This window comes from Cognatitamlana onchidii (assembly GCF_004804355.1).
GTDB classification, from domain to species: Bacteria; Bacteroidota; Bacteroidia; order Flavobacteriales; family Flavobacteriaceae; genus Cognatitamlana; species Cognatitamlana onchidii.
Genome location: NZ_SRWZ01000003.1, coordinates 230,687 through 288,357, shown reverse-complemented (window position 1 = coordinate 288,357; position 57,671 = coordinate 230,687). Strand labels below are relative to the sequence as shown.

Sequence of the window (57,671 nt, the reverse complement as noted above, 5' to 3'; positions counted from 1 at the left end):
TCAAAGTCAAACTCAGACTGTCATTGCCGGAGATGTTGAAATTTCATTTTTATTGAATGAAGAAGGTAGTTTAAGAGCCCAGGTATTTAATAAAGAAAATAGTATCAGGAATTTTGGAGAGGCCATTGGGTATACCCAAGGTGTTGGGGTTACCTATAATGTAGATTTTGACACTTTCAAAGAACTCATTCAGAAACTATTTTCTGGTAGTACAGATGTTGAAGAAATAGAGGAAGAAAATCCAGAAGAAAAGCAAGAAAATCCCCTCCCAGATTACATAACAGTTAAGTCATCTTCAGACAAATAACACTTGTTTTTACGGTCGTTTAGAGAAATTTTTATCAACTAAAACGTTGTAGTTTTTAAACTCAATTTAAAATATGATATATGTTATAGAAAAGTGGTTTTTCTTTATTAATTTTACCTGATTAAAAAAAAGAATTGATGCCAAAAACAATAAAAAAAATAGCTGTTCTTACATCTGGAGGAGACTCTCCCGGTATGAATGCCGCTGTTCGATCTGTGGTAAGAACTTGCGCTTTTCATAATGTAGAATGTTACGGCGTTTATCAAGGCTATGAAGGGCTAATTACAGGTGATTTTAAAAAAATGGACGCTAGAAGCGTTAAAGGTATTATCAATAAAGGTGGAACCATATTAAAATCGGCCCGTTCAAAAGAATTTAGAACCAAAGAAGGAAGAGTCAAGGCACATCAAAGTTTAAAAGATGCCGAAATTGATGGGTTAGTTGTTATAGGGGGTGATGGTTCTTTTACTGGAGCACTTATTTTTAATCAAGAGTTTGGTTTTCCAGTAATGGGTATTCCTGGTACTATTGATAATGATATTTTTGGAACATCGCATACGTTAGGTTTCGACACTGCCCTAAATACCGTGGTAGATGCCATCGATAAAATAAGGGATACGGCAAGTTCTCATAATAGACTGTTTTTTATTGAAGTAATGGGACGTGACGTTGGGCATATTGCTTTAAATGCAGGTATAGCAGGGGGCGCTGAGGAGATATTAATTCCAGAAGAAGATTTAGGTCTGGATAGGCTTGTTGAGTCTTTGCGTAGAAGTAAAAAATCAGGAAAAAGCTCGAGTATCGTAATAGTGGCCGAAGGCGATAAAATAGGTAAAAATATTTTTGAGCTTAAGGACTACGTTGATGAAAATATGGAAGGGTATGATGTTAGAGTTTCTGTCCTTGGCCATATGCAACGTGGTGGTGCACCATCTTGTTTCGATAGGGTTTTGGCAAGTAGAATGGGGGTGAAAGCAGTTGAGTCTATACTTAACGGTCAAACCAATTATATGGTTGGACTTATAAACGGCAAAATGGAATTAACACCTTTAGATAACGCTATTAAAGGAAAAACAAAAATAAACTTAGAATTATTGCGTGTCTCAGATATCATGAGCACTTAACATTTATAAACACGATTATGTCAAAATTAAAAATTGGAATTAACGGATTTGGTAGAATAGGTAGAATTGCTTTTAGAGTAGCAGCTTCAAGACCTGATATCGAAATAGTAGGAATCAACGATTTATTAGATGTTGATCACTTAGCATATTTATTAAAGTACGATTCTGTTCACGGAAGATTTAACGGAACAGTAGATATAAACAATGGAAACTTAGTTGTAAACGGAAACGAAATTCGAATTACTGCAGAACGTAACCCAGAAGATTTAAAGTGGGATGCTGTTGGAGCAGAAGTTGTTTTAGATTGTACAGGTATTTTTACAACTCTAGACAAAGCACAAGCTCACATTACGGCCGGGGCTAAGAAAGTAGCAATTTCTGCACCTTCTGCTGATGCACCAATGTTTGTTATGGGAGTAAATCATGACAAAATTACGGCTAATGATACCATCGTATCTAACGCTTCTTGTACAACCAACTGTTTAGCGCCTTTAGCTAAAGTTATTGATGATAACTTTGGTATTGTGGAAGGTTTAATGACTACAGTTCATGCAACAACAGCAACTCAAATGACTGTTGATGGTCCTTCTAAAAAAGACTGGAGAGGTGGTAGAAGTGCTTTGGCTAATATCATTCCTTCTTCAACAGGAGCTGCTAAGGCAGTAGGGAAAGTTATTCCTGAATTAAACGGTAAATTAACAGGTATGGCATTTAGAGTGCCAACTCCAGATGTATCAGTAGTTGATTTAACTGTAAGAACAGAAAAATCTGCCTCTTGGGACGAAGTTAAAGCTGCTTTAAAATCTGCTTCTGAAGGTGCATTAAACGGTGTTTTAGGGTATACTGAAGAATTAGTAGTTTCTCAAGATTTTGTTTCAGAAGCTCAAACAAGTGTGTTTGATGCGGGTGCAAGTATTGCCTTAAATGATAACTTCTTTAAGTTAGTATCTTGGTACGATAATGAGTTTGGTTATTCAACAAAGTTAGTTGACTTAGCACAACACATTGCATCTGTAAAATAATATTAAAATATTAATACATAGCTCCACAGAAGTATTGTGTGTAACACATGACACTGTGGAGTTTTTTTATCTTTATACTTATGATTTTAATTGTTGATAGTGGTTCTACAAAGTCAGATTGGTTGGCTGTAGACAAAAACGGAAATAAATTAATGGAAAAGGTGAGGACTAAAGGTCTTAATCCAGCCATACTCAGTGAAAAGAAACTATATAAAATCATTAAAAAGAGTGAAGATTTAAAAGCACATAAAGAGGAAGTAACACATGTTTTCTTTTACGGCGCTGGTTGTGGCACAGAAAACCCCAAGCTAATGCTTAAAGGGGTGCTGGAAGATATTTTTTCGAATGCGCATGTAGAGGTTAATGAGGATACCTTAGCTGCTGTTTATTCTACTATAAATCACCCTAATGAAGCCGCTGTGGTTTGTATTATGGGAACAGGGTCGAACTGTAGTTATTTTGACGGAGAAAAACTGCATCAACGTGTAATTTCTTTAGGTTATACATTAATGGATGACGCTTCAGGAAACTATTATGGAAAACAATTAATAAGAGATTATTATTTTAATCATATGCCAGAGAATGTAAAAGTGGCTTTTGGTGCAAAGTTTAATATGGACTCCGATTTTATTAAGTATAATCTTTACAAACAACCAAACCCAAATGCTTACTTAGCAAGTTTTGCCGAGTTTATGTTCTTGCACAAGGATTCGGAGTATACTATAAACCTCATTAAAAATGGAATTAGGCTATTTGCTAGAAACATGATTTTGCAATATAAGGAAGAGCTTAAAACGGTTCCTGTGCATTTCGCTGGATCTATCGCATTTTTCTCGCAAAAAGAAATCAGGGAGGTTGCAGACGAAATGGGTTTTAAAGTTGGTAATTTTGAACGCAGGCCTATTGATGGCTTAGTACCGTTTCATACTAGAGACATAGAATAAATTTTAGCAATCCTTAAAAGTGCCTGATCATTGCGCAATTTATATTTCAAATAATGAAAATAAAAAGGAACTTCTTCAAGGTTTAAGTTCGGGTAATCTTTTATCAGAGCTTAAACAACAAAGAGGTGCCGTTTTTTCTAATGTTACTCTCAATAAATTTATTGAAGAAGAAGAACGACATGGTCGTTTCGATATAAAAACGCTAACTGAAAATACACTAAAGAATTCTTCTGAAGGCGAACGAAAAAAAGCCTTGTTGAATCATTTATTGTCAAAGGCAGATTTTGAATACCTTGTTTTAGATAATGTTTTTGATGGTCTCGACATCAAGTCTCAATCAAGAATTAAAACCTTGCTGTTTCGTATTTCGCGGAAAACGCGATTGATTCAAGTAACAACAAGAAAGAGAGATGTTTTATTCTTTACTCGAAAGTTTTATGTTTTCAAATTGGGTAAACTAAACGAACAAAGTAGTTTGGAAAACATATACACTTCAAAATTTGATTTCTTTTCAAAAGACTTACCAAAACCAGTTTTTAAGGAATTTAAGAGTTATGTCCCGTTAATAGCGTTGAAAAACGTGAGCTTAAAGTATGGTAACAGAGGAATTCTTGATAATATTTCTTGGGAAATACAGCCTAATGAGTTTTGGCAACTCGTGGGGCCTAACGGTTCAGGTAAAAGTACCATGGTGTCACTGATTTCTGGAGATAACCCTAGGGCCTATGGACAAAATATAACGTTGTTTGATATAAAAAAAGGGAGTGGTGAATCTGTATGGGATATTAAGAAGAATATTGGATTTTACGCTTCAGAATTAATGCGAGGTTTTAAACGAAATACATCTGTTTTAAATATGATTATTTCGGGCTTTGTAGATTCTGTAGGTTTGTATAAATACCCTACAGACGAGCAAAAACGGATAGCTTATCAATGGTTAGAATTATTGAATATGAACCATCTTAAACAGAAAAGTTTTCAGCTTTTATCTGATGGACATAAACGCTTAGTACTCATTGCTAGGGCAATGGTAAAGCATCCACCTTTGCTTATTTTAGATGAGCCTATTAATGGATTGGATGATCATGATATTTATATATTTTCACAGTTAGTCAATAAAATTGCCAAAGAAAGCAGAACGGCTATTATTTATATCTCGCACAGAGAAGAGTTATATATAAAACCCGATAAAATATTTAAACTTATCCCTAGTAACAATGGATCCATAGGCAAAATAGGGACACCATAGTTTTCCTTTTAGGTGTTATAAACCCTATTTTCTTGTTCATTTACTCGTATAAATGTAGTGCGCTTAGTGAGCTCTTTTAGTCTGGACGCTCCAACATAGGTGCAGGTGCTTCTTAAACCACCTAAAATATCTTGTAACGTGCTGTCAACGTTTCCTTTGTATAATACTTCAACAGTTTTTCCTTCACTAGCTCTATAATTTGCAACACCACCAACATGTTTTTTCATAGCTGTTTCAGAACTCATTCCGTAGAAGCGTTTGAATGAAGCCCCATTTTTTTCAATAATTTCACCACCGCTTTCATCGTGGCCAGAAAGCATACCACCAAGCATTACAAAATCGGCACCGGCACCAAAGGCTTTAGCAACATCTCCAGGACTTGTACAACCTCCATCACTAATAATTTGGCCTCCTAGACCATGAGCTGCGTCTGCACATTCAATAATAGCTGATAGCTGGGGGTATCCAACCCCTGTTTTAACCCTTGTTGTACAAACAGAACCTGGACCAATCCCTACCTTAACAATATCGGCACCAGAGAGCAATAACTCTTCAACCATTTCGCCAGTTACCACATTACCCGCAATAATAACTTTATCAGGATATTTGGTTCGGGTTTCTTTAACATAATTGGCAAAATGTTCAGAGTACCCGTTAGCTACGTCAATGCAAATAAATTGAAGGTCGGGGAAATTACTTATAATATTTTTAAGCTTTTCAGAATCTTTTTGACTAATTCCAGTGCTTACTGCTATGCTACTATAAATGTTACTAGAAACGAAGGATAAAAAAGACCGCCACTCCTCAATGGTATAATGCTTATGTATGGCTGTAAAAAGACCTTCGTTTGATAAGGCTTGAGCCATTTCAAAAGTACCAACAGTGTCCATGTTGGCAGCCATTACAGGAATACCTTTCCAAATTTTAGGGCTATGTAAAAATTTAAATTCTCTTTCTAAGTTGACTTCAGACCTGCTTTTTAATGTAGAGCGTTTAGGACGTATCATAACATCTTTAAAGCCTAGCTTTATATCATATTCTATTCTCATGTTTTACGATTTTGTGGACTTACAGTTTATTAAAATTAGTAAAATAAATATGAAATATAATTTTTCGTACGTTTTATCGGTTGTTTTTAATTACTATCTTTATACTTGGTAATTTTTTAGGTAATAAGAATGAAATTGGTCCCAGATTTTATTAAATCTATAAAAATGAAAAAGAAGCTTTCCTTTTTCATTTTTATCTGTATTGCCGCTATTTTAGTTATTGGTTATTTTTTTCTGGAAAAGAAGATTTATACAGAAAGTGCCGCTATTTTTTTGTTTGTTTTAGCCGTTATTCAAGTTTTCGGGTTACAATATTTTCTTAAAAATCAGCTTAAGAATGATGTTGTAAAAGATAATTTAAGGCTTAGGATTGTTGAGTTAAAGGAAAGTTTGGAAGCTGCCGAAAGGCTGGCAGACCATAAGTCTATTTACTTGTCTAATATGAGCTACGAGGTTAGAATACCTTTAAGTACAGTTTTAGGGATGCTCAATATGCTTAAGCAAGGTGAATTGAATATAGACCAAAAGGCTCAAGTTGAAATAGCAGAATATTCGGCAAAACACCTACTGCAATTGGTGCATATGGTTACCGATAATGCGGAAGTTGAACAAGGGGATATTGAACTAAACGCTTCGACAGTCGACTTAAAAGCGGATCTATCGGCGCTATTCAAAGTATTTGAATATCAAATGATTGATAAGGGATTAAGCTTTGACTATAAATTTTTATCTGAGGAAAAAGAGCGCTTTTTAGTTTTGGCCGACTCAGCTAGAATTCAGCAGGTACTAATTAATTTAATAAATAATGCCATTAAGTTTACAAATTCTGGTGGTATATCGGTAATTGTTGATCAATCCGTTGGGATTGATGATACGCAAATAATTACTTTTTATGTTAAGGATACTGGTATAGGGATGAATCAGTTGGAAGTAAATAGGGCATTGTCAAACCTAGAAATTGGACATAATGATGGTATGATGAAAGACTATAGAGGAGGCGGTATAGGTCTAAATATTTCGCAACGATTAGTTAAAATAATGGGCGGTACCCTTAAAATTGAAACTAAGGAAAACGAAGGATCAACCTTTTATTTTAGTCTTCAACTAAAGAAAACCTTAAGTCTAAAAGCTGAAGAAATAGTTAATAAACCTATTTTTAATGAGCATTTTAGAGTGTTGGTGGCGGAGGATAATCTAACCAATCAAAAGGTAATTAAGTTTTTATTAGAACGCCAAGGGGCAGAATGTACTTTTGCTCATAACGGGGTGGAGGCCTTGGAGTTATACAAAATTCTTGATTTCGACTTGATATTTATGGATATTTATATGCCAGATATGAATGGATATGAAGCCACAAAATATATTAAGGAAACCGAGAAGTTTAAGACCAGTCAAACACCAATAATTGGAGTTTCTGCCAGTGCATTTAAAGATGATATTGAAAAGGCAAAAGACTCTGGGATAGACGATTTCCTTTCTAAACCTATAGAGGTAAAACGTTTAAAGCTCTTATTGAAGAAATACTCCAATAATAAAAATGCATCTGCTTGAACGTGAACTACATTTTGGCAATTAAGCTAATTTCTACGTTAACATTTTTAGGAAGTCGAGCAACTTCAACCGTTTCACGAGCAGGGGCTTCAGATTCTTCAAAATAACTTCCATAAACCTTATTTATACTATTAAATTGGTCCATATTCTTAATGAAAATAGATGTTTTAATAACATTTTTAAAAGTCATATTAGCCGCTTTTAAAATAGCTTCTAGGTTTAACATGACTTGAGTGGTTTCTGTCTCGATATTTCCAAGTGTTAATTCACCAGATTTAGGGTGAATAGCTATTTGCCCAGAAGTATATAAGGTGTTATCAGTTAATATGGCTTGACTATAAGGACCAATGGGGGCTGGAGCGTTTTTAGTGTTAATTATAGTTTTCATAATGACGTTTAGTGTTGAAAAAAGTTGTCTATCTATTTAACTGAATATCTTGCTGCCTACGTTTCTCATATTTAAGGTCCTGAAGCATGCTTGCTTTTATACCTATAAAGAAATTCCAAGACTTGTATGGGCCAAAAGGAGTCCAGCTAAAATTCATACGCCAGCTCTGTAAGTCTCTTGCAAACCTTAGCTGCGTAGGGGTAAACCCTAGATTTTTAAAATCATAGCCAGATGAGGCCCCTATGGACCAGTTTTCGGTAAGTTCAATATCGCCCGAAAACATAAGGGAATGAGACGAAATCTCATTTTGCCTTCGAGAATTTGAGTAGTTTACAGCATACGCCAACCTTAAATTCCAAGGTATTTTATGGTTGTAAAAAGCTGTTTTTTCATCATCATCACTGTCTTCGTCTTCATTGCTATAATCGGTTTTTTGTGCTCTTGAAAAATCTTCTGACACACCGAATAAATCATCATCGCGCCCACCTCCTTGAAAGTTTTCGTCCCTATTTCTGTCTTTATTATCCTTGGTGCCTCCTCCTTTGTTTGAAAAAGACCAACTGGCATTTACATTTCCGCTAGTTAATCTAAACAAGCTTCCTCCATTATCAATATTAAAAACATCAATTCTATTGTTATTGTTATCAAGAGCATAAGGGTCTAGTGTGGCACCAAAATTTACACTTAGCTTATTGTCAAAGAATTGGGTGCCTCCACTCATTCTTACTGGGCTCCATTTAAGCGAATCTCCAGCAACGTTATATGAAGTCGAAAGGTTTAGATTGTTAAGAAGAATAATTTTTTTAGCCTCAGTGGCAGTACTGTCTTTATCTCTTACTTTTGCCTCAAAATTATTGCCTAAAGACAAGCCCACAGAACTTGAAAATGTCTTGTTAGGTACGCCAAAAATACTTTCCTCAAATCTTGTATACTCAACATCTCTAGCCGTATTGCCATCGGCATCAATAACCTCGTAAGTATCGTAGTATTGGTCAAAAGCGGGATTAATATTATAACTAATGGATGGCCTCATAACATGCCTTATAGCTTTTAGTTTAGAGTCTTTACCCTCTTTTTCAAAATTAAACATACCATAAATGGTAGTTCCAACGCTTGTGCTAAAATTATAGGTCCTAAAGGCATCAAAACCATTTATGGTTTCAGTTACTTCTTCCTCTTCAATAGGATCATAAAACTTGTTAACGGTCTTAAAGGTCCATACTTCATTGTAATTAGTGCTAGCGCTTACACTAAAATGTTTAAATACTTTAAAGTTTGTTGTAAGCGGAATAGAGTGCTGAAACCCCGATTTAGCATCATCGAACATACCCGGTTTAAAAAACAAGGAGTCTGTAGTTTGAATTCTATTTTCGGCTCTTAAATTATACTGAAAGTTTACATTTTGAATAATCCCTTTTTTTGAACCAGATTTAGAAGCAAAGGGATAAATTCTACTCACACTACCTTGTAAAGTTGGTAGTGTCATGTTAATCTGCTCTGTTTGGGTGTTTTGCGAGTGCGATGCCGTAACACTAAAGTTAACCTGGGGTTCTCCACTGAATGTTTTGGAGTACGAGACAGACGATGCTAGCGTGTTGTTTAACCTGTTTGGAACGTTGACCTGATTATTGGACAACTGATAGTAATTACTACTTCCTAAGTTAACGGAAGCAGAAAATCTGGAGCTTGGATTGGCTTTAGAGTCCTGACTATGGCTCCAACGGATATTATATACGGTACTTTTGGCATAATCGGGGAAACCACGTTCACTTACAATAAAGCTTTCATATCGTACACTCACATTTCCTCTAAATTTATAGCGCTTGGCATAGGTGTTTTCCAAACGCATGGCGTAACTACCATTGGTGTAGTAGTCTCCAAGAACAGTCAAATCTAAGTAATCGTTAATGGCAAAATAATAGCCACCATTTTGTAGAAAATATCCACGATCATTTTGTTCACCAAACGTTGGAATAATAATACCAGAGGTTTGTTTTTCACTTTGAGGAAAGAAACCAAAGGGTAATCCAACAGGTGTCGGCACATCATAGATGAAAATATTGGCCAAACCTGTAACAATTTTTTTACCAGGTACAATTTTAGCTTTTCTCAATTTGATATAATAATCGGGGTCTTCCAGATTTGTAGCAGTTGTATACCTCGCATTTCTTACAAAATATACCGAATCATTTTCTTTTTTTGTTAATTGTGAAACGACAGTGCCTTCTCCTTGTTCTGTTTGCGAATTGTAGATTAGGGCTTTCTGACTATCTGTATTAAAAACAATAGAATCGGGTTCAACAATATTACTACCTTGCGTGAAAACAGGCTTTTGCGTATACCCCTCAGTAGAGTCAATAATACCTCTGGCATAAACTGTACTGGTACTATAATCTATGGTAATTCTTCCAGCTTCAATACTCATATCTCCATATTCAATTCTAGCTTGGTTATACAAGTGGAGCTGGTGTTTTTTATTATTGAATTTAGTATAGTCCTCAGCGTGATAAACAACTTTGTTCTCAAGTAATTCTTTTTGGGGTTTAACAGAGTCTATTGCTACAGAATCTTGTTCCTTTTGGGGGAGCTTAGGAATATCTAAACTATCCGAACTTAATAAAACAGTTTCTGCTTTTATTGCTATGGGTTCAATAACCGATCGTTCAATGCTTTGTCTTTTATTGGGGATGTCTTGAGCGTAGCTAAACGTGTTAATAAACACTGTAAAACTTAGTGCAAAAAGTATTTTAAACTTGTTTGTGTGCAACGCTTTTAAATGTATTTTTGTAAAAGTATGGCTCGGTTTTTGAAAAGCCAAAATTACATATATTTTTCTGGGATTGATTTAATATTTTATTAAAAATTTTTGTTTGAAATATTGCACAATTTCAACACATAATAAACCGAGAATTTTAATCGTTAATTTGTGTAATGGCCACTATTTTAGGTTCCTACTTTACGCTAAATTAGATAACGATTAAAGAAAATTTAGTAACTACATGAAAACGCGAAACATATTATATTTATTATCTTTTTTGTTAGTATTAACAAACTCATCTTTTATTGACATCGATGAGACGGATACAATGAAAAAGTTTGTGGTAGTTTTAGATGCTGGTCATGGCGGGAAAGACCCTGGGAATTTAGGTAATGGCTATAAAGAAAAAGATATAGCTCTTAAAATTGTTTTGGCAGTAGGAAAAGAGTTAGAGAAAAACCCCAATATAAAAGTTATATATACAAGAAAGAAGGATGAATTTGTCGATTTATTCGTAAGAGGAAAAATTGCTAATAAGGCCAAGGCAGATTTATTCGTATCCGTTCATTGTGATTCGCATCATACGCAAGCTTATGGTGCTGGTACATTCGTGCTTGGAACTCACAGAAATAAAACAAATTTTGAAGTTGCTAAAAAGGAAAACTCAGTAATTTTTATGGAGGAGGATTACGAAAAGAACTATGCTGGGTTTGATCCAAATTCACCCGAATCAGTTATGAGTATTCTTTTAAGTCAAGAAGAGTATCTAGATCAAAGCATAAAACTAGCAGGACTTATACAAAATAACTTTGCGAATAAGCTAAAACGTAAAAATCGTAAAGTAAAGCAGGCCGGTTTTATTGTGCTTCATCAAACGGTTATGCCAAGCGTATTGGTTGAATTAGGCTTTTTAACAAACAAAAGTGAAGGCGCCTATTTAAACTCAAAGAAAGGGCAACGAGAAATGGCAATGGCCATTAAAGATGCTATTGTTGAATATAAAACCAGTCTAGAGGAGAATGTCGCTACTTATGAAACTGAAGCAATAGATGATAAAACAGTCGAATTTAATGACATTATGTTTAAAATTCAAATTGCAGCGAGTTCTAAGTCTCTAGAAACTAAACCATACAATTTTAATGGTTTAAGTGATATCTCCAAAACCAAGGAGGGATCCCTATATAAATACTTTTATGGTAAGACTTCAAATTATGATGGGGCTAAAGAATTAGAGCAAGAAGCTAGAGCTAAAGGTTATAAATCTTGTTTTATCGTAGCCTATAAAGAAGGAAAAAAAGTCCCATTGGCAGAAGCTTTAAAATGAACTTACAATTAATCAAGTTCTTTTTAAAATTATATTAAATTTGTTTATTAAACGATAGGGATTTTGAAAATAACCAGAGAAGTTAAAACAGGAGTACTCGCAATATTAGGAATCATTCTTTTTATTTTTGGGTTTAATTATTTAAAAGGTGAAAACATATTAAGTTCATCGCGGGTTTTCTTTACAGAATATAGTAATGTTGAAGGGCTTGTGGTATCTACCCCTGTAACTATTAGTGGTTTGCCAGTTGGTAAGGTTTTGGATATAACTTTTAAGGAAGATGGCTCAGGAAAACTTATAGTAAAACTTTTGGTTGATAGTGATTTTGAATTTTCGGTTAATAGTAGGGCAGAACTTTATGAAACAGGATTAATTGGAGGGAAAGCCATTGCTATTATGCCTGCGTTCGATGGAGCAGAAGTAGCCCAAAATGGAGCCTATTTAAAAAGTGGTAAAAAAGCAGGTTTAACAGATTTAGTAAATCAGCGGCTAACACCACTTCAAGAAAAAATAGAGGTCATGATGGTAAGTGCCGATGGTGTGCTTCAAAATTTAAATGAAGTTTTTGATGAAAAGACAAAAGCAAACTTAAAGAAGAGCATCGAGGAATTAAGTTATACAATGGCTTCGTTTAAGGAAACCTCGTCAACCCTCAATAAATTAATGATTGATAATCAGCAGAATATTGATACCGTACTTACAAATGCCCGAATTATTTCTGGAAATTTGAGTAAGGTGACTAAATCTTTGGCCGATTCTAATTTAGATGAAACCATAAAAAGTCTAGAGTCTACGCTAAATAGTTTTAATGGCGTGCTTAGTGACATGCAAAATGGACAAGGCTCGATTGGAAAACTTTTAAAAGATGAGGCCTTATATGACAATTTAGAAGCCGCTTCTAAGGAATTGGAAGAACTTTTAAGAGATATAAAACTACACCCAAATAGGTATAGACGCATTTTATCTAAAAAGGAAATTCCTTATCAAGATAATATAGAAGAAACGAAATAAGTATGTCATATTTATCAAATATTTTATTTGCCTTAATACTCATTGCGGGTATTGGCTACTTTATAAGGAATATAAAGAAGTTAATTCGTAACATTAAGTTAGGTAAAAAGGTCGATGTTAGTGATAATAGGTCGCAACGATGGCGAAATATGGCTATGATTGCTTTAGGTCAAAGTAAGATGGTGCGTAGGCCAGTATCTGGACTTCTTCATGTTATTGTATACCTAGGATTTATAATTATTAATCTAGAAGTTCTCGAGATAGTTTTAGACGGATTCTTTGGCACACATCGTTTGGGACTAAAAGTATTACCAGTTTCATTGTATGGTTTTTTAATAGGTACGTTCGAGGTATTGGCATGTTTAGTATTTATCTCTGTTATTATATTTTGGATACGCAGGAACCTTTTAAAATTATCACGCTTTTGGAAAAGTGAAATGACTAGCTGGCCTAAAAACGATGGGAATTTTATCTTATATTTTGAAATGGTATTAATGACTTTGTTTTTGGTAATGAATGCTTCTGATGTAGAATTTCAAGCCTTAAACTCAGGAAATATTATTAGTCAATATATAACACCGTGGTTTAGCGGTATGGACACCAGTGTATTACATGTTATAGAAAGAGCTGCATGGTGGTTACACATTATAGGTATTTTAGTGTTCTTGAATTACTTGTATTTTTCTAAGCATTTACACATTCTACTGGCTTTTCCTAATACCTTTTATGGTAATTTAAAGCCCATGGGGCAAATGACTAACGTTGAGTCGGTTACCAAGGAAGTTAAAATGATGATGGATCCAAATGTAGATCCGTTTACGGCCCCGGTAGAAGGCGCAGAAGATGATGTTCCAGAAAAATTTGGAGCTAGTGATGTTCAAGATTTAAGTTGGGTTCAATTGCTTAACGCTTATACCTGTACGGAATGTGGTCGATGTACTAGCGAATGTCCTGCTAACCAAACAGGTAAAAAACTGTCGCCTCGAAAAATTATGATGGATACTCGCGATAGGTTAGAAGAAGTAGGGAAGAATCTTGATGCTAACAAAGGCGAGTTTAAAGATGACGGAAAACAATTATTAGACGATTATATTTCTAAAGAAGAACTTTGGGCCTGCACATCATGTAATGCTTGTGTTGAGGCGTGTCCGGTAAGTATCGATCCACTTTCAATTATATTGGAAATGCGTCGTTATTTAGTTATGGAGCAATCAGCGGCTCCAGCAGAGTTAAATAGTATGATGACAAATATTGAAAACAATGGTGCACCTTGGCCATATAATCAAATGGATAGGTTAAACTGGAAAAACGAGGCCTAAGGTGTCAGGTAAATTTATTATCTAATATAAATAATTTGGGCGTTACCTATATCCTGAATTTGGTTCAGTATATAGGTCGGGCTTTCGGCAGTCGCTCTCTATGAGTAGCTTCAACAGGTGCCTCAATCCCTAACGCGCAACCGAGTAAATAAATATAATAACCCAATATGAGCGAATTACTTAAAGTACCAACAATGGCAGAATACATGGCCGAAGGAAAGCAACCAGAAGTATTATTTTGGGTAGGTTGTGCGGGAAGCTTTGATGATAGAGCAAAAAAAATTACAAAAGCCCTTGTAAAACTTTTAAATAAGGCAAATGTAGATTTTGCAGTATTAGGTACCGAGGAAAGTTGTACTGGCGATCCAGCCAAACGTGCAGGGAACGAGTTTTTATTTCAAATGCAAGCAGTAACAAATATTGAGGTGTTAAATGCTTATGAAATAAAAAAAATAGTGACAGCATGTCCACATTGTTTTAATACAATTAAAAATGAATATCCAGGTTTAGGCGGTACTTACCAGGTTATGCATCATACGCAATTTTTAAAATCACTGCTAGATGAAGGGCGTTTAACCATTGAGGGCGGGAAATTTAAAGGGAAGCGTATTACATTTCACGACCCTTGTTATTTAGGACGAGCCAATAACGTTTATGAGGCCCCAAGAGATTTAATTCAAAAGTTAGAGGCCGAATTGATAGAGATGAAGAACTGCCGTAAAAATGGGTTATGCTGTGGGGCAGGAGGTGCACAAATGTTTAAAGATGCTGAGGAAGGAGATAAAGAAGTTAATATAGAACGTACAGAACAAGCACTTACTGTAAAACCAGAAATTATTGCTGCGGGCTGTCCGTTTTGTAACACCATGATGACCGATGGTGTTAAGGCTAAAGAAAAAGAAAGTGACGTTGCCGTTATGGATGTTGCTGAGTTAATTGCTAATGCCCAAGATTTATAACTAAAAAAATGCTAGTAGATTTTAATACATTACCAGAAGAATCAAGAGTTTGGATATACCAAGCAAATCGCTCTTTTACTGAGGAAGAAATACAAGAAATCAGTGAAAAACTTGATGTTTTTATTGAAAACTGGACGGCCCATGGTGGAGATTTGCAAGCAGGTTATACGATTAAATATAAGCGTTTTATAGTTATCGGATTAAACCAAAGTTTAAATGCGGCTACAGGTTGTTCTATTGACGCTTCCGTACATTTTATTCAACAGTTAGAGAAAGACTATAATGTTGATTTAATGGATAAAATGAATGTGTCTTATAAACAGGGGGAGTATGTGGCTTATAAATCTTTAGCAGACTTCAGGAAAATGGCTAAGGACAAGGCTGTTTCAAAAAACACCATTGTGTTTAATAATCTAGTAACTAACATCAGTGAATTTCATGAAAATTGGGAAGTGCCAGCTAGCGAAAGTTGGCATAGTAGATTCATAAAATAGCTGTCCCAAAATCTTTATAAATCTATCTTAAAGTCTTTCGATCTATTTGTAAAAGTATTATTTTGGCATGGTTATTAATATAGCCTATTGGATATTAGTAATGCTTCTTAATTAAACATTTTTATGCGCCATATTTATTTACTACTGTTTATCTTAACCTACACCTTGTTTGGGTTTGGTCAAAAGGCTATAAACCCGTTATTAACAGACGATGTTGCTGCTCAAAAAGCATGGGTAGATAGTATATATGATGGCATGTCCCTAAATGAAAAAGTTGGGCAATTATACATGGTTCAAGTAATGTCTAATCAGGATGGCAAGGAGAAGACAGAGATCATCGAAACTATAAAAAAGTACCATATTGGTGGGCTTATTTATTCCAAAGGCGGACCTTACAGACAAGCTAAGCTAGATAATGAACTTCAAAGTTTATCTAAAGTCCCTATGTTGGTTGGTATGGATGCAGAATGGGGGTTGAGTATGCGCTTGGATTCTACGTATGCATTCCCATGGAACATGACTTTAGGAGCTATTAAAGACAATAGACTTGTCGAACAAACTGGTAAGCATATTGGAGCGCATTGTAGGCGTTTAGGGGTTCATTTTAATTTTGCGCCAGTTGTTGATATAAATACGAATCCGTTAAACCCAATTATAGGGAATCGTTCCTTTGGAGAAGACAAAGACAATGTTACAAAAAAGGCGGCTGCTTTTATGAGAGGTATGCAAAGTGCTGGTGTTTTGGCGAACGCAAAACATTTTCCAGGTCATGGCGATACCGATCAGGATTCTCATAAAACGTTGCCAACCATTAATTTTTCTGAGGAGCGAATAGATTCTGTAGAACTCTATCCTTATAAAAAACTTATTAGTGAAGGCCTATCTAGTATTATGGTAGCACATTTAAATGTACCTAGTTTAGAACAAAGGGCAGGTTATCCCTCATCGCTTTCTAAATACATTGTTACCGATGTATTAAAACATAAACTTGGGTTTCAAGGATTAATCTTCACAGATGCCTTAACCATGAAAGGGGCTTCAGAATTTAGTGAAACAGGCGATATTGATTTAGCTGCTTTTCTGGCTGGGAATGATGTCATGTTAATGTCTGAAGACGTTGGTGTGGGTGTTTCTAAAATTATTGAAGCCTATAACCAAGGCTTGATAGATGAAACGCGTTTAGAACATTCTGTAAAAAAAATATTACGTGCAAAGTATAAAGTAGGGCTTCATCAATATAAGCCAATTAGTTTAGAAAACTTATCGGCCGATTTAAATAGACTGAAAGATGATGTGCTTTATGAAGAACTTATGGAAAATGCCATAACAGTTGTAAAAAACGATCAAGATTTATTGCCACTTCAACAACTTGAAACAAAGCGTATTGCCTATGTTAAATTAGGAGACGATACTGGTTCAGCTTTTTTTAAGGAATTAAAGAAATATACTAAAGTTCATGCCATAGAAGCAAAGCGTTTAAAAGATTTAGACGGGAAGCTACAGCCGTATAATTTGGTAATTGTTGGTTTTCATCGATCTAATGATAATCCATGGAAATCGTATGAGTTTAATGAAGAAGAGATAGAGTGGCTAGAGCGCATTTCAAAAAAACATACGATTGTTCTAGACGTTTTTGTAAAACCATATGCGTTATCTGCACTAAAGAGTGTGAGTAATATAGAAAGTATTGTGGTAAGCTATCAAAATAGTGCGATAGCCCAGCAAAAATCTGCACAGATCATTTTTGGTGCTTTATCTTCAAAAGGTAGATTACCTGTTTCTGTAGGCAAGCATTTTAATTTGTATTCAGGGATTTATAATAATGCTTTAAAGCGACTAAGTTATACGTTTCCAGAAAGAGTTGGAATGAGTTCTGAAAAGTTGAATAAGGTTGATTCGATAGCAAATTATGCTGTCAAAAAAAAAATGACTCCCGGAATTCAGCTGCTTATAGCGCGAAAAGGTAAGGTTATTTACAATAAAAATTTTGGAAAGCATACCTATAAAGGAAAGGAAAAAGTAGAATTTGATAATATCTATGATGTTGCGTCTTTAACAAAAATAATAGCCACGTTGCCACTGGTTATGGAGTTAGAAGAGCAAGGTATTATATCATTAGATTCTAAACTATCACAATTGCTTCCGGAGTATAAGGACTCAAATAAAGCAGATATTACCGTAAAAGAAATGCTATCTCACTATGCTCGTTTAAGGCCGTGGGAGCCATTTTATTACTATACTTTAGATTCTATTACCAAAAGGCCAAGGGAAAAATATTATAGATTTAAACAAAGCGATTCCTTTAATATTGAGGTGGCAAGGAATATGTTTTTAAGAACAGATTACCAAGATTCCATTCCAAAGATTATCAAGGATTCTGAGTTGTTAGATAAGTTAAAATACCGCTATAGCGATTTTCCATATTATATTTTAAAGAAATTTATAGAGGAACACTACGACAGAACATTGGACGAGTTGGTCCAGTCACATTTTTATGAACCGCTTGGGGCTAATAATACGATGTATAAACCTTTTTATAAAATAAGCAGTAAAAAGATTGTACCGACCGAAATAGATGATTATTACAGATATCAAAAAGTGCATGGTTATGTTCATGATATGGGAGCCGCCATGCAGAATGGTGTAGGAGGGCACGCTGGCGTTTTTAGTAATGCTAACGATGTGGCAAAAATTATGCAATTATATTTGCAAAAAGGATATTACGGCGGGAAGCGATATTTAAAACCAGAAACAATAGAAAAGTTTAATACTTGTTATTTTTGCAGTCAGGATAATAGAAGAGGTGTGGGGTTTGATAAGCCCCAATTGGGTGATGAAGGACCAACCTGTGGATGTTTATCAATGACAAGCTTTGGGCATTCCGGTTTTACAGGTACCTATGCGTGGGCCGATCCAGAAGAAGAACTCGTTTATGTCTTTTTAGCAAACAGAACGTATCCGAATGCTGGAAAGAACCTGCTGCTAAAGGAAAATATAAGAACAGAAATACAACGCTTTATTTACGAAGCGATAGAAGATTAGGATATGAAAATAGGGATTGTTTGTTATCCAACATTTGGTGGTAGTGGTGTGGTGGCCACAGAATTAGGCTTAGAGCTTTCTAAACGCGGTCATGAAATACATTTTATTACTTATAATCAACCTGTTCGATTAGAGTTAATTAGTAACAATGTACATTATCATGAGGTAAATGTACCAGAGTACCCATTATTTCATTATCAACCTTATGAATTAGCTTTATCTAGTAAGTTGGTTGATATGGTAAAACTTCATCAAATAGAGATTCTTCACGTACATTATGCTATTCCTCATGCGTATGCAGCTTATATGGCAAAAAAAATGCTTCAAGAAGAAGGTATTTATGTGCCTATAGTTACTACTTTACATGGAACAGATATCACTTTAGTAGGCAGTCATCCGTTTTATAAGCCAGCCGTTACATTTAGCATTAATAAGTCTGATGCTGTTACCGCGGTTTCAAAGAGTTTAAAAGATGATACTTTACGCTTGTTTGATATAAAAAACGACATTCATGTGGTTCCCAATTTTATTGATTTAGAAAAGCATGATCTTCATGGTTTTACAGATTGTCAACGTGGTATGATGGCAAAAGACAATGAAAAGATTATTACGCACATTAGTAATTTACGACCTGTAAAACGAGTTCAAGATGTAATAAGTGTATTTTATAATATTCAGAAAGAAATACCGGCTAGGTTAATGTTTATTGGTGAGGGACCAGAAAAGGAAAAAGTAGAACAACGTTGCATCGAACTAGGTATTATAGATAAGGTGGTGTTTTTTGGTAGAAGTAATGAGATTGATAAAATATTGTGCTTTAGCGATTTATTTTTGTTACCATCACAAACTGAAAGTTTTGGCTTGGCAGCATTGGAAGCCATGGCGTCTGGAGTACCTGTAATATCGAGTAATACAGGAGGTATACCAGAGGTTAATATTCATGGCGAATCGGGCTTTTTAAGTGATGTTGGAGATGTGAAGGATATGACTAAAAATGCCTTATATATTTTAAGCGATAAAGATCGATTAAAGACTTTTAAGGATAATGCTAGAAAACAATCTTTAAAATTTGATTTGCATGCTATCGTACCTCAATATGAGGCCATTTACGAAGATACTTTAGCAAATTGTTTAGTACTATAATTAAATATGCTGATCTATAAGGATAGCATTACCATCAGGATCTAAAACAACTAGACTTGCTGGACCCGAAGTATCTTCATTGGTTTCTCTTTCTAGCTTTATACCGTTGTTTTTCAAGTGTTCCTGAATATGCCTCACATCGTCAAAATCTTCTAGAGTGTTAGCATTTTCATCCCACCCAGGATTAAAGGTTAATATATTATTTTCAAAAATGCCTTGAAATAAACCAATTAAAGATTTATCATTTTTCATGATGAGATAATTATTTTCAATAGCTCCTGCAAACACAGAAAAACCAAGGGTTTCATAAAATGCTTTCGAAGCATTAATATCTTTTACACTTAAACTAACAGAAAAGGCTCCTAATTTCATGATATATGGTTTTATGTGTTCTATAAAAATACTAAAAAATTGTAGATTAGGTTCTAAATGTTTTAATCTGTTACATGGGTTTAGTACTCATGTCAAAATCTCAGTAAATAGTATGACTACCAAAAGCAATCATTATCTTTTCTATATCGAATAATACGATACTAGATTTTCAAAATTATAACTAAAAAACAATACTTTTCCTTAAAGCATGGTAGTATTTATTTTAAAAGCTTAGTGTTACCCATTCTCAAGAATTTGATTGTATAAATTATAGCGTTCAAAAATATCTTTTACATAGTTAACAGGTTCAACGCCGTGTACATACCCGAATTTTATTTCTGGTTTAGTGTAATACTTTCTATAAGTTAGTTTTAACATAGAATTTTCAACATGATTTTCCCAAACAGTTGGATTACCTCCTTCAAGTTTTGTTAAAGTCACAGCATCTTTTACATGATTTAACCCAGCATTATAGCTAGCTAAGGTAAATTTTATACGCTGCTCATGATCTTCTATTGTAGGCCATTCATTCCATAACTGGTTTAGATATTTAGTTCCGGCTTTTAAGCTTTCTTCTGGGCTAGAAGGGTTTGAAATCCCTAATTCTTTGGCAGTAGAGGGCATAATTTGCATGAGTCCCTGCGCACTAGCCCAACTTTTGGCAGTAGGATCAAACCTTGATTCTTGGTAAACTTGACTCGCCAAGAGCACCCAATCCCACGGGAGCCTATCCGCATAAGACTTAATTAAATCGTCATAGGGACTGAGTTTACCATTTTCATTTAAAACGTAGTCACCTTCAGTATGCTTTTTTATACTCTGTCTATTTTTGTAATACCTATTATAAATAACATGATAGTCTGATTGCCTTTTGGCTTTTTTAATCCAATCGTTTAATGCCGCTTTTAAGTCAGGAGCATTTTTCCTTAAAACCCAAGATGCTTTTTGTGAAAGACTTACTGGTACTGAAACATCAATATTTTTAAAATGATAGGCATGCATTTTTGCAAGGGTGTTATCGGCGATAGTATATTTTATTTCGCCTGCGCTTACCATACCAATAAGTTCATCTGTTGTGATATTTGAGTCAACTTCATCAATATAAATGGTTCCTCCCACCTCATTCATTAAATTTTCTAGCCGCATTTTATAAGAAGATAAACGTCTTACACTTACGGTATCATTAATTAGTTCTATAGCATCATTTTTAAGGGTCCTTTTAATTTCATGAAGTTTTAACTGTCTCCAATTATGAGGTTTTCGCTGCACTAAAACTTGTCGCGTTAAGTATAGATAATTGGTAAATTCGAAACGCTTTTTTCTGTTTGTTGTTGGTGTAAAGCCATGCGCAACAATATCTCCTTTACCACTATTAAGCCATCCACCTAGAACATCAAAGTCTTTTGCAACGACAATTTCTAGCTCAACCCCAAGTGCTTTGGTTAAGTCTCTTAAAAGCTCATATTCAAATCCCATTGTTTCCCCTTTGTATATGAAAAAACTGGTAGGTCCATGTACTACAATAGCTTTTAAAACACCTCTTTCTTTTATGGCTGGAAGATCAAATTTTATGGGCGTCGATATTGGGGTCTCATCAAAAGAATCTATTTCTTTTTTCTTATCAGGAGTTGAATTACAGGCTTGAAAAAAAATAAAAAGAACTAATAAAAATCGCAGTGGAGTTCGCATATGAAAGCATCAAATAAGGCTTAATATACAAAGAATATAAAAATTAAAGCTATTGGATAAGAAATGTAAACACATTAAAAAGACATGTGCTTTGTAAAACATCTAAGGAAAGAAAGTCAACCTTATTAAATTTTTTAAACTATAATCTGTAGCGCACATTTAATCCAAAACCGCCCCAATCAAATGTAGTATTCTCAATAATCCAAAAGGTGGGTCTATAGTCAATGCCAATAGTAAGAGGCACATCAAAAATAAATTCTAACCCTATCTCGCCACTTGCACCAAGAAAAAAGTTGTCGCCGATATAGGTTGATGGTCCAACACCAGCATACCAATTGAAATTATCTTGTCCTAAAGGTTTGTGTATAAGATCCCAAAGGGCATCAATCCCAACACCTTTTCCAAAGGAGATATTTGCGTGAATTCTATGCATTCCAGCATCAAAAACACCATCTAGGGCTACGTTATTTTCGCCAGAAACATCGCCAAACCGAATTCCTAATTCTTGAGCGCTTAACGCTAAAGACGATATCATGAAAACGCTAAAAATTATTTTTTTCATAAGTTCGATATTTTGCCTGTTAGTTATAAAAACTATTTTATTTGAAGTATATTTCAAATTATTTATGGTTATAAAATTACTGCCAAAATTTTAATATAATAATCTATTTTGTATAATTTTTGTTTATGGACCTAACTACCTTAAAGTCAAAATTTTCTGGTGAGCTGTTTTTTGATGCGTTAACCAAATCCATTTATGCTACGGACGCTTCAGTTTATAGAAAGATACCCTTTGGTGTGGCGTATCCTAGGAATAATGAAGATATTAAGTTACTAATAGATTATGCGAATAAGAATAACCAGTCCCTTATTCCAAGAACAGCTGGGACATCTCTAGCTGGACAATGCGTAGGGGAGGGCATTGTAGTTGATGTTTCGAAGTACTTTACCAAGATTATTGAAGTTAATGAAAAAGCACGAACCGTAACTGTTCAACCCGGCGTGGTACGTGATGCTTTAAATAACCACTTAAAACCGTTCGGTTTATTTTTTGGTCCCAACACCTCTACATCAAACCGATGTATGATTGGGGGTATGGTAGGTAATAATTCCTCTGGAACCACATCTATACAATATGGTGTTACCCGCGATAAAGTTATGGAAATACAGGCCATATTAAGTGATGGGTCTGAAGCCGTTTTTAAGGACATTTCAAAAGAAGCCTTTAAAAATAAAATAAGAGAAGAAAGCTTAGAGGGGGCATTGTATGGCACTATTTACAATGAATTGAAGTCCGAGGAAGTTAAAAACCAGATTAACCATAACTTTCCAAAGCCCGAAATCCATAGAAGAAATACTGGATACGCTATTGATGAATTAATAAAATCGGATGTTTTTAGTAATTCTGAGTCCTCTTTTAATATGTGCAAGCTTTTAACAGGAAGCGAAGGAACTTTGGCTTTTACAACACAAATAACTTTAAAGCTAGATCCTTTACCACCCGCCCATAGTATCATGGTTGCAGCTCATTTTGATAGTATTGAAAGCTGTTTGAAAGCTGTTCAGCCTGTAATGAAGCATAATTTGTATACGTGTGAGATGATGGATAAAACCATTCTAGACTGTACGAAACATAACAAGACACAACAAGAAAACAGACAGTTTATTGAAGGGGATCCTGTAGCGATTTTAATGTGTGAGGTAAAGGCAGATACTAAGGAGGAGGTTGAAGCGCTAGCTAAAAGCCTTTTAGATGAAATAGAAAGGTCTGGCTATAGTTATGCGTTCCCGGTATTACGAGGGCAAGATATTAATAAAGCTGTAAACTTAAGGAGTGCAGGATTAGGGTTGTTAGGTAATATAATTGGCGACAAAAAAGGGGTAGCCTGTATTGAGGATACTGCGGTTGCCTTACCTGATTTGGCTCAATATATTACGGAATTTACGAGCTTGATGAAAGTTTATAAGCAAGAGGCCATTTATTATGCACATGCAGGGGCTGGAGAAATTCATTTACGTCCTATATTAAATTTAAAGCAAGGTAAGGACGTAAAGCTTTTTAGAAAGATTACCACCGATGTGGCACATTTGGTTAAAAAATATAATGGTTCAATGAGTGGGGAACATGGTGATGGTATTGTAAGAGCCGAGTTTATACCACTCATGATTGGAGAGGAAAACTACCAAATTATAAAGCGCGTTAAAACGGCCTTTGATCCTAATAATATATTTAATCCAGGGAAAATTGTAGATGCCTATCCAATGGATAAATCCTTAAGGTATACAGTAAATAGGGAGGAACCAAATATAAAAACACTACTTGATTTTTCTGACAGCCTAGGCATACTAAGAGCAGCAGAGAAGTGCAATGGATCTGGTGATTGCAGAAAACTGTCGGAATTTGGCGGTACGATGTGCCCAAGTTATAGAGCTACAAGAGACGAAAAGGATACAACTAGGGCCCGAGCCAACGCATTACGGGAGTTTTTAACTAATTCTGATAAAGAGAATAAATTTGATCACAAGGAATTAAAGCAAGTTTTCGATTTATGTTTGAGTTGTAAAGCTTGCAAAAGCGAATGCCCAAGTAGTGTGGATGTGGCAAGTTTAAAAGCTGAGTTTCTATATCAATATCAAAAATCCAATGGTATTTCATTGCGTACAAGGCTTTTTGCTTTTAATACACAGTTTAATAAACTAGCCAGTCTTACCCCTAGAATTTCTAATTTATTTTTTTCGAATAAAATCTCATCTAGATTCTTAAAAGCTTGTTTTGGCATTGCTCAAGAACGTAACCTGCCTTTGGTTTCTAAATCGACTCTGGAAGCTTATTACAAAAAGCAATTAAAATCAAAAAAAGAGTATCTTAAAACTATTTATCTTTTTAATGACGAGTTTATTAATTACCTAGATACTAGCATTGGTAAGGATGCCCTGTATCTTTTAGAAAAACTAAACTACAACGTTCAAATTATTAAAAATGACGAGTCGGGTAGAACCTTTTTATCTAAAGGTTTACTGGAACAGGCTAAAAAATGCGCAAATCGAAATGTAACATATTACAAGACCTTAATTTCAAGAGACACGCCTTTAATAGGAATTGAACCTTCAGCAATTTTAACATTTAAAGACGAATATTTAAAACTGGCAGACGATAAAGATTCGGCTAAAAAAATTGCAAAGCACACTTACTTAATAGAAACGTTTTTACAACAGGAAATAAAATTAGGTAATATAAGACCAGAGCAATTTACTAACGACAAAAAGATCATTAAGTTCCATGGACATTGTCATCAAAAAGCGCTAACGAATCAGTTATCTAGTTTTTCAGTTTTAAACTTGCCGAAAAACTATAAAGTAAGTGTTATACCAAGTGGCTGCTGTGGGATGGCCGGAAGCTTTGGTTATGAAAAGGAACACTACCATGTAAGCATGCAAGTAGGCGAACAAACCCTTTTTCCAGCTGTTAGAAAGGCTTCTCAGGATGTTATTATTGCGGCTAATGGTACCAGTTGCAGACATCAGATTAAGGATGGCACAGATCGAGAGGCATTGCACCCAATTTCAATCTTAAAAGAAGCTTTAATTTGATTTTTTGAGCTTTTTTTTGTCTACTATGGTAATTGCTGCAATTAAATCTTTAGTTTCTAAATTTTCGAAATCGTTTATATCCTCATCTGTAATGAATGGGGCTAGTTTGTCTTTGTTAAAATTGTAGATTTTCCAACGCTTAAATTGGTACTCCAAAGCCGTGAAGTTTTCAACCCAATCTCCAGAATTTAAATAAATGGTTTTACCATATTTGTTTTCGAAATGTTCTAGTTTAGGCTGGTGTATATGTCCACATATTACATAATCATAACCGTTTTCGATAGCTAATTCCGACACTACTTTTTCAAAGGCACTTATATATTTAATAGCACCTTTAACCCCGTTTTTAATTTTCTTTGACAAAGAATAACGTTCCTTGCCACGCTTGTCTAAGTACCAATTTACGAGTCTATTAAGAAGGGTTAACAAATCATAGCCATAGCCACCAAGTTTTGCTAACCATTTGGCATTTTGTATTGAAATATCGAAAACGTCACCATGAAAAAACCAAGCCTTTTTACCATGAAGCTCTAAAACAGCTTTGTCTACAATGGAGATGTTCCCAATAGTAGTGCTACTAAATTTTCTTAGCATTTCGTCATGATTACCAGTAATATAGATTACTTCCACACCATTGGAAGCCATGGTCATTATTTTTTTTATGACTTTAAGATGGGATTTAGGAAAATAACGTTTGCTAAATTGCCAAATATCAATAATATCGCCGTTTAGAATGAGCTTTTGGGGTTCAATACTATTTAAATAGGTTAGCAGGTGTTTGGCATGACAACCATAGGTTCCCAAATGAACATCCGATATAACTGCAATTTCTAGTTTTCTTTTTATTTTCAATGCATTGGTTTTATACCTCACAAATAACTTATTCTTATATTAATATATGATTACGTTATAATTATTTAAATATCAGGTGTTTGTTAAAATATTGTTATCTATTCTTACTCAAATTAATCTATAACAAGATGGTATTTCATTTCCTTATTTATCGGAATAGCTTTATTTTAGCCGAAAATTGAAATTATGGCTGGAAATTCCTTTGGAAGACTTTTTAATCTAACAACTTACGGAGAATCTCACGGACCTGCTTTAGGAGGTGTAATAGATGGGTGTCCGTCGGGAATTACCTTAGATTTAGACGATATTCAAAATGAATTAAATCGAAGAAAGCCAGGGCAATCAGCCATCGTTACGCAACGTAAAGAACCAGACACCGTTAAGTTTTATTCAGGGATTTTTGAAGGGGTTACTACCGGAACTTCCATCGGTTTTGTTATAGAAAATACAAACCAGAAATCTCACGATTATTCACATATAAAAGATAGTTACAGACCCAGTCATGCCGATTACACGTACGATAAAAAATATGGCTTAAGAGACTACCGAGGGGGAGGGCGTAGTTCGGCTCGTGAAACGGCTTGCCGTGTAGTTGCCGGTGCTATTGCAAAGCAAGTTTTAAAGGGCATTGAAATAAAGGCTTATGTATCTGGTGTTGGTACCATGAAACTTAACAAACCGTATACAGAATTAGACTTAACTCAAATAGAATCTAACATTGTACGTTGTCCAGACCAAAAAATGGCTGCAGAAATGGAGCAATATATTAAAGAGGTACGTAGTAAAGGGGACACTGTTGGTGGTATTGTTAGCTGTGTTATTAAAAACGTGCCAGTAGGTCTTGGGGAGCCTGTGTTCGATAAATTACATGCCGAATTGGGAAAAGCTATGCTTTCTATAAACGCTGTAAAAGGTTTTGAATATGGAAGTGGTTTTCATGGCAGCACAATGTACGGCTCAGATCATAATGATGCGTTTAATACCGACGGTTCAACAAAAACTAACTACTCTGGTGGTATTCAGGGTGGCATAAGCAACGGTATGGATATTTATTTTAATGTAGCGTTTAAACCTGTAGCTACGCTTATTCAGAAATACGAAACCATTAACAAGGAAGGAAGCATTGTAGAAATGCAAGGAAAAGGACGCCACGATCCATGTGTTGTTCCGCGTGCTGTGCCGATTGTAGAGGCTATGGCAGCTTTAGTTTTAGCCGATTTCCATTTAATTAATAAGTTGTATCATTAGAAGCTATTTTCCGCTTTCCGCTATATCTTTATTGTGCTTAACATGTTCAGTATCTAAACAGTTTAGTAATAGTAAGAAACTGTTTAACTCATATAAATTATTGGTTTTTCACAATATAGGATGCCGCATCAATCGGGGCTAAAATAGTTTCCAAAAAGGGTTAAATCTTCTAGTGTTAAATACGTCCTTAGGCGTTTCTATTTTTAGTTTCCGTTTTAAAAATACTTATCTTGTGGCTTCTTATAAAGACTTATATCTAACATGAAAAAACTAGCACTGCATTGGAAGATTATTATAGGAATGATTCTAGGAATCATTTTCGGATTTATCATGAATGCTATCGATGGTGGTAAGGGCTTTGTGGCAGATTGGATAGCGCCTTTTGGCACCATTTTTATTAATCTCCTTAAACTTATTGCGGTTCCCTTAATTTTAGCATCTTTAATCAAGGGAATTTCCGATTTAAAAGATATTTCAAAGATTAAATCTATGGGCTTAAGAACCATAAGTATTTATATAGGTACTACCGTAGTCGCTATTATTATAGGTTTAAGTATCGTTAATGTAGTAAAGCCAGGAGATGGGATGCCTCAGGATACCATCGAAAAAATTAAGGATAAATATGAAAATGATGCTGGGGTAACAGATAAGTTAGCGAAGGCATCGGCGCAAAAGGAAGCAGGTCCTTTGCAAGCATTGGTAGATATTTTTCCAAGCAATATATTCAAGTCTTTTTCGGAGGCATCTATGTTACAAGTAATTTTCTTCGCGTTATTTGTTGGGATTTGCTTATTACTAATAGGCGAGAAGAAAGCCAAACCGTTAATAGATTTTTTTGATTCTTTAAATGAAGTCGTCATGAAAATGGTAGACCTCATTATGCTTTTTGCACCTTATGCGGTATTTGCCTTGTTGGCTAATGTTATCATAGCATTTGATGATACCGAGATCTTAATAAAGTTATTATGGTATGCCATATGTGTTGTTGGTGGTCTCATAATAATGATCGCTTTTTATTTGTTGTTAGTAAGTGCATACACAAAAAAATCACCACTATGGTTTTTACAACAAATCAGTCCAGCACAATTATTAGCTTTTTCAACTAGTAGTAGTGCAGCTACTTTACCAGTAACAATGGAGCGTGTAGAAGAGCACTTAGGCGTTGATAAAGAAGTGTCTGGGTTTGTGTTACCAGTAGGAGCTACGGTAAATATGGATGGCACTAGTTTATATCAGGGTATAGCAGCTGTTTTTATTATGCAAGTTATCTGGCCAGAGGGCTTAAGCTTTTCAAACCAGTTGGTGATTATAGTTACAGCCTTATTGGCATCTATTGGTAGTGCAGCGGTACCTAGTGCAGGCTTAGTTATGTTAGTAATTGTGCTGGAATCTATTGGTTTTCCGGCAGAATTATTGCCTATAGGCATTGCATTAATTTTTGCAGTAGATAGACCTCTAGATATGTGCAGAACAGTTGTTAATGTTACAGGAGATGCCACAGTTTCTATGATAGTTGCTAAATCATTAGATAAACTGCACGATCCAAAGCCTAAAGAATGGGATGATCATTATGATGAAGTTAAATAATACTAATTCTGGTGATAATCCAATTATTGAACGATAGTTTCTTTACTTTTGGGAGTGCGAGAAATAATCACATGCAGAAAAATAAGTAAACAAAGTTTTTATTAAGAGTTTCAGAGTTTTAGAAGGTGTCTTTTGTTCATATATGTTGATAACTTGAATTTTCCCCTAGTGAGAAAAATTCTAAATTTGATATAGGAATTTAAATATTAAACTAATGAAACAAAAAGATGTTTGCTTTGTAATTATGCCTTTTGGCGGTTATTTTGATGAATATTATAATAATATCTATTATCAAGCTATAAAGGAACTTGGATTAACATCATTTAGAGCAGACGATATCTATAAACCGAGTACAATTGTGAAAGACATATGGGGGCTAATTCAAAGTTCTTCAATAATTATTGCTGACCTAACAAGGCAAAATGCAAATGTTTTTTATGAATTAGGTCTAGCTCATGCCTCAAAGAAACCAGTTATTTTAATTTCTGAGTCTATTGATGATGTACCATTTGACTTGAGGGCTTTAAGAGTAATCACCTATGACAAGAATGATAGTGACTGGGGAGGGAAATTAAAGCGTAAAATTAAAAAATCTATAAAAGAAACATTAGAATCGCCTCTTAAGGCGGTTGTGCCCGGCTTTTTAGAAGTCGAAAATAATACTAAAGTGCCCAGAAAAACAATTGAGTTTTTAGAACTGCGCAATGAAATTGATTTGTTAAAGCGACAATTAAATTCTAAAGGACATATAAAAACTTCTTTACCGAATGATATTGAATCAATGATTATTGATAAAACAGAAAAGGAAATCTTAATATTAATGGGCTTTGGTTATAGCCAGAAACAGATGGCTGATAAAATGACTATTTCTCTTTCCGCCATTGAAAAGCGAATTAAAAATTTGAAACAAAGAACGAATTCTAATAGTACTGCTGAATTAGTGAGGTTCGCAAGAGATTTGGGTATCATATAAAAAGATAGATAAAACTCTTTGACTTATTATTAGTCTAAGCAAGTGAAAATAAACCTTAATAAATATTTATGATTTTTGGTTTAATTAATTACGTTTACTAAACAAATTAAAGATTGATTGTTAACTGAAAGTTAAGAATTGTTGAGAATATCTAATGGAGACCTTGATTCAATATTGAGCACCTAAAAGAGACGCCATTGGATTTTGGGTTGTACTAAAAAAAAATTAAATTTATATCAATTAATAATAGTTAACTATGAATGTATGCTTTATCATGTACCCTTGGGAAGAAATTGATCCTGAAAACGACACGACCTTAACACTAATTAAGGAATGTGTTAAAAGAAAGCATGGTGTTGCCATGTGTACTCCAGAAAGTCTTACCATTAGAAATAGTGTAACTACAGCAAATTGTACAGTGGTTGGTCGTTTTGAAAAAACACCTAGTTCGCTAAAATCTTTTTATAATAAAGCTAAATTAAGAGAGGAGATGTTGCCCCTTGCTGGGTTCGATGTCATTTTTTTTAGAGCCAACCCGCCGTTAGATCCATTAATGTTGAATTTTTTAGACTCTGTAAAAGACGATGTGTTTATCATGAATTCACTGCAGGGTATGCGTGAAGCTAACAATAAACTGTATACGGCTGCCTTTGGTGATACACATAGTAATATTATTCCCGCTACCCATGTATCTAAAAGTAAGCGTTATTTAATTAGACAGATAAAAGAGTCTGCCGCAGATAAAATGATACTTAAACCTTTGAATGGCTTTGGAGGTTCAGGAGTTATTCTCATAGAAAAATCGGCTATGAGCAATATTAATTCGTTGTTAGATTTTTATATAAATAGTAGTGATGGTAAGTCTAACTACGTGATTTTGCAAGATTATATTGAAGGGGCCGATCAAGGGGATATAAGAATTTTATTGCTTAATGGTGAACCTGTTGGTGCTATGAAGCGTGTTCCAGGAAACGATGATCATCGCTCTAATGTGTCTGCAGGGGGAAGTGTGCAACGACACAGTTTAACTAAGGAAGAAAAGGCATTGTGTAAGCAAATAGGACCAAAGCTAGTAAATGATGGTTTGTATTTTGTGGGTATTGATGTTATTGGAGGAAAACTAGTTGAGGTAAACGTCATGTCTCCTGGAGGTATTACTTATATCAATAAGGTCTACAAGCTGAAAATTAAAATTGAAGAAAAAGTTATTGATTTTCTTGAAATGAAAGTACTTGATAAACTTGAGGCTTTCGATAGGCGTACCAGACTACGCAAAGCCGTAGAAGATGCTTAATGGTGGGTTTTTTAACTTCTAATAATTACGATTGTATGAATTTACAGGTTGTTATCAGTACACCAATAGTGTCTGTAGATTGGTTGCATAAACATCAAGAAGCCACAAATATTATCGTACTGGATGGTACAATTAATAAAGTTTTTAATACGTCCACTTACCAAATCCCTAAGGCGCGATTTTTCGATATAAAGAAACGTTTTAGTGATACCGGTAATGCATTTCCAAGTGCTTTCCCAACTATCGAACAATTTCAGAAAGAAGCCAGGTTGCTTGGTGTAAACCAAGATAGTGCTATTGTTGTGTACGATGATAAAGGTATTTATTCTAGTGCACGTGTTTGGTGGATGTTTAAGGCGTTTGGGTTTCATAATATTGCTGTTTTAAACGGTGGATTTCCAGAATGGCAAAAGGCAGGGTATCAGATTGAACCGATGACCGAGTATCGTGGTGTTCAAGGTAATTTTATGGGACAACTTAGCACTGAGCACATGAAATTTTTTGAAGATGTTGAGCAGGCTTCAAAACAAAAGACGCACACTATCATTGATGCAAGATCCTCTGGACGTTTTCAATGCGAAGTTGAGGAGCCTAGAACCGGACTTCGTATGGGTAACATCCCAAATTCCGTTAATTTGCCTTATACAGATCTTTTAGAGGATGGGTTGTTAAAGCCCAAAGTAGCATTAGAAAAAGCTTTTTATATGCTTGCAGAAAAGGGTGATGCTATTATTTTTTCTTGCGGATCTGGAATTACCGCATGCGTATTAGCTTTAGGAGCAACTATAGCAGGGTATCAAAATATATCGGTGTATGATGGCTCTTGGACAGAATGGGGCACTTTGGTAAAAGCTTAGTTATGGAAAAACTTTCAATAGATAGGATTATAAACAGGATAAAAAATGAGCAATGTTTTGAGGCTGTTGCTTTCGATTATTCGTTTACCATAAAAATAGAAAGCTATGTTCCCTATGCTTGTGCAGCGATTCATGATGGGCATCAATTTAGAAAAGAGCTTTGGGATAATTGCATACATACCGAGTATGAACGCTGGTATGAGGAGGATCCTAGAACGAAACAGATGGTACAATCCCATCCTATTGTAATTGCAGGTTGTGATTCTAGATTTGAATATGATTTGAATAGAGATCCCGATCATGCCGTTTTTGAAACCGCTTGGGGCAAGCAACTTTGGAATAAAGCATTACCTCTTTCCGTGAAAGAAAAGAGTTTACAAAAACATGCAAACTTCTATAAAGTAGTGTCTGCTCTTATCGAGGTTTTAGAACGAAAGTTTGGTTTGTGTGTTGTGTATGATATGCATAGCTACAACTGGAAACGTTGGGACAGGGAAGTACCTACCTGGAATTTAGGAACCATAAATGTTGATAATAATAGGTTTGGTGGTGTTATAGAAAATTGGCGGCAAAGTTTGTCTGAGATTATGTTTACCAATGGTATTAAATCCACTTCAAAAATAAATGACACTTTTATGGGTAATGGATATTTTTTGAAATACATAACAAATAACTTCAAAAATACTTTAGTTTTGGCGACCGAAATTGCAAAGGTATATTGCGATGAGCATGAGCAAATTATATTTCCTGAGATAGTTCATATTGTTGAAACCGAATTAAGAAATCGAATTCCAAAACATGCAATGGAGGTTTATAGTAAGTTTAAAAGTGAGACTTTATGAAGATTGAAAATAAAGCGGTTACAAAAGAACTATTGCAGATTGATAGGCATATTGATGCTTTAGTAAAGCAAATAGAACTTTTAAGTTATGTAAATCCAGTAAATATAGAAGAGCAAAAGGAACGTTTTTTTTCTTCCAAATACCTTAAAGCACCTTTATTTGAATATCCTAGTATCAATTTTGATAAATTTAAACTTCATAGGGAGTTATTTACGCAGCCCATTGAACTTATTGAAGATCCAGAGATTAAGAATTTATACGAAGATATTATTTATGCTTACTCTGGTTTGATACAGTGTATTGAAACCATTGGTGACGGTAAAAAGTTTTATTACAATTGTTTGCACTGTTTTGGGACACCAACCGAAAAAGATGTTGAAAACGCCAAGTTTATTCTTCATTTTGAAGATGAAAACAAAAGCCTGCCAGAGTTTCAACCAAAGTACTCTGCTACCGAGTCCGAGCAGTTTTTTAAGAATTATTCCCGAAAGTATGAGTTTACCTATGCCATTGAACAATCGGATAAAATAAGTGCTATAGCCATGGTTTTAAATAATATAAAAACCTTGGTGTTAAATTCTAATCACACGTTTTCAGATAATGAAATAGCCATTTTAACACATCATGAGATTGGCGTGCATATGGTAACTACCATGAATGGCATGTTGCATCCGTTAAAAATATTTTCTCATGGGTTCCCAAACAACGAAGAAACCCAAGAAGGTTTAGCTGTGTTCTCGGAATACATGAGTAATAACCTAACTGTAAAACGCTTAAAGGAGTTGGCTTACAGGGTGATTGCTGTAGATAGTTTAGCAAAAGGCTATAGCTTTTCACGAACCTTTAGGATGTTGCATAACCAATATGATTTAAATAGGGAGGAAGCTTTTTACATCACCGTTCGTGCGCATAGAGGCGGCGGATTTACAAAAGATTATTTGTACTTAACAGGTTTAAAAAAGGTATATGATTACTATCATGAAGGGAAAGATTTAAGTCTACTACTTACAGGGAAAGTGACTTTAGAATATACCAATGAAATCCAATCGCTTATTTATAAAGGTTTGGCGGTTCCTGCCAAGCATATCACAGATGCTTATGCAGAGAATAAAAATACGAACAAAAAAGTAGATTTTATTTTAAGAAGTTTGAAGTAGGTGCGATTTTTTAAGGCTTCGTTTAACGGTTTGGGCTATGGTTTCGTTACGGAATGGTACGCGAGTATCATTCCGCCGTAGCCATAAATTTAGCAAAAAGGCTTGAAATTCCGATTAGGAATTTCAGCCGTAATGAACTATAGCCGTTGTTGTAAGTAGTATTTATGCAGAAAGTAATTTTCTACTTTCTTCTGTGTCTCTTTGAGTCCACAATATATAATCAGCGTTTTTGGCTCTCAAAGCTTCCAGAAATTCCGTTTTAATTTCCTTTTCGACATCGTTAATTATTGCTACTGCGTTTACTTTTTTCTTCGTTATTTTTTCTCTTACAGGTTTTATATCGTCCCAAGAGAATAAGAAAGTAGGTAAATTGGATTTGTTAATTATATTGAAGGATTTGATTACAATTTCCTTATCCTTTTTTGCAATTTGAAAATCAAAATTAAATTCCAAGCCTGTTGTTCCTTTTGAAATAAAGTCAGGCGTGTAGATTATATCTTGGTTGTCCAAATAATTTCTAACGTCTTCTTTGAAAATTGATGCGACATTGTGTTTGGAAAGAACATACAGGTCGTTAATTTCAATTATCGCAGAAAGAAAATTGTGTTTGCATTGAGAGAAATTCTCAATATTTGCCTCAATAGTTAGTTCATCATTTTCCGAACGAATGCCATAATTAAGAAGAATTGTATCCAAAAGAGCTCTGCGTCTTTTTGAACCTTGGATATGTAATCCTTGTAGCTCAAGATTTGACATAGTTTCTCCATTGTCGCTTAACCTCAAATGTCCATTTTTCCTCTGGGCGTAAATTTCAATAGTGTCATTAAATGCACCTACAAAAGGCGTATTGATTAGAAACCAATCTGTGTCAGAGTCCTTTTGGATAAAGGTTTTTTCTCTTAACCAATTGTAATATTCATTTACATATGTGTTTACCCAGTTCAAAGTATTGCTTGTTGAATGTTAATTAGAGATTTTAAATTTATCTCACGAGCAAAGTTAAATATTAAATCGGATAAGTCAGCTGGTTGAGTTATGTCCTTTACTGGAAAATCTACATCAGTCAATGGAATTGCCCAAGCCAGAGGTTTATAACCCTCAACATAAATATGCATATGCGATTCAGTCGGTTTAAACCATTTATCAGCGTATGGTTTTAAGAATTCAGGCAGAGTAGGTAATATATTAGCAGGATTATGATGTCCACCTTTGTAGTCAATTCTTAAAAGTCCGATATATGAGTTGCTCTCCAAATGATGAATAGAAGTTTTAAGTATTATTTTTTGATTTGTTGTTATTTCCACCCAAAAATCATAGTCTGAATCTTGATGCGAAATTAATTCCAATCTGTTCTTCTTTTTGGACAAGTCAACAGTTTGGTTAGGGTCGATTAAAACCTTTTCCAAATTCAATAAATATTTCGCTTCTTGGTTAGTTAGCATTTTGTTTTAATATTACTTATAACTTCAATGATATACGTCCGTTTTAATGACTTATATCAAACGTTAAACGAAATTCGACAAATTTTCTGACAAAATCAAGTTTAAGGCGTCTAAAATTATTAGCATATAGGCACTATAAATTAATGTTTTTATAGCGTGGGTATTTTATACTATATGAGAATTTATAGGAGTTAGACTGATATGGAGAAATGGTAGTTTTCCAATTTAAAAGACCCTTTTTAGAATTGTAATCAGAAGTTCCAGTTTCTACATTATCTACTTTTATGTCTTTATGCTCACTAATAGGAACCCTATCAACAATAACTACATTTACAGCGGTCGATTTATTGTTTTTTATTTCTATTTCATAAGCTTTATCTAGCACTTTGCTATTTCCAATTAATGTGTTTTTTTTATAGTTATTGATTGGTTTTCTTTTGATCGCTACATTGGGGTCTACACCCAATGAAATGGTTAAGCTATCCGTTACTGCATAGGGATTAATTGTGGTGATGCCTGAATAGCTATCTTCAAAATATATATTCACTTCTCCTGGCAATAAATTATATTGTTGCCAATATCCAATTTTTGCTGTTAGGAACACATTTTCATTTATTATGGGTGCAGCGAAATAAGAAAAGGTAGCAGGTATACTATATTGGTCAATTTCAATAGCAGAAATATTACCGTCTGACGCTATTGTAGACTGTTTTTGAATTTCAAAATTAGTATTAGTAATACCTTCTGTAATGATATCACCTAAGGCGGTATAATTTTCTTTTTTTGTAGTAACAAGAATGACTCCGTTTGTGGCTCTACTTCCATAAATGTTTTTGGCTGTAACTCCCTCAAGAACTTCTATATCTGCTATCATGCCTGGATCTATATCTTTAAATTTATTTGAGTTCATAGGAATGCCGTCTACTATATATTGTGGTTCTTTATTAGATCTTATTGAAGAAGCTCCACGGATACTTACACCAGAAACAAGTTCTGCCAAAGCAGTATTTTCCGATGTTCCATAACCTGTAACAACAACTTCTTCCAACACTTCAAAGTCTTCTTTTAAGCTCAAATTAAGCACACTAGAATGTATAGGAATACTTTCAGTTCTATAACCTACATAAGATACTTCAAGTTCTTTACCACCATTAGGACTTATATTGAAAACACCATCAAAGTCCGTTATCACACCATTTGCAGTTCCTTTTATAATAACATTAGCTCCTGGAAGAGGCGTGCCCGATTCATCTGTTATAATGCCACTAATATGTTTTATATAGGGATTGTATTTGTAATTATAGCTTTTAGTAGCGTTTTCACTTTTGTAATTATTGTTTCGGCTTGTAAAGTTCAGATATTTTGAATTTACATCTGGCTTTATGTTATTCGTATTTGGATCGCTAGTTGATAGGGTGAGTTTAATATTATCCCAGTCGACACCTGTGTTTTGATACACATGGGCTTTATAATATAGATCAAGAGGCGTACTAATATTTTTTGCTTTTAAATCATAACTAGGAAACCAACCAGCATTATTAACATTGTATTTTATGACCAGATTAAGTTGCTTACTTATCTTGGTATTTAGTTTTAATTTTATTTCTCCTGTTTGAATTTTATCATCAATGTTTAATGCTTCTAATTGCTTATTGATTTTGTTAATTTGCTTGTCATAGTCTTTCTTCTTCTTTAAAGCTACATAAATAAGTCCATTTACTTCTGTTGTGCGTGCACTGTAATAGGATGTAAATTTTCGAAGTTTTTCAAGATTTACAACTTCATTGGCGTTGCCTAGCAATCTATTTTCTTTTAAAATAAGTAATTCTTCTTCATATCCCGACATTTTATTTTGTTCAAGTTGGATGGCATCATTTAATCTTTCTAAGTCGTTTTGAAGCTTTACAATATTTTCAGATTTATCCAGTGCTGTTAAATGATTGATGGCATAATTTATAGATAAAACAGATGTATTATCTAGCCCCGAAATTTGAATGCTATTTTCCTGTATATATGGAGATAATTTAACAAACGAAAATTCAGAAGTGCCTGCAGTTATAGAGATTTTGGCCAATCGCGTGATTTGAGCGCCATCAACAAATACAGTTACAGTTTTAATTGAAGACGGAGTGGGATTCGTATTAGCCCGTGTCATTGAGACACATAAAAGAAAAAAGATAATGGCGTATTTCATGATTGGTTATTTAAAGTTTAGTTAAAACTATAACGAATCAGCATACTGTACTATGAAGAATGCGTGATATATGCCCTTAAATGAGTTAGCGTATGTTTTGGACTAGTTTAGGGTGTAATTCAATCCAAAAACTTACTTGTTAATTCTGGTGTAGGTATCATACACGATTCTTTTTTTCCAAACCATTTGTATCTGTTTTTAGCGATAAAGTCGTAAACTACGTTCCTTAAAAAAGCAGGAAGTATTAAAAAAACAGCTAGCATATTTATTGGGAAGTTTAAGTTTTGAGCAATTTTCAATGCAGCTGAGCTTTTGTAGGTAATATCATTAGTTTTTGGGCTGTATAGAAGAATAGAATCAGTTTTAGCGGTGTCTATATTAAAGGTTTTAATAAGAGCCTGACCTGTTTTTCCTTGTAAAGGTGCAAAACGAAAATGTTGTTGTTTATCATGCTTAATGATAAATTGTATACTGCTATTGCATAAGTTACATACGCCGTCAAATAAGACAAGATGCTTATCTTTTTCAATATCAATTTTCATATTACAAAGATAATGCTTTATAAAGTGTTTAAAAACTCAGTTAAATCTGTGCTTTTGTCTAATTGCAGTTTCTTTTTTAAGCGATATTTACTTTTTAAAACACTTTCAGGTAGTACGTTGAGCATAGATGCTATCTCCTTAGTAGAAAGGTTCATTCGTAAAAAAGAGGCAAGCCTTATTTCTTTTTCAGAAATATCTGTATGAATGGCTTTTAGCTTGTTGTCAAAGTTATTATGAACTTCAGAAAAGTAAGACTTGAATACTTCCCAATCTTTATCCTCTGCACTTTCCTTTTTCAAAAGCATAACAAGACGCCTAAACTCAATTTTAAACAATTCTGGTGATTTTTTGATTCTTTCGAGATTTTCTTTTAACTCTTGAATAAAGGTGTTTTTTTGTACTAAATGAAGTGTTTGAGAGGTCAATTCTTTCTTTTTGAATGCAATTTCCTGTTTATAGATGGCTTCTTGTTTTTCTCTAGCTATTTTGTTTTTCTTAATGCGTTGTTTGAACCCGAAATAGAGTAGACCGGAAATGGTGAAGAATGATAGCATACCAATACCATAAAGAGTCTTGGTAAGTTTATCGTTTTTCGCTTGTACATTAAGTGTTTTTATTTCTTCTTTTTGAAGAGCAATGGCTGCTTCTTTTTTTTCGGTTTGGTATTTGATTTCTAACTCGTTAATCTGTTCAATTTTCTCTTTTTTGAAAACAGAGTCGTATTTTTGAAAATGAAGTTCACTGTATTCATAGGCCTTGTTATAGTTGCCAAGGGCAGCATAAGTTTTTGCAATCTGCTGATAGTTGTTTAAACCTCTTGTAAGTGTACCTGCTTCTATAGAAATAGCAGACGCATTTTTAAAATGATTTAATGCTTTTTTGAAGTCCCCTTCCTTAAAGTAGACATTTCCTAGATTTTTAGTAGTAAGACCAACCATTTGTTTTTCACCATAATGTTTACTTAATTCTAAAGATTCTTTCAAGTATTTTTTAGCCTTGTTTAAACTATCTTGCTTTAAATATACACCTCCAATTGAATTTAGATTTTTTGCTATTTGTAGATGGTTTTTTTCTTTTCTAAACTGTTCTAATGATTTAAAATAATATTCAAGTGCTTTATCATAGTTTTTTAATTCATCTTGATTAACTCCAATATTGTGAAGAATTTGACTGCTAAAGGTTTCCATGCCGGCTTCTTTCAATATTGAATACGCCTTTAAATAATATTCATCGGAAGCCTCGAAATTATCTAGCTCGGCAAGTAAATTGCCTATGTTAACGTAACTAGCTGCTAGTCCAAAACCAGTAACACCAAGCTCTTCTTTTATAGCCAAAGATTCCATATGCGATTCCATAGACTCTTCTAATTTACCTAAATATTTTTGTGCAATTCCAAGTACATTCAACGCCTTGTATAACGGCTGTTTAAGGTTCAATTCTCTATGGAGTTTAATGGCTTTAATATTATATGCCTCTGCTTTGTGGTAGTCTGAAATATAATAGTAATAGTATCCTAATCTACTTAGAGCTAAAGAATTAAATTTTTTTTCATCTAATTGATTGGCAATTAGAACTAGACTGTCTAAATAGGTTTTAGAAAGGTCAGTATCGGTTTTTAGCAAAAGCCTGTTTAGAGCTCCGTATGATTTTAGTTTGACTGTGTCTTTTTGAATTGGAAGCAATTGTTTGATGCTGTCAATTTTTTTTTCGCTTTGACTATGAAGAAATGACGAAATGCAAAGAAAACTGTAGAGGTAAATTGTTTTCATAGAAAATGTTATAGACTATTTAAGAATGTATTAAGGTCGTCTTCTTTAGTAAGATTGAGTTTCTTTTTAAGCCTGTATTTACTCTTTAAAACACTTTCAGGTAAGACGTTAAGCATGGAAGCGATTTCCTTAGTAGAAAGGTTCATTCTTAAAAAAGAGGCAAGCCTGATTTCTTTCTCCGTAATGTCGGCATAAATCGTCTTTAGCTTATTGTCAAAATTATTGTGTACTTCAGAGAAGTACGATTTAAAGATTTCCCAGTCTTTGTCTTCAGCTTTTTCTTTTTTAAGGAGCATTACCAGTCTTCTGAACTCCACCTTAAACAATTCCGGCGATTTCTTTATTTTTTCTAAGTTTTCTTTGAGTTCTTGAATAAACGTGTTTTTTTGAACTAAATGAAGAGTTTGAGAAGCCAACTCTTTCTTTTTAAATGCAATTTCCTGTTTATAGATGGCTTCTTGTTTTTCTCTAGCTATTTTGTTTTTCTTAATGCGTTGTTTAAACCCAAAATAGAGTAGGCCAGAAATGGTAAAGAATGATAGCATACCAATACCATAAAGTGTTTTGGTAAGTCTATCGTTTTTTGCTTGTATATTAAGCGTTTTAATTTCTTCATCTTGTAAAGCAATTTGAGTTTCTTTTTTTTCTGTTTCATAAATGGTTTTTAGTTCCTGAATTTGTTGAAATTTCTTTGCATTAAATAGGCTATCACTTATTGTTTGATAGAGCTTTAAGAATTTTAAGGATTCACTATTGCTGTTTAGATTTTCAAGAATTTTTGAATGTTGTTTATATGAATCTGCTAGATGAGATGATGCTCCAATTGAATTAGAAATTTCAATAGCTTTTTTGTTGTACTTTAAGCTTCGGGTAAAATTTTTAAAATCATATTCGGTTTTTGATAAACTGTAGTAAGCATTAATAGCAGCAATTTTTATATTTTCCTTTACTGCTATATCTTTTGCAAGTGTTAGTGTTTTTTCTGCTCTATGTAGATTATTTTGAATACGTTCTAACTCACCTAAATTGCAAAGACCATTTGTTAATGCTAGATTGTCTGAGCTTTTTTTCGCATTGATAATCGCTAAATTAAAATAGTTTTGAGCGCTTTTAAAATCATTTAAATTTTGGTATGAACTACCTAATGAATTGTAGGTGTAAGCCATATAAAAGGCTTCATCAAATTTTTTGTAAGTTTCTAAGGCTTCCTTAAAATATTTTATAGAAGAATTATAGTTTTCTAAATTACTTTCAATGTCGCCAATTTGCTTTAAGACGTCAGCTTTTCTGGTCTCATGGTTTATCTTTTCAAAGCAATCTAAAGCTTTTAGAGCATAAATTAACGCTATTTTAAAGTCAGCTTTTTCTATATAAATACCAGACAAGGCACTATACTGGGCTCCAATAAATTTAGTTTTTGCATCACCTTCTTTTTCATGTTCTTTTATTAACTCAATGTTGTCTTTTGTAATGATTATGGCTTCGTCTAAATTTCCAATGGTGCTTTCTATTGATGATAAAGAGTGGTTGATAAATATAATTCCTCTAATATTGTTAGCTTCAGTAAAGTAATGCTTAGCTATTTTATAATAATGTAATGCCGAATCGTTTTGACTTTTATTAAAATAATAATCTGCAATATGCATATTGCCAAGGGCGATGCCTCTATGATATTTTATTTTCTTTGATATTTCTAGCTCTTTTTCGGCATAAGATTTTGCTTCTTTGGGTTTGGAAAACATTAGTTTTTCATGCAGCCTTGTTAAAATAGCTACTTTAATAGAGTCATCTTGTTTTCTTGATTTTAATTCCATTTTAAGGCTGTCTATATATTTTTGGTTTTGACAAAATGAAATGTTATTAATAAAAACAATGAGGATTAAAGAGGAAAGAACTTTCATTAGATTGAAATTTTAGCTACAACTAAGATAGCTATTAAAAAGACACAAAAGGATTTCATGACAAATGGGGGTCATAGTTTAAGAACAGGTTTGTCCAAGTTTTTTAGCATGATTGAACTCTAGCTAGCTATTTTAATTTTCTGATTATCATTTATTTATATCTTCATGTTGATTCGAAAATAAATGTGGTGTCCATATGTAAAAATCTTTGCTTGTCCATACTTTGTCCATACGCTAAATTAGTATTCATTCGTTTTACTTTCTAAGTTTGAAATGTTGAATCTCAAAATCATTAGAAATTATGAAAACACAGCTATTAACATTTCGATTATTCTATTTTGCCGCTTTATTTGTTTTTTTAGCATGCAGTGAAGAAAGTGTAGAAGACCCTGAACCAAAAACTTTGCCTAAAGTAAGTGGTGAGGCTAAAGATATTTCAGATTGGATATCTAATTTAGCTTATGACTCAAATTCGCTTCTTAATGTTAAAGATACAGGAGGCGCTCCTACAGAGCGAACATTAAAAAATGAAAAAAACACCAATTCGTCTGCATCTTTGGGCTATTATCAGTCTTGTAATATTAAAGATTTTAGCTTAGAATCGAATTTTGAGGACGTTGCCATACTAAGACCAACAAATGGTGTAATATGGCCAGGAGCCCTTGTAATAGGCAATAATGAAATGCTGGACGGTATGCCTACGCCAATCACGTTGGGAAGATCGCCAGTAAAATTACGTATTGATTTACCGGGAATTGGTGATAACGGAAATTTGGAAATTGAAAACCCATCAAATTCTACAGTACAAACTGGTATAGATAATGCTTTAGAGTGGTGGAATGCCAATGCCTATCAAGAGGGATATGTGAATGCTTCAAATTCGAGTTATCAAGCAAACACATCTTATTCTTCAAAGCAGCTTAGTTTAGATGTTGGGTTGAATATTGAATGGGCTACAGGTTCAGTGGCATCGCAGTTAGAATACGAAAGTAGTACTGTAAAACGAGTTGCAGCAATGGTATATAAACAGGTGTTTTATACTGTGACTATGGATACACCAAAAGAACCAGGTAGTGTATTTGGACCAGATGTAACACTTAGTCAGGTTGAAAAAGCAGCGACCGCAACTGCGCCTCCGGCTTATATTAATTCGGTTTCTTACGGTCGAATTATTATGTTCAGATTAGAAACTACAGATATGCGAAAATCTATAGACTTAGATGCGGTACTTGAATATGCAGGAGGTGTATCAGGCACAGGAACTGTAAATTCTGAATATGATGAGGTGTTAAAAAATTCTAGTATTACAGTAGTAACTATAGGAGGTAATGCCGAAGTGGCTTCTGAAGCTGTTACTGCCACAGGACCAGGGTCTTTAAATAAAATTATTACAGGAAAGAATGCTGTATATAGCAGAGATAATCCAGGAGTGCCTATAGCGTACACAATTAGATATCTAAAGGATAATCGATTTGCTAAAATGGGCTACTCTACAGATTATAAAATTGAAGATTGCGGCAGGAAAGAGTATCAGCATAAAAACGCTTATTTAGATAATAATATAACTAATGAGGTTAAGTTTAGATTTTCCTATAAGAAAAAAGGATCTCAAACTGTGGCTTATACCAATTGGAAAAAGGTAAAAAAGAATGACGCTCCGGCGGCAATTAAACCACCAAGTGGAGCTCATGATGTGCGTGTGCAATTCCAGTATTGGGATTTAACTTGGAAATACCTTGGAGAGTTTAATTTAGGCTATATTTCTAAAGAAAAAAACTATGAAGCTTATTGTTCAAAGAAAAACATTATTGGAATTTGTACGCAGCTCTCGGTGCGTTCTAAGTAAGATTTAATACTTTTTTTATGCAGCCAATACCTAAAGTTGTAGATTCAACAACTTGGTGTTGGCTGTTACTTTTTTATGGCTTCAACCAGTTCAAGTTGATCTATGCTTACACTAGTAGTAAACATGCCATAATTGACTACGGCCTTATTTTTTTCAATCTTATCGACAGTCCCAATGGCACGCCCATCTTCCATTCTTACACGATCACCTAGTTTTATTATGGCCTTTGGTTTTGGTGCCTCGATAGCTTTTTTCTTTTCTTCTTTCTTCTTTTTTCTTATAACCTCTACTTTTTTCTTGACCTCTTGCTGAACTTGCTTCTCTTTTACTTTTTCAGCTTTCTTTTGTTTGGCTGATATTTTTTTTCGTTTAGAATTCTCTATTTGAACCAGTTTAAAAAGTTCACCCATTAACTGGCGTTTTTGTTTGTTTTCAAAATATTTTTCAGCTATTTCATTGACTTTCTGTCCTAAATAAATTAAGCGCTGATTACTATCATAAAGCTCTTGATAGCTTTCCAATTTCTTTTGGATTTTATTGTTAATTTCTTCAAGCCTATCGGTTTCTTCAATCTTTTTCTTTTCATTTTGTTTTAAAGATTGGCCCGTTTTTTCTAATCTTGAACGTTCTTTTTGGAGCTTAGCAATGGTTGCATCAAAACGCACTTTACTACGTTCAATCTTCTTTTTTGCTCTATTAATTAAGCTATAAGGAATACCGTTTTTTTGAGCGACTTCAAAAGTAAAGCTGCTTCCAGCTTGTCCAACTACTAGTTTAAATAAAGGCTCAAGAGTGCGCTCATCAAAAAGCATATTGGCATTAACCATATGTGGTAATTCGTTTGCTAGTATTTTTAAGTTAGAGTAATGCGTGGTTATAATACCAAATGCTTCTCTGTGATAAAATTCCTCAAGAAAGGTTTCTGCTAACGCCCCACCAAGCTCAGGGTCTGATCCTGTTCCAAATTCGTCAATTAAAAAGAGCGTATTCTTATTGCATTTCTTTAAAAAGTAATTCATCTGCTTTAAACGGTAGCTGTAGGTACTTAAATGATTTTCAATAGACTGGTTGTCGCCAATATCGCTTAAAATTCTATCAAATAAACAAACTTTACTACGTTCATGAACTGGAATAAGCATACCGCTTTGCAGCATGACTTGCAAAAGACCAATAGTTTTTAGGGTAATGCTTTTACCACCTGCGTTAGGACCAGAAATAACGATAATTCGGCTTCCTTGTTCTAAAGTTATGGTTTGAGGGAATGTTTTTTCGTTCTTTTCTAAATTATTTAAATACAATAAAGGGTGATAGGCCTCTCTCAAATACATGCTCTTTTCTTCAGAAAATTTAGGAAGAATAGCATGCATGGATCTGCCGTATTTAGCTTTGGCTGAAATAACATCTATATCAATCAAAAAATCTTGGTAATTGATTAATAAAGGTAAAAACGGACGAATAAAATTTGTAGTTTCCTTGAGAATTCGAATAACTTCTTCATGTTCTTCATACTCCAAGTTATTGAGCTCTCTAGTGTGTTGAAGCGTAGTTTCTGGCTCTATGTATACAATGCTCCCTGTTTTACTACCTCCCATTATGGCGCCTTTTACCTTACGTCTGTACATGGCTTTTACGGCAAGAACACGTTTGTTGTCCACTACAGATTCTCTAATATCATCCAAATAGTCTAGGCCATGGTACATGTTTAGTGCAGCGCTGAAACTAGCATTAATTTTGCCTTTTACTTTATTAATATCTTGCCTTAGGCTAAGTAGTAACTCTGAGGCTTGGTCTTTAATATCTCCAAAACGATCAACAATACTATCTACTTTTTCTATAAGTATTTTAGTGACTTCTATATGCGAAGAAAATTCATAAAGACTAGGGTAGTACTCTTTAAATTTTTCTAAGAACCGAATTAGGTCGTTGACCGTAGTAGACATAGCTACTATTTTCTTTAGACCATGAACCTCTAAATACGTATTTTCAATGTTTAAAAGTTTAATCTCTTTGGAAATAGTGTCGAAACCATGGTTTGGTATGCGGTTGTCATTTTCGAAAGATGAAATGTATTCATTAGTAAGCCCTAATTCAAACAATAATTTCTCTTTTGATTTAAGTGGGGCTATGGTTAAAGTTTTTTCATACCCTAAAGGAGTGATACAATGCGCGCTCAATTGTTCAAGTACGGTTGGAAACTCTAAATCTTGTAATGTTTTTTTATGGATGTTAATCATGCTTTTTAGGGCTGCTAATATTCAAGAATCGCAAAGTTAATCATTCTGATGCAGAAGTTTTACTATGATAAGAGCTTCTTAATAATTAGTTAATTAACAATTATAAGCACTTGTTTAACAAAACACTAACATCTGTGGGCGTTTTTTCTCTATACCTTCATCATTCAAACAACAAACTATAAAACCATGACTTTTAAAATCACTACTCTTTTAGTGTGTTTTGTATTATGCCTAAGCTATAATGCAGATGCCCAATTAAAAACTCCGCAAGCCAGTCCGAAAGCCAAGGTTTCTCAAGAAGTTGGGATTTCTCATTTAACCATTAAGTATTCAAGACCAAGTGTAAACGACCGCGAAATTTGGGGTGCCTTAGTGCCTTATGGCATGAATAATTTAGGTTTTGGAACCGCTAAAGAATCACCCTGGAGAGCAGGAGCTAATGAGAATACCATTATTGTTTTTTCCGATGATGCTATGGTTGAAGGAAAGTCAATTAAAGCTGGAAAATATGGGTTTCATATTATTGTAAATGAAGATGATACCGCAACGTTAATTTTTTCAAATAATAATACATCTTGGGGTAGTTACTTCTATGATTCAGATGAAGATGCGCTTAGGGTAGATATCAAGACAAAAGATGTTTTACATACAGAACTGCTTACATATTCGTTTATTGCTGCAGATGCGAATTCCACTACGGTTTCTTTAGATTGGGAAAAGAAACGATTTCCCTTTAAAATAGAATTTGATGTTCCAAATATTACACTGGCCAGTTTTAGAGAGCAGTTTCGAGGTCAGGCAGGATTTCAACGACAAAATTGGGAAACAGCTGCAAACTATGCACTTAACAATGGTGGAGATTTAAGCGAAGCTTTAGGCTGGATAAATGGAGCTATTGAGGGACAGTTTTTTAGTCAAAAAAACTTTAATAATTTACAGATTAAATCTCAAATATTAGCCAAGCAAGGCAAAAAGAGCGAAGCAGATGCGATTATGCAAGAGGCATTAAATTATGCCACTATATTTCAGGTGCATCAATATGGAAGGACGCTTATAGCGAATGGCGAAAAAGACAAAGCTCTGGAGGTTTTTAAAATGAATGCTAAAAATAATAAAGATACATGGCCCGTACATTATGGAATGGCAAGGGCTTATTCTGCACAAGGTAATTATTCAAAAGCATTATCGCATTTAACAAAAGCTTTAAATAATGCGCCTAATGAAGCGTCAAGGGGGAGGGTGCAGGCAAACATTGATAAACTTAAAAACAATCAAGACATTAATTAAACCGTCAACATCAATCAAACTTCAATCAGTTAAAAGCCCGGGCTATTTATTAGTTTGGGTTTTTTAGCTTATATAATTCCATATGTTTTTGTATTTACTTAACTGTTTGTAAGTATGCATAATAACACTATTTTTTTCTAGTGTTAATTGAGGATCCGTTTTTAAAATGTTTTTGGCGTGATAACGGGCGTACTGAAGTATGTGACTATCTTTCATAAGGTCTGCTATTTTTAAATTTAACACCCCGCTTTGTTGGGTTCCCATAATATCTCCTGGACCGCGTAATTTTAAATCTGCTTCTGCAATTTTAAAGCCGTCATTAGTTTTTACCATAGTCTCTAAGCGCGTTTTACTATCATTACTCAATTTATATCCTGTCATTAAAATACAGTAACTTTGCTCTACACCACGGCCAACACGTCCTCGCAATTGATGCAGTTGTGATAGCCCAAAACGTTCTGCGCTTTCAATAATCATAACTGATGCATTAGGAACATTTACACCAACTTCTATAACGGTGGTAGCTACCATGATTTGTGTTTCTCCTTTTATAAATCGCTGCATTTCATAGTCTTTGTCTTCAGGTTTCATTTTACCATGCACAATAGATATTTGATAATCAGGCATAGGGAAGTCGCGAGATAAGCTTTCGTAACCGTCCATAAGGTCTTTGTAATCCATTTTCTCACTCTCTTGAATTAAGGGGTATACTACATAAACTTGTCGTCCTTTGCTTATTTCGTCTTTAATAAAGCGAAATACGTTTAGGCGGTTTTTGTCATAGCGATGTACTGTTTTTATAGCTTTTCGTCCGGGAGGTAACTCGTTAATAACAGAAATATCGAGGTCTCCATAAACCGACATGGCTAAGGTTCTGGGTATGGGTGTGGCAGTCATTACTAAAATATGTGGAGGCGACGTGTTTTTGTGCCATAATTTACTTCTTTGAGCCACACCAAAACGATGTTGTTCATCGATTATGGCTAAGCCTAAATTTTTAAATTTAACCTTGTCTTCAAGTAGGGCATGGGTGCCAATTAGTATCTGTAGCTCTCCATTCTCAAGAGATTCGTGAATTTCTTTTCTTATTGAAGTTTTAGTTGATCCTGTGAGTATTTTTATATTGATATTGAGGTGTTTACACCATTCCTCTAATCCATTAAAGTGTTGAACTGACAAAATTTCAGTTGGCGCCATTAAACAAGCTTGGAAACCGTTGTCAAGTGCTATGAGCATTGACATAAACGCCACTATAGTCTTTCCAGATCCCACATCGCCTTGTAAAAGTCTATTCATCTGTGCATGACTTCCAAGATCTGCCCTAATTTCTTTCAAAACACGTTTCTGGGCATTGGTTAATTCGAAAGGCAATTCATCTTTAAAAAAGCTATTAAAATATGCCCCAACCCGTTCAAAAGGAAACCCTTTTATTTTTGATTTACGAGACAGGTTTTTTATAATTAGTTGCAGCTGAATATAAAATAGTTCTTCAAATTTTAGTCTAAATTGTGCGCTGGCCAATAGTTCTTGACTCTTAGGAAAATGAATATTTAGGAGTGCTTGTTGTTTATTGATTAGCTTTAATTCTGAACGTAAGTTATCTGGAAGTGTTTCAGAGAACTTCCCTCCAGCAGCCATAAATAGTTGCTGCATAATATGGCACAAGGCTTTATTGGTTATGCCTTTATTTATTAGTTTTTCTGTTGAGGGATACACTGGCTGCATGGCAGAACGCACATTTTTTTCATGGGTTTCCAGCAACTCCAATTCGGGATGTACCATATTGTATTTACCATTAAACCAATTAACTTTCCCAAAAGCAACATAAGGTTTATTTAGTTTTATGGCATCTCTTATCCATTTATGACCTCTAAACCACACCAACTCCATAGTACCTGTATCGTCTTGAAAGTTAGCCACCAGGCGTTTTCCACGTTTTTGAGTGACTTCTTTAAAAGCTGTTATTTTTCCAATAATTTGAAAATCTGCAGACGTTCGTTGCAGCTGGTTAATTTTATAGTATTTAGTTCTATCAATATACCTGTTAGGGAATAAATTTATGAGGTCTTGATAGGTATGAATACCAAGTTCTTTTCTTAACAAATCAGCCCTATTAGGACCAACGCCCTTAAGGTAATCAATAGGTGTTTGTAGGTTGATAGACATAAGGCGAATTTAAGTAAAACGATTAAAAAAAGATAGTCTTAGTTGTATTCTTAATATTTCAAACATTTAGGAACATTCTTAATGCCATAAACTAAATCGCCTTTGGAAATATAGAAATCCTTTAAAATTTAGCAATTTATTCTAATTCAATGGTTAAATTTGGCATTCTTAAAAAGTAAAAAGCCTATTTGGAGATGAGAAAATTAAACGAATTTATATGGGAAACACATGGTATTCATGCGGGTACTGAGCAAGATCATGTAAAACATGGTATTGATAAGCTTGAAGATATTATTGATAAAGCCATTGAAGCAGGTAACCCTAGCATTACGTTTATAATTCACTCGCCTCGTTTAACTAATTTTAGATACACGGCAGAGCGCGACACTAATGTGAAGTTTATTCGAGGTAATAGATCTTATATAAATTATCCCAAACGCATTGCTAATCTCAGGAAGCAATATGAAGGGCGTATTAATATTAAGTTTGGGGTTGAGCTTGAGTGGATGGGACCTGGACTTGGTTTGCAATGGAGTCGATCTAAAATTTTTCAAGCAGAAGATGCCGATTACGTGATTGGTTCTGTACATTTTGCTCCAGAAGGTTTACCATACGATGGCTCTAAAGAGGAGGCTGAGGAGTTGCTCAAACTTCGAGGAAGTTTAGAGGCCTATTGGGATGGCTATTTCAATGAAATGATTCAAATGATTGAAAGTTTTGGAGATATGATTCAAATTATTGGTCATATTGATTTGCCTAAACTAAATGTTGATATGCCTGAGGCGCTTATAAATTTTGAGACAAGTTCACACCCCTTGGCAAACAAGTTTAGGACGCTTTTAGAGCTTATCGCCGATCGCAATTTGTCGTTAGACGTTAATATGGCTGGAAAATTTAAAGGTGTTGGGGTTTATCCTATTCAAAGTATTCTAAAACGAGCTAATGAGCTTCAAATTCCTGTTTGTGTTGGTACCGATACGCATCATGTCAAGTATTATGGTCTTAATTATAAAGAGAGTTTGGAGTATATTCAGAAAGCAGGATATGAGAGTTATGTGAGTTATTCTAAATTAATTCCAGAAAACAGAACCATTTATGACGACCATGAATTAAAGGTGAAGTATACCGTTTTAAATAAAGGGATTGAATTGTTAAACCAACGCTTAAATGAATCTGAACGTCGAATAATTCCAGATTTTTCATTTGGAGGATCGTTCCTCGAATTTGTTGATTTATATAAAAATTCAACAGGAATGGGAGACTATAACGCCATTAGAATTCGTAAATGGGGCAAATCTATAACGGTTACAAACGAGGTGCCCAAAGCCTCTAAAAAGATTGTTAATGGGTTGTTTTCGGAACATCTCGATAAACCAGGGGTCATGTCATCTTTGTTTAATACACTAGCTTCTGAAGGGATTAATGTAGAAACAGCGAGGCTAAAATCTAATAAAGATGGTACTGCAACGGCCTTTTTATCCATTGACTCTGATAATGGTAATGTAAAGAGTGCCATTGATTTTATTAATGGAACGGATGCGGGCTTGTTTACTAATTTAAGTTATAAGGAAAATGAGGTTTTGCCTAATCATAACAGGGAAGGGGTTTATTTACTTGAGATGGATGGTGTTCGTTTAAACCTGGCACTAAGTGAAAAGGTAATTTTAACGAAACACCATAATGCACCGGGGGTCCTTCTTATTTTATTATCTGCCTTGGCTTCTAAAAATATTAATATAATCGATTTAAGGTTGGGTAAATTAAATGAAACTGGCTATTCCGCTATAGCTGTTAATGGCGATTCTAATATTATTAAAAACCTTTTAACTAAACTTGGGGAACAATATTATGAAGCCAATTTAATAGAGTTTCATAGTTTTTAACTATCCTGAAAATACATGATTTAAAAACACGTTTACTAAAATAATAAGCGTTTTTTTTTTTTTTAAACCTTGGACTAAACCCTAAGATTTTCTACTTTGTATGTGTCTTTTGAGCTATACGATCTATGAACACATTTTCTTCTTTTATTGCTGCATTTCTGTTTTTGTTTAACCTGCAAGCTCAGCAAGTTCATAATATTGATTTTCAATCTGTCCAAGCAAGTATTAGTTTTGGAGATGTTGTAAAGAATGAAGTTCTAGGAAGTGTAAAGTACTATTTTAAGGTGCTTAAAGATGTGGATTCTGTTTATTTGGATGGACAAAACTTAACTTATTCAAAAATATTATTAAAAAAAATTGGTGAAGCTACAGACTATCAAATAGCTGATTTACAGTATATAAACACTGCGAAACATTTAGTTATTTATAATGCTTTCAAAAAAGAAGATGTCTTTCAACTCGAAATATCTTATTCGGGAACTCCTCAAAAAGCACTTTATTTTATTGACTGGGAGTATTCCTCAGGAAACAGGCAAATATGGACACAAGGTCAAGGAAAATATACCAGCAGTTGGTTCCCTTCAATAGATGACATGAATGAAAAAATGGAGTTTGATATAGCCATTACATTTAATAAGGATTATGAAGTTATTGCCAATGGAAAACTTGCTAAAAAGCAACTGGAGGATTCTACAATAACTTGGTACTATGATATGAAGCAGCCTATGTCAAGTTACTTATTAGCCTTGGCCATTGGGAAGTACAATAAAAAAGTTATAGTTTCTAATAGTGGCGTGCCTTTAGAGATGTATTATTATCCAGAAGATTCTTTAAAATTTGAGCCTACATACCGGTATACAAAGGAAGTGTTTGATTTTTTAGAAGACGAAATAGGAGTCCCTTATCCTTGGCAAAATTATAAAATGGTGCCTGTAAAGGATTTTTTATATGCCGGAATGGAAAATACCAGTATGAATATTTATTCTGATGCATTTGTAATAGATTCTATAGCTTTTACCGATAAGAATTTTGTGAATATCAATGCGCATGAATTGGCCCATCAATGGTTTGGCGACCTAGTTACTGAAACATCAGGAACACACCATTGGTTGCAGGAGGGATTTGCTACATATTATGCATTGTTAGCTGAGAAAGAAATTTTTGGAGAAGACTACTATTATTGGAGACTTTACCAATATGCTCAAGAATTATTAGAGCAAGATAAAGCTGGTCAAAGTACAGCCTTGCTTAATCCTAAGTCTAGTAGTACTACGTTTTATAAAAAAGGTGCCTGGGCACTACATATGTTGAGAAATTATGTTGGAGATATGGCGTTTAGAAAAGGGGTGCGTAGTTATCTTAAAAAGCATCAGTTTAAAAATGTAGAAACGTCCGATTTTATTACTGAAATAGAAAGTGCCAGTAAAAAAGACTTATCCAAGTTTGTTGCTAACTGGTTAGCGATAGATAGTTTTTATTATGATGCTTGCATGAAGATCCTAGAAGAGCACTCAAAAGCTATTAAACAGTTCAGTGTCCTTAGTAAGGAGATAAAATTATCGTCTCAATCTCCGAATAAAGTCGCAAACACGTTTTTTGAACATGCTAGTTATGTAGAAGTTAAAGCCAGGCTATTTTCTAAGAGCATAATAAAATTAGTAGATGATTATACGCTCTTTAAAAAGGCCTTATCTATTCATGATATTAAATTACGTCAAGCTATAGCTAAAAGTTTGTCCAATATTCCCAGTAGCTTAAAAAAAGACTATGAATCTTTGTTGTTTGATAAGTCTTATGAAACCATCGAGGCAGCCTTGTTCAATCTTTGGAGAAGCTTTCCTCAGGATAGGAAACAATATTTAGATAAAACAAAAAGCCTACAGGGATTCCGCAATAAGAATATACGCCTACTGTGGTTAGTATTAGCTCTGATAACAGAAGACTATGATGTTGATAAGAAACACACTTATTATAACGAGTTAATAGAATATTCAAGCCCTAAATACGGTTTTGAAATTAGAATGAATGCGTTTCAGTATTTAAAGGAGATTCAAGCCTGTAACGATGATTGTAAAGCGCATTTAAAGCAGGCAACTGCGCATCATAATTGGCAGTTTAAAAAGTTTGCGAAAGCCTTATTAAAAGACTAAGTTTTTTAAATATTACTTAGTATATTTACTAGTAAAAGGAATCATTTGAAAGCACTAGTAATTTCGGGAGGTGGTAGCAAAGGCGCATATGCGGGGGGTGTCGCTCAGTATTTAATAGAACAAGAGGGCAAAGATTACGATATGTTTTTAGGAACCTCTACAGGGAGCTTATTAATACCACATCTTGCTGCTGGTAAAATTGATAAAATCCATCGCGTTTTTACAAATGTTAATCAAAGAAATATTTTTAGTGTAAACCCATTTGTTGTTAGAAAAAAGGGAAATAGGGAGTATGTGTCTATTGATTTTTTAAATTCTTTATGGCAGTTTATAAAAATGAAACGCACCTTCGGAGAGAGCAGAGCATTAAAGCGGTATTTGAAAAAACACTTTACTTACGAAGAATTTAAGCAGATTAAAACTACTAAACATGATGTTGTAGTGACGGTTTCAAATCTCTCTAAAAACAATGTAGAATATAAATCTATTAATGATTTTAACTATGATGAATTTTGCGATTGGATTTGGATTTCCTGTAATTATATTCCTTTTATGTCTTTGGTAAAAAAAAATGGACATGAATATGCCGATGGTGCTTTTGGTTGTGTAGTTCCAATTAGGGAAGCTATTTTAAGAGGAGCGACCGAGGTTGATGCCATTATCCTAGAGTCAGAAAATATGCAGTATAACAAGGTTTTAGGAAAAAACCCCTATTCCTTGATGATTAATTTATTCGGGCACCTGCTAGATCAAGTAGAGCGCAGTGATATTGTAATAGGTAAGTTAGCTGCAAAAAATAGAGATGTAAAACTCAATTTGTTTTATACCCCATCCAAGCTCACAGAGAACTCTCTAATTTTTAATAAAAAATTAATGACTTCTTGGTGGCAGCAAGGCTATTTCTATGCAAAAAAGAAATGTCAAGAGGCAAGTTCTAATGAACTACGTCTGGATTAGATTTACCAAATTTCTGAAACTTCTTCTTTTATAAATGCTAAGGCGGCATCGCTAGGAGAGCGACGTTCCATCATTTCTGTAAGTATAACTTCTCGTAATTTGTTAGAGCTATCAACTTTCTCAGACATGTTAGCCTTTCTTATAAGTTGAATTGTAGCGTTTTTTGCGGTTGTAATAATATTCCAACATTTATCACTAATGTAAATTTGTTGTGATAGGTTATGCTCATATTCTTGTTCTATACTTTGAATAAGGAGCGCTTCATAATCTCCTTTATTAGCAGAAGTAGGTGTTATTCTTATAAGTAATTTAGATGGTGAAATACGTTCTAAAAACAAGGCCATTCGTTCATAGGCTTGTAACCTAAGAGGCATGGCATTAACTTGCAGGTCTTTCTTGAGTAAAAAACGGCGTCTACCATCTTCATTTTTTGTGTGCTCTTTAAAAAAGTAAAACGCAATAAGTCCTGTAATTAGCGATGGTATTGCAAATAAAAATAAATCAATGATTCGGGAGGTTTCCATAAATGTTTAAAAGCTTAGGTTTTATCTGGATGATTGCCCAAATATAAACATTCTTTTAAACTCTGCATACCCTTAAAAGGCACAGGTGTTTTAATGTAATTATAAGTATGTTCAATGGTTTTTGATAAGTGATGATCATCTACATTCATTTCAATATCGGTCATAGTAAACTGGCAAGGGTGTTCATGACCCGCCGCATGCGTAATTTCAATAAATTCTTTCCTAAAAGTTTTGAAATATTGAGCCAATCGCTCAGATTTTAAAGTGGGATCAATCCCATTTTGCAGCCATTTATTTTGGGTAGCTACTCCTGCAGGGCAACGATTGGTGTGACATACTTGAGCTTGAATACAACCAATACTCATCATGGCTTCTCTAGCTACATTAATGCAGTCTACGCCCATGGCAAAAGCCATGGCTGCTTTGGCCGGAAAACCAAGTTTACCACTACCAATAAATACAACACGCTGTTCAAGTTCTTTTCTTTTAAATAATCTGTAAATATCACTAAAGCCGTAAACCCATGGTAGAGATACATGATCAGCAAAACTAGGAGGGGCTGCTCCTGTGCCACCTTCACCACCATCAATAGTAATAAAATCAGGGCCTTTTCCTGTTTTTTGCATAAGATCAGTAAGTTCTTCCCATTGATCTAATTTGCCAATAGCTGCTTTAATTCCTACTGGCAGGCCTGTAGCTTCTGCAATTTTTTCAATAAAGCCAAGCATTTCTGGAACGTTAGTAAAGGCCTTATGATTGGGAGGCGATAATACATCTTTACCAATTTCAACACCTCTAATTTCGGCAATTTCTTTGGTTATTTTAGCGCCAGGTAGTACACCACCTTTTCCAGGTTTAGCACCTTGAGAAAGCTTAATTTCAATGGCTCTTATAAAGGGGTTTTTATTAACAAGGGCCACAAGTTTTTCCATTGAAAACCCACCATCGTCAGAGCGAACTCCAAAATAACCTGTGCCAAAGTGAAAAATAACATCACCTCCATAGCTGTGGTAGGGCGATAATCCACCTTCACCGGTATTGTGGTAGGCCCCCGCAATTTTAACCCCTTTATTTAGGGACTCAATAGCCTTAGCCGATAGTGAACCAAAGCTCATAGCAGAAACATTAATTACGGAAGCGGGTCGAAACGGTCTTTTTCGATTATTATAAGCTCCCATAACTTTGGCGCAAGGCAAAAACGTTTTATCTACGTGGTTAGGATGATTTTCTGGTAGTTGAAATGGCATCATGGCATTATTAATAAAAATATGTTGATGCGCATAAATGTCTCTGTCTGTGCCAAACCCCTCGTAGTTGTTTTCTTTTTTTGCCGATGCATATATCCAGCTTCTCTCAATCCTATTGAAAGGAAGCTCCTCTCGATTATTAGCCACAAAATATTGGCGCATTTCTGGACCAATACTTTCTAGCCAGTATCTTAAGTGTCCAATTATTGGGAAATTATGACTAATGGTATGTGCTTTTTGAATAAAAACATCTCTTACAGCAACAAGCACTAAAAAGATGAGTATCCAACCCCACCAAGCAATATTAGATAATATGTCCGTCATAAATTATTGGTTTAAAAAATCAAAAGTCATTTGCGTAAAAACTTTAACACCCGTAATTAACCCACTTTCGTCAATGGTAAAATCTGGTGTATGATGTGGGTAAAATTTTTTGTTACCAGGGGTCATACCTCCAAGAAAAAAATAAAACCCAGGGATTTCTTTTTGAAAATATGAAAAATCTTCGCCTCCTGTGGTGGCTTTTCTAATTCTAACATTTTCTTTTCCAACAACTTTTTCTAGAGAAGGAAGCATTTTGTCTACCAAGTTACTGTCGTTAAAGGTAATGGCTGTTTGTTCTTCAACTTGCAATGATGCTTCGCCACCATAGGCAGTAGCAACGTTTGTGCATATCGATTCCATGCGTTCTATTATTAAGGTACGCATGTTGGGGTCTAAGGTTCTTATGGTTCCAATAAATTCGGTTGTTTCAGGGATAATATTGAATCGTGTACCTGCTGTAATTTTCCCAACACTTATTACGGCTGCTTCGTCCACCAATTTTGTGTTTCTGCTAATAATACTTTGAAACCCATCAATAATTTTTGCAGAAATTAAAATAGGATCAACTCCTTGCCAGGGGCGTCCACCATGGGTCTGCTTTCCTTTAACTTGTACAATAAATCTATCAACCGCTGCCATAGTACCGCCTTTTTTGTAATGAATGGTGCCTACTTCATAGTTGGATCTTATATGCAGCCCAAAGATGGCATCTACATTAGGATTTTTTAGCACGCCTTCTTTAATCATAAGGGGGGCACCACCCTCTTCTCCTGGAGGAGGACCCTCTTCGGCAGGTTGAAATATAAACTTTACCGTTCCGTTAATCTTGTTTTTGTTTTGCGCTAATATTTCGGCTACACCCATTAAAATGGCAGTATGCGTGTCATGACCACAGGCGTGCATAACCCCAGTTTCTGTATTTAGAAACGTAGTCTTTACTTCTGATTTAAAAGGTAGGCTATTCCGTTCGGTAACAGGTAGTGCATCAATATCTGCACGCAGGGCAATAACTTTACCCGGTTGCGCCCCTTTTAATAGTCCAACAACGCCAGTTTTGGC

General features: G+C 34.4%; 44 protein-coding genes (2 of these 44 running past the window's edge). 26 read left to right on the top strand and 18 right to left on the bottom strand.

The window, feature by feature from the left end:
* The 5 genes from E5D58_RS07535 to E5D58_RS07515 form a co-directional block, all read left to right on the top strand.
* A protein-coding gene (locus E5D58_RS07535) for a translocation/assembly module TamB domain-containing protein (RefSeq protein ID WP_235835877.1) crosses the window boundary here: on the top strand, positions 1-307 show its final stretch. 4,076 nt of this gene lie to the left of the window's left edge; 307 of the gene's 4,383 nt are visible here — the last part of the coding sequence; its start codon lies off the left edge, out of view; its stop codon occupies positions 305-307.
* A 137-nt stretch (positions 308-444) separates the two neighbouring features.
* A complete protein-coding gene (gene pfkA, locus E5D58_RS07530; RefSeq protein WP_136481239.1) occupies positions 445-1,431 on the top strand; it encodes a 6-phosphofructokinase in 987 nt (328 codons plus the stop codon).
* A gap of 17 nt (positions 1,432-1,448) precedes the next feature.
* Positions 1,449-2,453, top strand: coding sequence for a type I glyceraldehyde-3-phosphate dehydrogenase (gene gap / locus E5D58_RS07525; RefSeq protein ID WP_136481238.1), 1,005 nt, complete (start codon positions 1,449-1,451; stop codon positions 2,451-2,453).
* Positions 2,454-2,533: 80 nt separating this feature from the next.
* A complete protein-coding gene (locus tag E5D58_RS07520) occupies positions 2,534-3,397 on the top strand; it encodes an N-acetylglucosamine kinase (RefSeq protein WP_136481237.1) in 864 nt (287 codons plus the stop codon).
* Positions 3,398-3,416: 19 nt separating this feature from the next.
* On the top strand, positions 3,417-4,646 hold the full coding sequence (locus tag E5D58_RS07515; protein ID WP_136481236.1) for an ATP-binding cassette domain-containing protein: 1,230 nt from the start codon (positions 3,417-3,419) through the stop codon (positions 4,644-4,646).
* Positions 4,647-4,654: 8 nt separating this feature from the next.
* Here the strand turns inward: E5D58_RS07515 and E5D58_RS07510 are convergent, their stop codons facing one another.
* Complete coding sequence (locus tag E5D58_RS07510) at positions 4,655-5,695, bottom strand: GMP reductase (protein WP_136481235.1); 1,041 nt, start codon at positions 5,693-5,695, stop codon at positions 4,655-4,657.
* A gap of 165 nt (positions 5,696-5,860) precedes the next feature.
* Here E5D58_RS07510 and E5D58_RS07505 point away from each other — a divergent pair, with 165 nt between their 5' ends.
* Positions 5,861-7,246, top strand: a complete 1,386-nt coding sequence (locus tag E5D58_RS07505; protein WP_168796655.1) for a response regulator — start codon at positions 5,861-5,863, stop codon at positions 7,244-7,246.
* Positions 7,247-7,253: 7 nt separating this feature from the next.
* Here the strand turns inward: E5D58_RS07505 and E5D58_RS07500 are convergent, their stop codons facing one another.
* Both E5D58_RS07500 and E5D58_RS07495 read right to left on the bottom strand, forming a co-directional pair.
* Positions 7,254-7,634, bottom strand: coding sequence for a Rid family detoxifying hydrolase (locus tag E5D58_RS07500; protein WP_136481233.1), 381 nt, complete (start codon positions 7,632-7,634; stop codon positions 7,254-7,256).
* Between the two features lie 28 nt (positions 7,635-7,662).
* Entirely contained in the window at positions 7,663-10,452 is a 2,790-nt protein-coding gene (locus tag E5D58_RS07495; protein WP_136481232.1) for a putative LPS assembly protein LptD, read from the bottom strand.
* Positions 10,453-10,633: 181 nt separating this feature from the next.
* Here E5D58_RS07495 and E5D58_RS07490 point away from each other — a divergent pair, with 181 nt between their 5' ends.
* The 7 genes from E5D58_RS07490 to bshA all read left to right on the top strand — a co-directional run bounded on the left by E5D58_RS07490 (position 10,634) and on the right by bshA (position 19,684).
* Positions 10,634-11,716 carry an N-acetylmuramoyl-L-alanine amidase family protein gene (locus tag E5D58_RS07490; protein WP_136481231.1) on the top strand — a complete coding sequence of 361 codons (1,083 nt, stop codon included), beginning with the start codon at positions 10,634-10,636 and terminating at the stop codon, positions 11,714-11,716.
* A 63-nt stretch (positions 11,717-11,779) separates the two neighbouring features.
* Complete coding sequence (locus E5D58_RS07485) at positions 11,780-12,727, top strand: MlaD family protein (RefSeq protein WP_136481230.1); 948 nt, start codon at positions 11,780-11,782, stop codon at positions 12,725-12,727.
* Positions 12,728-12,729: 2 nt separating this feature from the next.
* A complete protein-coding gene (locus E5D58_RS07480) occupies positions 12,730-14,046 on the top strand; it encodes a (Fe-S)-binding protein (protein ID WP_136481229.1) in 1,317 nt (438 codons plus the stop codon).
* Between the two features lie 167 nt (positions 14,047-14,213).
* Positions 14,214-15,005: a (Fe-S)-binding protein gene (locus E5D58_RS07475; protein ID WP_136481228.1), complete on the top strand. Its 792-nt coding sequence runs from the start codon at positions 14,214-14,216 to the stop codon at positions 15,003-15,005.
* 8 nt (positions 15,006-15,013) lie between these two features.
* The gene (locus tag E5D58_RS07470) at positions 15,014-15,499 is read left to right on the top strand and encodes an ABC transporter ATPase (protein WP_136481227.1); all 486 of its coding nucleotides are present in this window, start codon (positions 15,014-15,016) and stop codon (positions 15,497-15,499) included.
* A gap of 123 nt (positions 15,500-15,622) precedes the next feature.
* Positions 15,623-18,541 carry a glycoside hydrolase family 3 N-terminal domain-containing protein gene (locus E5D58_RS07465; protein ID WP_136481226.1) on the top strand — a complete coding sequence of 973 codons (2,919 nt, stop codon included), beginning with the start codon at positions 15,623-15,625 and terminating at the stop codon, positions 18,539-18,541.
* Between the two features lie 3 nt (positions 18,542-18,544).
* Positions 18,545-19,684: an N-acetyl-alpha-D-glucosaminyl L-malate synthase BshA gene (gene bshA / locus E5D58_RS07460; protein WP_136481225.1), complete on the top strand. Its 1,140-nt coding sequence runs from the start codon at positions 18,545-18,547 to the stop codon at positions 19,682-19,684.
* On the opposite strand, the gene E5D58_RS07455 is transcribed toward bshA, so the two are convergent.
* From E5D58_RS07455 to E5D58_RS07445, 3 genes are all read right to left on the bottom strand, one after another.
* A complete protein-coding gene (locus E5D58_RS07455; protein WP_136481224.1) occupies positions 19,685-20,056 on the bottom strand; it encodes a VOC family protein in 372 nt (123 codons plus the stop codon).
* Between the two features lie 237 nt (positions 20,057-20,293).
* A complete protein-coding gene (locus E5D58_RS07450) occupies positions 20,294-21,745 on the bottom strand; it encodes an MltF family protein (protein ID WP_136481223.1) in 1,452 nt (483 codons plus the stop codon).
* A 139-nt stretch (positions 21,746-21,884) separates the two neighbouring features.
* On the bottom strand, positions 21,885-22,307 hold the full coding sequence (locus E5D58_RS07445) for an outer membrane insertion C- signal (protein WP_136481222.1): 423 nt from the start codon (positions 22,305-22,307) through the stop codon (positions 21,885-21,887).
* Positions 22,308-22,432: 125 nt separating this feature from the next.
* Between E5D58_RS07445 and E5D58_RS07440 the strand changes: the two genes are divergently transcribed.
* Positions 22,433-25,336, top strand: coding sequence for an FAD-binding and (Fe-S)-binding domain-containing protein (locus E5D58_RS07440; protein WP_136481221.1), 2,904 nt, complete (start codon positions 22,433-22,435; stop codon positions 25,334-25,336).
* Here E5D58_RS07440 and E5D58_RS07435 read toward each other — a convergent pair.
* The gene (locus E5D58_RS07435) at positions 25,328-26,188 is read right to left on the bottom strand and encodes a UDP-2,3-diacylglucosamine diphosphatase (RefSeq protein ID WP_136481220.1); all 861 of its coding nucleotides are present in this window, start codon (positions 26,186-26,188) and stop codon (positions 25,328-25,330) included. The genes E5D58_RS07440 and E5D58_RS07435 overlap by 9 nt on opposite strands.
* A gap of 186 nt (positions 26,189-26,374) precedes the next feature.
* Here E5D58_RS07435 and aroC point away from each other — a divergent pair, with 186 nt between their 5' ends.
* From aroC to E5D58_RS07400, 7 genes are all read left to right on the top strand, one after another.
* Positions 26,375-27,436 carry a chorismate synthase gene (gene aroC / locus E5D58_RS07430; RefSeq protein ID WP_136481219.1) on the top strand — a complete coding sequence of 354 codons (1,062 nt, stop codon included), beginning with the start codon at positions 26,375-26,377 and terminating at the stop codon, positions 27,434-27,436.
* A gap of 261 nt (positions 27,437-27,697) precedes the next feature.
* The gene (locus E5D58_RS07425; RefSeq protein WP_136481218.1) at positions 27,698-29,023 is read left to right on the top strand and encodes a dicarboxylate/amino acid:cation symporter; all 1,326 of its coding nucleotides are present in this window, start codon (positions 27,698-27,700) and stop codon (positions 29,021-29,023) included.
* Between the two features lie 214 nt (positions 29,024-29,237).
* Complete coding sequence (locus E5D58_RS07420; RefSeq protein ID WP_136481217.1) at positions 29,238-29,996, top strand: helix-turn-helix domain-containing protein; 759 nt, start codon at positions 29,238-29,240, stop codon at positions 29,994-29,996.
* 256 nt (positions 29,997-30,252) lie between these two features.
* Positions 30,253-31,290 carry a glutathione synthase gene (gene gshB, locus E5D58_RS07415; protein ID WP_136481216.1) on the top strand — a complete coding sequence of 346 codons (1,038 nt, stop codon included), beginning with the start codon at positions 30,253-30,255 and terminating at the stop codon, positions 31,288-31,290.
* Between the two features lie 35 nt (positions 31,291-31,325).
* The gene (locus tag E5D58_RS07410) at positions 31,326-32,147 is read left to right on the top strand and encodes a sulfurtransferase (RefSeq protein ID WP_235835864.1); all 822 of its coding nucleotides are present in this window, start codon (positions 31,326-31,328) and stop codon (positions 32,145-32,147) included.
* Positions 32,148-32,149: 2 nt separating this feature from the next.
* A complete protein-coding gene (locus E5D58_RS07405; RefSeq protein ID WP_136481214.1) occupies positions 32,150-32,989 on the top strand; it encodes an N-formylglutamate amidohydrolase in 840 nt (279 codons plus the stop codon).
* A complete protein-coding gene (locus tag E5D58_RS07400; RefSeq protein ID WP_168796654.1) occupies positions 32,986-34,146 on the top strand; it encodes a flavohemoglobin expression-modulating QEGLA motif protein in 1,161 nt (386 codons plus the stop codon). The genes E5D58_RS07405 and E5D58_RS07400 overlap by 4 nt, the downstream gene beginning before the upstream one ends.
* A 162-nt stretch (positions 34,147-34,308) precedes the next feature.
* Here E5D58_RS07400 and E5D58_RS07395 read toward each other — a convergent pair whose 3' ends face one another.
* From E5D58_RS07395 to E5D58_RS07370, 6 genes are all read right to left on the bottom strand, one after another.
* Positions 34,309-35,091: a DUF1828 domain-containing protein gene (locus E5D58_RS07395; protein ID WP_136481213.1), complete on the bottom strand. Its 783-nt coding sequence runs from the start codon at positions 35,089-35,091 to the stop codon at positions 34,309-34,311.
* A complete protein-coding gene (locus E5D58_RS07390; protein ID WP_136481212.1) occupies positions 35,088-35,588 on the bottom strand; it encodes a DUF6978 family protein in 501 nt (166 codons plus the stop codon). Before E5D58_RS07390 ends, E5D58_RS07395 begins: the two co-directional genes overlap by 4 nt.
* A gap of 133 nt (positions 35,589-35,721) precedes the next feature.
* Positions 35,722-37,782, bottom strand: coding sequence for a DUF4139 domain-containing protein (locus E5D58_RS07385; protein WP_136481211.1), 2,061 nt, complete (start codon positions 37,780-37,782; stop codon positions 35,722-35,724).
* A 119-nt stretch (positions 37,783-37,901) separates the two neighbouring features.
* Positions 37,902-38,324, bottom strand: coding sequence for a thiol-disulfide oxidoreductase DCC family protein (locus E5D58_RS07380; protein WP_136481210.1), 423 nt, complete (start codon positions 38,322-38,324; stop codon positions 37,902-37,904).
* Positions 38,325-38,341: 17 nt separating this feature from the next.
* Positions 38,342-40,093: a tetratricopeptide repeat protein gene (locus E5D58_RS07375; RefSeq protein ID WP_136481209.1), complete on the bottom strand. Its 1,752-nt coding sequence runs from the start codon at positions 40,091-40,093 to the stop codon at positions 38,342-38,344.
* A gap of 8 nt (positions 40,094-40,101) precedes the next feature.
* Complete coding sequence (locus E5D58_RS07370; protein ID WP_168796653.1) at positions 40,102-41,907, bottom strand: tetratricopeptide repeat protein; 1,806 nt, start codon at positions 41,905-41,907, stop codon at positions 40,102-40,104.
* 388 nt (positions 41,908-42,295) lie between these two features.
* Between E5D58_RS07370 and E5D58_RS07365 the strand changes: the two genes are divergently transcribed.
* The gene (locus tag E5D58_RS07365) at positions 42,296-43,840 is read left to right on the top strand and encodes a thiol-activated cytolysin family protein (protein ID WP_136481207.1); all 1,545 of its coding nucleotides are present in this window, start codon (positions 42,296-42,298) and stop codon (positions 43,838-43,840) included.
* 65 nt (positions 43,841-43,905) lie between these two features.
* Here E5D58_RS07365 and E5D58_RS07360 read toward each other — a convergent pair whose 3' ends face one another.
* Positions 43,906-46,074, bottom strand: coding sequence for an endonuclease MutS2 (locus E5D58_RS07360; RefSeq protein WP_136481206.1), 2,169 nt, complete (start codon positions 46,072-46,074; stop codon positions 43,906-43,908).
* A 186-nt stretch (positions 46,075-46,260) separates the two neighbouring features.
* Between E5D58_RS07360 and E5D58_RS07355 the strand changes: the two genes are divergently transcribed.
* Positions 46,261-47,361: a DUF2911 domain-containing protein gene (locus tag E5D58_RS07355; protein ID WP_136481205.1), complete on the top strand. Its 1,101-nt coding sequence runs from the start codon at positions 46,261-46,263 to the stop codon at positions 47,359-47,361.
* 63 nt (positions 47,362-47,424) lie between these two features.
* On the opposite strand, the gene recG is transcribed toward E5D58_RS07355, so the two are convergent.
* Complete coding sequence (recG, locus tag E5D58_RS07350; RefSeq protein ID WP_136481204.1) at positions 47,425-49,527, bottom strand: ATP-dependent DNA helicase RecG; 2,103 nt, start codon at positions 49,525-49,527, stop codon at positions 47,425-47,427.
* A gap of 194 nt (positions 49,528-49,721) precedes the next feature.
* Here recG and E5D58_RS07345 point away from each other — a divergent pair, with 194 nt between their 5' ends.
* The 3 genes from E5D58_RS07345 to E5D58_RS07335 all read left to right on the top strand — a co-directional run bounded on the left by E5D58_RS07345 (position 49,722) and on the right by E5D58_RS07335 (position 54,517).
* Entirely contained in the window at positions 49,722-51,410 is a 1,689-nt protein-coding gene (locus E5D58_RS07345) for a histidinol-phosphatase HisJ family protein (RefSeq protein WP_136481203.1), read from the top strand.
* A gap of 125 nt (positions 51,411-51,535) precedes the next feature.
* Positions 51,536-53,560 carry a M1 family metallopeptidase gene (locus E5D58_RS07340; protein ID WP_136481202.1) on the top strand — a complete coding sequence of 675 codons (2,025 nt, stop codon included), beginning with the start codon at positions 51,536-51,538 and terminating at the stop codon, positions 53,558-53,560.
* Between the two features lie 45 nt (positions 53,561-53,605).
* On the top strand, positions 53,606-54,517 hold the full coding sequence (locus E5D58_RS07335) for a patatin-like phospholipase family protein (protein WP_136481201.1): 912 nt from the start codon (positions 53,606-53,608) through the stop codon (positions 54,515-54,517).
* A 2-nt stretch (positions 54,518-54,519) separates the two neighbouring features.
* On the opposite strand, the gene E5D58_RS07330 is transcribed toward E5D58_RS07335, so the two are convergent.
* The 3 genes in view from E5D58_RS07330 to E5D58_RS07320 are tightly spaced (at most 14 nt apart) and all read right to left on the bottom strand, a layout consistent with a single transcriptional unit that may run on beyond the window.
* On the bottom strand, positions 54,520-55,041 hold the full coding sequence (locus E5D58_RS07330; RefSeq protein ID WP_136481200.1) for a DUF7935 family protein: 522 nt from the start codon (positions 55,039-55,041) through the stop codon (positions 54,520-54,522).
* Between the two features lie 14 nt (positions 55,042-55,055).
* On the bottom strand, positions 55,056-56,612 hold the full coding sequence (locus E5D58_RS07325; RefSeq protein ID WP_136481199.1) for an FMN-binding glutamate synthase family protein: 1,557 nt from the start codon (positions 56,610-56,612) through the stop codon (positions 55,056-55,058).
* Positions 56,613-56,615: 3 nt separating this feature from the next.
* On the bottom strand, positions 56,616-57,671 hold the 3' portion of the coding sequence (locus E5D58_RS07320) for an amidohydrolase (RefSeq protein ID WP_136481198.1). 216 nt of this gene lie beyond the right edge of the window; 1,056 of the gene's 1,272 nt are visible here — the last part of the coding sequence; the start codon falls outside the window, past its right edge; it ends in the stop codon at positions 56,616-56,618.

Excerpts from the sequence above, each read along its gene's own strand:
- pfkA (WP_136481239.1), top strand. The coding sequence starts at position 445 with ATGCCAAAAACAATAAAAAAAATAGCTGTTCTTACATCTGGAGGAGAC.
- gap (WP_136481238.1), top strand. The coding sequence starts at position 1,449 with ATGTCAAAATTAAAAATTGGAATTAACGGATTTGGTAGAATAGGTAGA.
- E5D58_RS07520 (WP_136481237.1), top strand. The coding sequence starts at position 2,534 with ATGATTTTAATTGTTGATAGTGGTTCTACAAAGTCAGATTGGTTGGCT.
- E5D58_RS07510 (WP_136481235.1), bottom strand. The coding sequence starts at position 5,695 with ATGAGAATAGAATATGATATAAAGCTAGGCTTTAAAGATGTTATGATA.
- E5D58_RS07505 (WP_168796655.1), top strand. The coding sequence starts at position 5,861 with ATGAAAAAGAAGCTTTCCTTTTTCATTTTTATCTGTATTGCCGCTATT.
- E5D58_RS07500 (WP_136481233.1), bottom strand. The coding sequence starts at position 7,634 with ATGAAAACTATAATTAACACTAAAAACGCTCCAGCCCCCATTGGTCCT.
- E5D58_RS07490 (WP_136481231.1), top strand. The coding sequence starts at position 10,634 with ATGAAAACGCGAAACATATTATATTTATTATCTTTTTTGTTAGTATTA.
- E5D58_RS07480 (WP_136481229.1), top strand. The coding sequence starts at position 12,730 with ATGTCATATTTATCAAATATTTTATTTGCCTTAATACTCATTGCGGGT.
- E5D58_RS07475 (WP_136481228.1), top strand. The coding sequence starts at position 14,214 with ATGAGCGAATTACTTAAAGTACCAACAATGGCAGAATACATGGCCGAA.
- E5D58_RS07470 (WP_136481227.1), top strand. The coding sequence starts at position 15,014 with ATGCTAGTAGATTTTAATACATTACCAGAAGAATCAAGAGTTTGGATA.
- E5D58_RS07465 (WP_136481226.1), top strand. The coding sequence starts at position 15,623 with ATGCGCCATATTTATTTACTACTGTTTATCTTAACCTACACCTTGTTT.
- bshA (WP_136481225.1), top strand. The coding sequence starts at position 18,545 with ATGAAAATAGGGATTGTTTGTTATCCAACATTTGGTGGTAGTGGTGTG.
- E5D58_RS07455 (WP_136481224.1), bottom strand. The coding sequence starts at position 20,056 with ATGAAATTAGGAGCCTTTTCTGTTAGTTTAAGTGTAAAAGATATTAAT.
- E5D58_RS07450 (WP_136481223.1), bottom strand. The coding sequence starts at position 21,745 with ATGCGAACTCCACTGCGATTTTTATTAGTTCTTTTTATTTTTTTTCAA.
- E5D58_RS07445 (WP_136481222.1), bottom strand. The coding sequence starts at position 22,307 with ATGAAAAAAATAATTTTTAGCGTTTTCATGATATCGTCTTTAGCGTTA.
- E5D58_RS07440 (WP_136481221.1), top strand. The coding sequence starts at position 22,433 with ATGGACCTAACTACCTTAAAGTCAAAATTTTCTGGTGAGCTGTTTTTT.
- aroC (WP_136481219.1), top strand. The coding sequence starts at position 26,375 with ATGGCTGGAAATTCCTTTGGAAGACTTTTTAATCTAACAACTTACGGA.
- E5D58_RS07425 (WP_136481218.1), top strand. The coding sequence starts at position 27,698 with ATGAAAAAACTAGCACTGCATTGGAAGATTATTATAGGAATGATTCTA.
- E5D58_RS07420 (WP_136481217.1), top strand. The coding sequence starts at position 29,238 with ATGAAACAAAAAGATGTTTGCTTTGTAATTATGCCTTTTGGCGGTTAT.
- gshB (WP_136481216.1), top strand. The coding sequence starts at position 30,253 with ATGAATGTATGCTTTATCATGTACCCTTGGGAAGAAATTGATCCTGAA.
- E5D58_RS07410 (WP_235835864.1), top strand. The coding sequence starts at position 31,326 with ATGAATTTACAGGTTGTTATCAGTACACCAATAGTGTCTGTAGATTGG.
- E5D58_RS07405 (WP_136481214.1), top strand. The coding sequence starts at position 32,150 with ATGGAAAAACTTTCAATAGATAGGATTATAAACAGGATAAAAAATGAG.
- E5D58_RS07400 (WP_168796654.1), top strand. The coding sequence starts at position 32,986 with ATGAAGATTGAAAATAAAGCGGTTACAAAAGAACTATTGCAGATTGAT.
- E5D58_RS07390 (WP_136481212.1), bottom strand. The coding sequence starts at position 35,588 with ATGCTAACTAACCAAGAAGCGAAATATTTATTGAATTTGGAAAAGGTT.
- E5D58_RS07385 (WP_136481211.1), bottom strand. The coding sequence starts at position 37,782 with ATGAAATACGCCATTATCTTTTTTCTTTTATGTGTCTCAATGACACGG.
- E5D58_RS07380 (WP_136481210.1), bottom strand. The coding sequence starts at position 38,324 with ATGAAAATTGATATTGAAAAAGATAAGCATCTTGTCTTATTTGACGGC.
- E5D58_RS07375 (WP_136481209.1), bottom strand. The coding sequence starts at position 40,093 with ATGAAAACAATTTACCTCTACAGTTTTCTTTGCATTTCGTCATTTCTT.
- E5D58_RS07370 (WP_168796653.1), bottom strand. The coding sequence starts at position 41,907 with ATGGAATTAAAATCAAGAAAACAAGATGACTCTATTAAAGTAGCTATT.
- E5D58_RS07365 (WP_136481207.1), top strand. The coding sequence starts at position 42,296 with ATGAAAACACAGCTATTAACATTTCGATTATTCTATTTTGCCGCTTTA.
- E5D58_RS07360 (WP_136481206.1), bottom strand. The coding sequence starts at position 46,074 with ATGATTAACATCCATAAAAAAACATTACAAGATTTAGAGTTTCCAACC.
- E5D58_RS07355 (WP_136481205.1), top strand. The coding sequence starts at position 46,261 with ATGACTTTTAAAATCACTACTCTTTTAGTGTGTTTTGTATTATGCCTA.
- recG (WP_136481204.1), bottom strand. The coding sequence starts at position 49,527 with ATGTCTATCAACCTACAAACACCTATTGATTACCTTAAGGGCGTTGGT.
- E5D58_RS07345 (WP_136481203.1), top strand. The coding sequence starts at position 49,722 with ATGAGAAAATTAAACGAATTTATATGGGAAACACATGGTATTCATGCG.
- E5D58_RS07340 (WP_136481202.1), top strand. The coding sequence starts at position 51,536 with ATGAACACATTTTCTTCTTTTATTGCTGCATTTCTGTTTTTGTTTAAC.
- E5D58_RS07330 (WP_136481200.1), bottom strand. The coding sequence starts at position 55,041 with ATGGAAACCTCCCGAATCATTGATTTATTTTTATTTGCAATACCATCG.
- E5D58_RS07325 (WP_136481199.1), bottom strand. The coding sequence starts at position 56,612 with ATGACGGACATATTATCTAATATTGCTTGGTGGGGTTGGATACTCATC.